Origin of the sequence: Oceanobacillus jordanicus, from assembly GCF_022095695.1 — a bacterium.
GTDB classification, from domain to species: domain Bacteria; phylum Bacillota; class Bacilli; order Bacillales; family Amphibacillaceae; genus Oceanobacillus_B; species Oceanobacillus_B jordanicus.
This window is the reverse complement of record NZ_JAIFZM010000005.1, coordinates 1-57671: the sequence shown is the minus strand read 5'-3', so window position 1 is coordinate 57671 and position 57671 is coordinate 1. Positions and strand designations below refer to the sequence as shown.

Annotated in this window: 59 protein-coding genes and 1 pseudogene (1 of these 60 running past the window's edge); 47 read left to right on the top strand and 13 right to left on the bottom strand. The window is 38.0% G+C overall.

What is annotated here, in order from left to right:
* Together K3T81_RS07390 and K3T81_RS07385 are read left to right on the top strand one after the other, a co-directional pair.
* A protein-coding gene (locus K3T81_RS07390; protein WP_238019118.1) for a phage tail tape measure protein crosses the window boundary here: on the top strand, nt 1-1311 show its 3' portion. 2556 nt of this gene lie to the left of the window's left edge; the window shows 1311 of its 3867 coding nt (coding positions 2557-3867); its start codon lies off the left edge, out of view; its stop codon occupies nt 1309-1311.
* A 3-nt stretch (nt 1312-1314) separates the two neighbouring features.
* The gene (locus tag K3T81_RS07385) at nt 1315-2163 is read left to right on the top strand and encodes a phage tail family protein (protein WP_238019116.1); all 849 of its coding nucleotides are present in this window, start codon (nt 1315-1317) and stop codon (nt 2161-2163) included.
* A 68-nt stretch (nt 2164-2231) separates the two neighbouring features.
* Here the strand turns inward: K3T81_RS07385 and K3T81_RS07380 are convergent, their stop codons facing one another.
* Nucleotides 2232-2645, bottom strand: a complete 414-nt coding sequence (locus tag K3T81_RS07380; protein WP_238019114.1) for a hypothetical protein — start codon at nt 2643-2645, stop codon at nt 2232-2234.
* 71 nt (nt 2646-2716) lie between these two features.
* On the opposite strand from K3T81_RS07380, the gene K3T81_RS07375 reads away from it, so the two are divergent.
* The 8 genes from K3T81_RS07375 (at nt 2717) to K3T81_RS07345 (ending at nt 9986) form a co-directional block, all read left to right on the top strand.
* Nucleotides 2717-3685, top strand: a complete 969-nt coding sequence (locus K3T81_RS07375) for a hypothetical protein (protein ID WP_238019113.1) — start codon at nt 2717-2719, stop codon at nt 3683-3685.
* 19 nt (nt 3686-3704) lie between these two features.
* The gene (locus K3T81_RS07370) at nt 3705-7334 is read left to right on the top strand and encodes a siphovirus ReqiPepy6 Gp37-like family protein (RefSeq protein WP_238019327.1); all 3630 of its coding nucleotides are present in this window, start codon (nt 3705-3707) and stop codon (nt 7332-7334) included.
* Between the two features lie 18 nt (nt 7335-7352).
* Nucleotides 7353-7637, top strand: a complete 285-nt coding sequence (locus K3T81_RS07365) for a hypothetical protein (RefSeq protein WP_238019111.1) — start codon at nt 7353-7355, stop codon at nt 7635-7637.
* Nucleotides 7638-7772, top strand: a complete 135-nt coding sequence (locus K3T81_RS19470; RefSeq protein ID WP_275949823.1) for a CD1375 family protein — start codon at nt 7638-7640, stop codon at nt 7770-7772. It abuts the gene before it with no gap.
* 329 nt (nt 7773-8101) lie between these two features.
* A complete protein-coding gene (locus K3T81_RS07360) occupies nt 8102-8467 on the top strand; it encodes a hypothetical protein (RefSeq protein ID WP_238019109.1) in 366 nt (121 codons plus the stop codon).
* 91 nt (nt 8468-8558) lie between these two features.
* On the top strand, nt 8559-8900 hold the full coding sequence (locus K3T81_RS07355; RefSeq protein ID WP_238019107.1) for a hypothetical protein: 342 nt from the start codon (nt 8559-8561) through the stop codon (nt 8898-8900).
* Nucleotides 8901-8916: 16 nt separating this feature from the next.
* Nucleotides 8917-9141 (top strand): phage holin, encoded by a 225-nt coding sequence (locus tag K3T81_RS07350; RefSeq protein ID WP_238019105.1) that lies wholly within the window; start codon nt 8917-8919, stop codon nt 9139-9141.
* Between the two features lie 65 nt (nt 9142-9206).
* Nucleotides 9207-9986: an N-acetylmuramoyl-L-alanine amidase gene (locus K3T81_RS07345; RefSeq protein ID WP_238019103.1), complete on the top strand. Its 780-nt coding sequence runs from the start codon at nt 9207-9209 to the stop codon at nt 9984-9986.
* A gap of 28 nt (nt 9987-10014) precedes the next feature.
* Here K3T81_RS07345 and K3T81_RS07340 read toward each other — a convergent pair whose 3' ends face one another.
* The 3 genes from K3T81_RS07340 to K3T81_RS07330 all read right to left on the bottom strand — a co-directional run bounded on the left by K3T81_RS07340 (nt 10015) and on the right by K3T81_RS07330 (nt 12081).
* Complete coding sequence (locus K3T81_RS07340; protein ID WP_238019101.1) at nt 10015-10536, bottom strand: GNAT family protein; 522 nt, start codon at nt 10534-10536, stop codon at nt 10015-10017.
* Nucleotides 10529-10750 (bottom strand): helix-turn-helix domain-containing protein, encoded by a 222-nt coding sequence (locus K3T81_RS07335; protein WP_238019099.1) that lies wholly within the window; start codon nt 10748-10750, stop codon nt 10529-10531. Before K3T81_RS07335 ends, K3T81_RS07340 begins: the two co-directional genes overlap by 8 nt.
* 395 nt (nt 10751-11145) lie before the next feature.
* Nucleotides 11146-12081 carry a hypothetical protein gene (locus K3T81_RS07330; protein WP_238019097.1) on the bottom strand — a complete coding sequence of 312 codons (936 nt, stop codon included), beginning with the start codon at nt 12079-12081 and terminating at the stop codon, nt 11146-11148.
* A 145-nt stretch (nt 12082-12226) separates the two neighbouring features.
* On the opposite strand from K3T81_RS07330, the gene K3T81_RS07325 reads away from it, so the two are divergent.
* Together K3T81_RS07325 and K3T81_RS07320 are read left to right on the top strand one after the other, a co-directional pair.
* Nucleotides 12227-12544 carry a YolD-like family protein gene (locus tag K3T81_RS07325; protein WP_238019095.1) on the top strand — a complete coding sequence of 106 codons (318 nt, stop codon included), beginning with the start codon at nt 12227-12229 and terminating at the stop codon, nt 12542-12544.
* A 95-nt stretch (nt 12545-12639) separates the two neighbouring features.
* Nucleotides 12640-13695 (top strand): hypothetical protein, encoded by a 1056-nt coding sequence (locus tag K3T81_RS07320; protein WP_238019093.1) that lies wholly within the window; start codon nt 12640-12642, stop codon nt 13693-13695.
* 564 nt (nt 13696-14259) lie between these two features.
* On the opposite strand, the gene K3T81_RS07315 is transcribed toward K3T81_RS07320, so the two are convergent.
* On the bottom strand, nt 14260-14466 hold the full coding sequence (locus K3T81_RS07315) for a hypothetical protein (RefSeq protein WP_238019092.1): 207 nt from the start codon (nt 14464-14466) through the stop codon (nt 14260-14262).
* Nucleotides 14467-14807: 341 nt separating this feature from the next.
* Between K3T81_RS07315 and K3T81_RS07310 the strand changes: the two genes are divergently transcribed.
* The 6 genes from K3T81_RS07310 (at nt 14808) to K3T81_RS07285 (ending at nt 18079) form a co-directional block, all read left to right on the top strand.
* The gene (locus tag K3T81_RS07310) at nt 14808-15287 is read left to right on the top strand and encodes a hypothetical protein (protein WP_238019091.1); all 480 of its coding nucleotides are present in this window, start codon (nt 14808-14810) and stop codon (nt 15285-15287) included.
* 298 nt (nt 15288-15585) lie between these two features.
* Entirely contained in the window at nt 15586-15807 is a 222-nt protein-coding gene (locus K3T81_RS07305) for a YneF family protein (protein ID WP_036572951.1), read from the top strand.
* Nucleotides 15808-15982: 175 nt separating this feature from the next.
* On the top strand, nt 15983-16687 hold the full coding sequence (locus K3T81_RS07300; protein ID WP_238019090.1) for a cytochrome c biogenesis CcdA family protein: 705 nt from the start codon (nt 15983-15985) through the stop codon (nt 16685-16687).
* Between the two features lie 60 nt (nt 16688-16747).
* On the top strand, nt 16748-17173 hold the full coding sequence (locus K3T81_RS07295) for a Na(+)/H(+) antiporter subunit B (RefSeq protein WP_106896728.1): 426 nt from the start codon (nt 16748-16750) through the stop codon (nt 17171-17173).
* Nucleotides 17174-17191: 18 nt separating this feature from the next.
* Nucleotides 17192-17551: a response regulator gene (locus K3T81_RS07290; RefSeq protein WP_106896729.1), complete on the top strand. Its 360-nt coding sequence runs from the start codon at nt 17192-17194 to the stop codon at nt 17549-17551.
* A gap of 54 nt (nt 17552-17605) precedes the next feature.
* The gene (locus tag K3T81_RS07285; protein ID WP_238019089.1) at nt 17606-18079 is read left to right on the top strand and encodes a CcdC family protein; all 474 of its coding nucleotides are present in this window, start codon (nt 17606-17608) and stop codon (nt 18077-18079) included.
* Nucleotides 18080-18096: 17 nt separating this feature from the next.
* Here K3T81_RS07285 and K3T81_RS07280 read toward each other — a convergent pair whose 3' ends face one another.
* The gene (locus K3T81_RS07280) at nt 18097-18600 is read right to left on the bottom strand and encodes a DUF2621 family protein (RefSeq protein WP_238019088.1); all 504 of its coding nucleotides are present in this window, start codon (nt 18598-18600) and stop codon (nt 18097-18099) included.
* Between the two features lie 264 nt (nt 18601-18864).
* Here K3T81_RS07280 and K3T81_RS07275 point away from each other — a divergent pair, with 264 nt between their 5' ends.
* The 7 genes from K3T81_RS07275 to K3T81_RS07245 all read left to right on the top strand — a co-directional run bounded on the left by K3T81_RS07275 (nt 18865) and on the right by K3T81_RS07245 (nt 25436).
* A complete protein-coding gene (locus K3T81_RS07275; protein WP_234368479.1) occupies nt 18865-19986 on the top strand; it encodes an ATP-binding protein in 1122 nt (373 codons plus the stop codon).
* A 242-nt stretch (nt 19987-20228) separates the two neighbouring features.
* Nucleotides 20229-22940, top strand: a complete 2712-nt coding sequence (gene acnA / locus K3T81_RS07270; RefSeq protein WP_238019087.1) for an aconitate hydratase AcnA — start codon at nt 20229-20231, stop codon at nt 22938-22940.
* 265 nt (nt 22941-23205) lie between these two features.
* A complete protein-coding gene (locus K3T81_RS07265; protein WP_238019086.1) occupies nt 23206-23787 on the top strand; it encodes a TlpA family protein disulfide reductase in 582 nt (193 codons plus the stop codon).
* A 62-nt stretch (nt 23788-23849) separates the two neighbouring features.
* Nucleotides 23850-23987, top strand: coding sequence for an FbpB family small basic protein (locus tag K3T81_RS07260; RefSeq protein ID WP_234368480.1), 138 nt, complete (start codon nt 23850-23852; stop codon nt 23985-23987).
* 128 nt (nt 23988-24115) lie between these two features.
* Complete coding sequence (gene tlp, locus K3T81_RS07255; protein WP_238019085.1) at nt 24116-24346, top strand: small acid-soluble spore protein Tlp; 231 nt, start codon at nt 24116-24118, stop codon at nt 24344-24346.
* A gap of 353 nt (nt 24347-24699) precedes the next feature.
* Nucleotides 24700-25122, top strand: coding sequence for an acyl-CoA thioesterase (locus K3T81_RS07250; protein ID WP_238019083.1), 423 nt, complete (start codon nt 24700-24702; stop codon nt 25120-25122).
* Nucleotides 25123-25127: 5 nt separating this feature from the next.
* On the top strand, nt 25128-25436 hold the full coding sequence (locus tag K3T81_RS07245; protein ID WP_238019081.1) for a hypothetical protein: 309 nt from the start codon (nt 25128-25130) through the stop codon (nt 25434-25436).
* Between the two features lie 52 nt (nt 25437-25488).
* Here the strand turns inward: K3T81_RS07245 and K3T81_RS07240 are convergent, their stop codons facing one another.
* From K3T81_RS07240 to plsY, 4 genes are all read right to left on the bottom strand, one after another.
* Entirely contained in the window at nt 25489-25788 is a 300-nt protein-coding gene (locus tag K3T81_RS07240) for a HesB/YadR/YfhF family protein (RefSeq protein WP_106896738.1), read from the bottom strand.
* 21 nt (nt 25789-25809) lie between these two features.
* Nucleotides 25810-26043 carry a membrane protein insertion efficiency factor YidD gene (yidD, locus tag K3T81_RS07235; protein ID WP_106896739.1) on the bottom strand — a complete coding sequence of 78 codons (234 nt, stop codon included), beginning with the start codon at nt 26041-26043 and terminating at the stop codon, nt 25810-25812.
* Between the two features lie 5 nt (nt 26044-26048).
* Complete coding sequence (gene folE2, locus K3T81_RS07230; RefSeq protein ID WP_238019079.1) at nt 26049-26984, bottom strand: GTP cyclohydrolase FolE2; 936 nt, start codon at nt 26982-26984, stop codon at nt 26049-26051.
* 80 nt (nt 26985-27064) lie between these two features.
* Entirely contained in the window at nt 27065-27646 is a 582-nt protein-coding gene (plsY, locus tag K3T81_RS07225) for a glycerol-3-phosphate 1-O-acyltransferase PlsY (protein ID WP_106896741.1), read from the bottom strand.
* 193 nt (nt 27647-27839) lie between these two features.
* Between plsY and K3T81_RS07220 the strand changes: the two genes are divergently transcribed.
* The 17 genes and pseudogenes from K3T81_RS07220 to K3T81_RS07145 all read left to right on the top strand — a co-directional run bounded on the left by K3T81_RS07220 (nt 27840) and on the right by K3T81_RS07145 (nt 49448).
* Nucleotides 27840-28910: an ABC transporter ATP-binding protein gene (locus tag K3T81_RS07220; protein ID WP_238019077.1), complete on the top strand. Its 1071-nt coding sequence runs from the start codon at nt 27840-27842 to the stop codon at nt 28908-28910.
* Complete coding sequence (locus tag K3T81_RS07215; protein WP_238019075.1) at nt 28910-30436, top strand: ABC transporter permease/substrate-binding protein; 1527 nt, start codon at nt 28910-28912, stop codon at nt 30434-30436. The genes K3T81_RS07220 and K3T81_RS07215 overlap by 1 nt, the downstream gene beginning before the upstream one ends.
* Nucleotides 30437-30449: 13 nt before the next feature.
* Nucleotides 30450-30869: a CoA-binding protein gene (locus K3T81_RS07210; protein WP_238019073.1), complete on the top strand. Its 420-nt coding sequence runs from the start codon at nt 30450-30452 to the stop codon at nt 30867-30869.
* A 285-nt stretch (nt 30870-31154) separates the two neighbouring features.
* A complete protein-coding gene (gene parE / locus K3T81_RS07205) occupies nt 31155-33113 on the top strand; it encodes a DNA topoisomerase IV subunit B (protein ID WP_106896745.1) in 1959 nt (652 codons plus the stop codon).
* A gap of 28 nt (nt 33114-33141) precedes the next feature.
* Nucleotides 33142-35592, top strand: coding sequence for a DNA topoisomerase IV subunit A (parC, locus tag K3T81_RS07200; RefSeq protein ID WP_238019071.1), 2451 nt, complete (start codon nt 33142-33144; stop codon nt 35590-35592).
* Nucleotides 35593-35866: 274 nt separating this feature from the next.
* Nucleotides 35867-36010: pseudogene (locus K3T81_RS19720) on the top strand (TetR/AcrR family transcriptional regulator); the annotation flags it as partial.
* A 6-nt stretch (nt 36011-36016) separates the two neighbouring features.
* A complete protein-coding gene (locus tag K3T81_RS07195; protein WP_476703939.1) occupies nt 36017-36472 on the top strand; it encodes a TetR-type transcription factor C-terminal domain-containing protein in 456 nt (151 codons plus the stop codon).
* A 75-nt stretch (nt 36473-36547) separates the two neighbouring features.
* Nucleotides 36548-37690 carry an acyl-CoA dehydrogenase family protein gene (locus K3T81_RS07190; protein ID WP_238019069.1) on the top strand — a complete coding sequence of 381 codons (1143 nt, stop codon included), beginning with the start codon at nt 36548-36550 and terminating at the stop codon, nt 37688-37690.
* Between the two features lie 26 nt (nt 37691-37716).
* Nucleotides 37717-39366 (top strand): AMP-binding protein, encoded by a 1650-nt coding sequence (locus K3T81_RS07185; protein ID WP_238019066.1) that lies wholly within the window; start codon nt 37717-37719, stop codon nt 39364-39366.
* Nucleotides 39363-40718 (top strand): acetyl-CoA carboxylase biotin carboxylase subunit, encoded by a 1356-nt coding sequence (locus K3T81_RS07180; RefSeq protein WP_238019064.1) that lies wholly within the window; start codon nt 39363-39365, stop codon nt 40716-40718. Before K3T81_RS07185 ends, K3T81_RS07180 begins: the two co-directional genes overlap by 4 nt.
* A gap of 13 nt (nt 40719-40731) precedes the next feature.
* Entirely contained in the window at nt 40732-40941 is a 210-nt protein-coding gene (locus K3T81_RS07175) for an acetyl-CoA carboxylase biotin carboxyl carrier protein subunit (protein WP_106896750.1), read from the top strand.
* A 23-nt stretch (nt 40942-40964) separates the two neighbouring features.
* A complete protein-coding gene (locus K3T81_RS07170; protein WP_238019062.1) occupies nt 40965-41858 on the top strand; it encodes a hydroxymethylglutaryl-CoA lyase in 894 nt (297 codons plus the stop codon).
* Nucleotides 41859-41872: 14 nt separating this feature from the next.
* The gene (locus K3T81_RS07165; RefSeq protein ID WP_238019060.1) at nt 41873-42652 is read left to right on the top strand and encodes an enoyl-CoA hydratase; all 780 of its coding nucleotides are present in this window, start codon (nt 41873-41875) and stop codon (nt 42650-42652) included.
* Nucleotides 42653-42671: 19 nt separating this feature from the next.
* Nucleotides 42672-44201 carry an acyl-CoA carboxylase subunit beta gene (locus K3T81_RS07160; protein WP_238019058.1) on the top strand — a complete coding sequence of 510 codons (1530 nt, stop codon included), beginning with the start codon at nt 42672-42674 and terminating at the stop codon, nt 44199-44201.
* A gap of 206 nt (nt 44202-44407) precedes the next feature.
* The gene (locus tag K3T81_RS07155) at nt 44408-44878 is read left to right on the top strand and encodes a CBS domain-containing protein (protein WP_036572912.1); all 471 of its coding nucleotides are present in this window, start codon (nt 44408-44410) and stop codon (nt 44876-44878) included.
* A gap of 82 nt (nt 44879-44960) precedes the next feature.
* Nucleotides 44961-48578, top strand: coding sequence for a dynamin family protein (locus tag K3T81_RS07150; RefSeq protein ID WP_238019325.1), 3618 nt, complete (start codon nt 44961-44963; stop codon nt 48576-48578).
* Nucleotides 48579-48584: 6 nt separating this feature from the next.
* Nucleotides 48585-49448, top strand: a complete 864-nt coding sequence (locus K3T81_RS07145; protein WP_238019056.1) for a 5'-3' exonuclease — start codon at nt 48585-48587, stop codon at nt 49446-49448.
* 3 nt (nt 49449-49451) lie between these two features.
* Here the strand turns inward: K3T81_RS07145 and K3T81_RS07140 are convergent, their stop codons facing one another.
* Nucleotides 49452-50585, bottom strand: coding sequence for a zinc-dependent alcohol dehydrogenase (locus K3T81_RS07140; protein WP_238019054.1), 1134 nt, complete (start codon nt 50583-50585; stop codon nt 49452-49454).
* Between the two features lie 127 nt (nt 50586-50712).
* Between K3T81_RS07140 and K3T81_RS07135 the strand changes: the two genes are divergently transcribed.
* Nucleotides 50713-51531: a gamma-glutamylcyclotransferase family protein gene (locus tag K3T81_RS07135; protein ID WP_238019052.1), complete on the top strand. Its 819-nt coding sequence runs from the start codon at nt 50713-50715 to the stop codon at nt 51529-51531.
* A gap of 80 nt (nt 51532-51611) precedes the next feature.
* On the top strand, nt 51612-53135 hold the full coding sequence (locus K3T81_RS07130; RefSeq protein ID WP_238019050.1) for an FAD-dependent oxidoreductase: 1524 nt from the start codon (nt 51612-51614) through the stop codon (nt 53133-53135).
* Nucleotides 53136-53237: 102 nt separating this feature from the next.
* Here K3T81_RS07130 and K3T81_RS07125 read toward each other — a convergent pair whose 3' ends face one another.
* Entirely contained in the window at nt 53238-53405 is a 168-nt protein-coding gene (locus tag K3T81_RS07125) for a hypothetical protein (RefSeq protein ID WP_238019048.1), read from the bottom strand.
* 213 nt (nt 53406-53618) lie between these two features.
* On the opposite strand from K3T81_RS07125, the gene cysK reads away from it, so the two are divergent.
* Together cysK and K3T81_RS07115 are read left to right on the top strand one after the other, a co-directional pair.
* Entirely contained in the window at nt 53619-54548 is a 930-nt protein-coding gene (gene cysK, locus K3T81_RS07120) for a cysteine synthase A (RefSeq protein WP_238019046.1), read from the top strand.
* A gap of 190 nt (nt 54549-54738) precedes the next feature.
* The gene (locus tag K3T81_RS07115) at nt 54739-55401 is read left to right on the top strand and encodes a CPBP family intramembrane glutamic endopeptidase (RefSeq protein ID WP_238019045.1); all 663 of its coding nucleotides are present in this window, start codon (nt 54739-54741) and stop codon (nt 55399-55401) included.
* Nucleotides 55402-55714: 313 nt separating this feature from the next.
* Here K3T81_RS07115 and K3T81_RS07110 read toward each other — a convergent pair whose 3' ends face one another.
* The gene (locus K3T81_RS07110; protein WP_238019323.1) at nt 55715-57202 is read right to left on the bottom strand and encodes an FAD-dependent oxidoreductase; all 1488 of its coding nucleotides are present in this window, start codon (nt 57200-57202) and stop codon (nt 55715-55717) included.
* A 163-nt stretch (nt 57203-57365) separates the two neighbouring features.
* On the opposite strand from K3T81_RS07110, the gene K3T81_RS07105 reads away from it, so the two are divergent.
* Entirely contained in the window at nt 57366-57632 is a 267-nt protein-coding gene (locus K3T81_RS07105) for an acylphosphatase (protein WP_238019044.1), read from the top strand.
* Nucleotides 57633-57671: the final 39 nt, after the last annotated feature.

Genomic DNA, 57671 nt, shown 5'->3' with positions numbered 1-57671 from the left:
GAAAAAGGTCTAGCGCAACTTGATGAAAAGTTAGCCAAGAATCAACAGGAGCTCGCTAAATTAGATGCTCAATTAGAAAAGAACGGTGTGCTTAATGAAAAAGACCGAGAAAGACGAGCAACCTTACAAGAGATAGTGGGACAGCAGCAAGAAGCCAGAAATTATCTTTACGAAGAATTAGATCTATATAATGACCTCAATTCTTTGATCGACACAAAACTAGGTTCCTTGGACAAAGAGAAAGAGAAGCGTGTCGCCAACCTTGCTAAGACATCTGAAATTAAAATTGAGGAAGGTAACATCCTTAAACAGATGGATAAGAAAAACGAGAAACTTCTCCAAGAAAGAGCAAACTTAGTAGAAAATTGGAAGCAAGAAGGGGCAAACAAACAAGAGATCCAAGGTCAGATTGATGAAATAGATCGCAAGATATTTAGAAATGACGACGTATTGAAACAAATCCTTAGAGAAGCTGGCTTGTGGGAGGAAGCAAAAGACAAAATCAATTTTGGTACTGATGCGCTCGAGGGCCAAGGTTCTCAAATTGATAGAAATAATGCCAAAACATCAACGGGTATTGGCTTAGAAAAAGACCGGACTAAGGAAGCTGGGAAAGATGTAGACAAGGATGTTGATGTATCAGATAACGGTACTATATCTGTTTTAGATTTCGCTGCTAGAGCAGGGTTAACCAAGCCTATTACGGTAACGGACAATGGGTCAATTGATGATTTAAATGAGAGAGCTAAATCCCCAGTTAAAAAGGCTATTGAATTTGTAACGAATGGGTTTAAATGGTGGGCGAGTGGTACGCCTACAGCCGGACACCCGGGCGGTGATGCTGTTCTTGGGGATGGAAAAGGATCCAACGCAGGAAGAGAACTAGTAACATTGCCAACAGGTAAGATGTTTTTAAGTGCAGACAGGCCGACTTTATATCCTGATCTGCCTAAAGGCTCCCAAGTAATGCCAGCAAGAAAGACTAAAGAGTTAATGCGAACCGCACCAAAGTATGCTGAGGGGACACAAGACTGGCAGTCACTTTTGGAGCCGATTTCTATTAGAACCGATTTTTCCAAGCTATTAGCGTTACTAGGTAAGGATAAAATAAAAACTAATGATCATAATCCTAAAGGTGCTTCTAGTATTGAGGAAAAGCTGGACAAGTTACTATCTCTGCTAGGTAACATGAGACAGCAGCCTGAAATTAACCAAACTCTTCATTTTCACAGTACCGAATCAAGCCCTGCAGATAATGCACGTAAACAGAAGAAAGCTATTCAAGACTTAGCAATGGAATGGAGGGATTAGATAATGAGACGGCTAACATATGAAAACGCACGTGGAGAGTCGATTGTCTTTTATCTATCTCCATTGCTAATTGAAAGTTTGAATGGAATCGGGGAAGTTGATGCGGACATTCAAGGACAAACCGCACCTTATCAAGATGGTGATACGTATATAGATACACGTTTACAACCACGTTATATCGACTTACAAGGATCCATATTAAAAAAAGACTTGAAGGAAATAAAATCCTACAGAAAAGAGATCTTACGGGTATGTAATCCTAAACTTGGCTTAGGGAAAATTATCTTGGAACTGGATGGAGACATAAAAGAGATTTACGGAGCACTAGATGGCGTTCCTGTTTTTCCGGAAAGAGGGCGCAACGTCTGGCAACAATTTTCGATAGCATGGAAGTGCTCTAATCCATATTGGCTAGACCCGAATCAAACTTCTAAACCATTACAAGCATACGTGGGAAACTTTACCTTGCCAAATACTTTCCCTGTTGAACTTGGGAAATCAGGATCCAGAACAGTATTGACTAATGAGGGTGATGTACCAGCTGCAGTAAGAATTGATGTACAGGGACCAGTTACTAATCCCCGAATTATTAATCAAACTACGGGAGCATGGATTCGGATTAATCGAGCGATTGCTACAGATGAAATTTTGCATATTGATACAACTGAAGGAAGCAAACGGGTCGAAATCTACCGTGGAAATATGATTTATCCAGCACTTGGCTATATGGATCATGATTCTACCTGGTTAAAGCTTGAAGTAGGAGAGAATGAAATTGAACACATCGCGGATGCAGGGGACAGGAATAGCTTAGTGTCTGTCACCTGGAATAGTCAGTATGTGGGGATATAAAAATGAAGGAGGAAAAGGAATGAGTAAAAAAGTGAAAAACGGTGCTTATGAGCACCGTTCCATTGATGTTAAGAATTATTTTCCGAAAGGGTTCCGGATGACACCCCAACAATTTGGTCAGAAAATAAAATTAAACTTGAAAAGTTATTAATTTGATCACTACCGTAAGGTCTAATTACTACATTTTCAAGAACAAATGATGTTTTATCTAACAAAACATCTTCATTATTATGTTCTTTAAGTGCTTCTCTTGTTAGGGAAACAGCACTCTGGGAGATGAATTTAGAATAATTGCTTTCATTTAATTCATCTTCTTTGAAATCTCCAGTTAATATTTTTTCTGCAGTTACAATTCCAAAGTTAGTGATAAAAATAATTTTATTCTTATCGTCAGAGTTTTCATTTGCTATTTGAACTGCTGAATAAACATTTAATGTAGTTAATGCCTTAAAATCTCGCTTTTCAAGAAAGCTTTTAGCCATGTGATACCACCTCCCTCCAATCTACACTATTCGACAGGGAGTTATATTTTTCCTTCAAAGGAGTGAAGTAAATGGAAAGAATGTATTTTTTCGATAGTACTGCAGATGATCAACGGGTTTATCAAGCTGCCGATTGGGCAAGATTTCATGGACAAATAATCGGAAATGGTGTTTCCAATGATCCTAACTTGCCCAATTTAGAAGTTACTGCTAAAACAAATATGGAGATTGCACTAGGAGCAGGCTTTATGTTTGCGAATGGGTATATGTACGAAAACGATAGTACGATGACATTAACGCATGCAATCGCAGATCCTAATAATGATCGTATTGATAGGATAGTTATTTGTTTTGATAACAACCCAGCAGAACGGCGTATTTATGCGTATGTTAAAAAGGGGACACCTGCTAGTAATCCTGTATTACCTAGTTTAACTCGCGATAGTTACGTTTTTGAGATGAGTGTTGCTCAGGTGAGGATCATTGCTGGAAAATCATTTGTCGAGCAGTCAGAAATCGAAGATGAACGGGCGGACGATCTAGTGTGTGGATATATACCGTTACACAACATTTACCGTGGATTAACTATTAATGAGGTTGGCATGGTTAGTATGCCTAATCAGTCGTTTATAAAAACCAGGAATAATACCTCACAACCAGTTCCAGCAGGTGTTTCTTTATCACAGGCTTTAAAAATTAAGTTTGGAGAAACGCAAGCCGATAAGCAGTCCGAAATTATAAGTGATGAGCAATTCGTAGCTAAAGCAGATGGTATTTATTCGTTTTGGATTGAAATGGCTTTTGAATTTAGTGACGTAGTGATCGATGGTCAAATTTCTGTTTATGTATACGTTAATGGAGCGCAAAGCTTCCCGTTAGGTACGAAGTCTTTCGGTACCACTTCCGATAGGTTCCTGATGGTGAGTGGGTTTGATGATTTGCAAGAGGGGGATGTTGTAGATTTCCGATTCACGACTGGTAATTTTGATAGAGATACACAGACACAATTTGTCAGAGTACGAGTTTCTAAAGTAGCTTAAGGTGGGTGATAATGTGAAGATGCCATTACGGATATATAACCGATTTTTAGATTTTCAAGCAGAGATTGATACCTACCAATCCTTGCAGTTTGGGCGTGATTTTCATGGAGTGGGAGATTTTGAATTACATGTGAATCGGTATATGCATGAAGCAAAATATCTAGAAAAAGGAAACCTGGTTGCATTAAACAAACAAAGCAACAAAGTAGGTATTATTCTTACGAAAGAAATTGCATTAGATGATAGTGGTAAAGATTCGGAGAATTTTAAGCTAACAGGCTATACAATAGATGGCATTATGGGCAGACGATTAACTGTTCCGCCTGGTCACACAAGCCATGATCGTAAAACCGGAAATACGGAAACGGTGCTGAAACATTATGTATATAACCATTTTGTTAATCCTGTGGATCCAAGTCGTAAAATGCCACATATAGAAGTAGCTCCGGACCTTAAGCGAGGTGGGCATATTGAATGGGAATCTCGATATAAAAACATTGCGGATGAGCTTGAAAGCATCTCTATCAAAACGGGGTTAGGATGGGGGTTATTCGCAAACTTCAAGACTAAAAAGTTAATATTTGATGTCATAGAAGCAAAAGACCTCACACAGGATAATCCATATGGAAACCATCCTGTGTTTTTTAGTCCCGAATTTGAGACCATAAAGTCACAGGGATTTATCAACAGTGATAATGATTTACGTAATGTGGGTTATGTTGGTGGGCAAGGCGAAGGTGCTGAAAGGGAAATTATCACGCTTGGGAATAATGCTGGATGGGATCGTATCGAAACGTTTATTGATGCTCGAGATGTTGGCGGAAAAGGTGAAGAAGAATTGTCACCAGAAGAAATTAGACAACAACTAGAAGAACGCGGTCAGTCCAAAATGCGTGATATGGAGAGCGTCTATACATTAGAGGCAGAGATTATAACACCTAGCCAAGAGTCTCCTTTCCAATACGGAGAAGACTTTGATTTAGGTGATAAAGTCCAAGTGGTTAATAAATCATGGGGGCTGCAGATGACGGCTCCTATAACACACTTCAAGGAGATACATGAGGTAAGCGGTTTTCGTTTAGAAGCTACTTTTGGTCGCTCCCGTCCAACTTTGATAAGTAAAATGAAAAATAAATTTGATGAACTGCAAGGAGTGGAAAAACAAGAGCTTCCAGCTTTAATTGCGGTAGAAACAAAGAAATATACCAATCAGAAAGTATTAGAAGAAGAACAGGAACGAATCGAACAAGCCAAAGCGAACCTTGAAGTTTCTATTAGGCATACGGAAGAATACGCTGAGAAAAAGCGCGTAGAGTCTCCAACGCCACCTAATGATAAGACAGTAATTTGGGTAGATATTTCGGATACGAAGAACGTGATCTGGAAAATTTGGAGTGAGGAAGAAGGAATTTGGAAGGCTGGCCCAGGGGGGCCCCAAGGGTTACCTGGTCCGCCTGGTGAAGATGGAAGAACCTTATATACATGGTTGAAATTCGCTGATAGCCCAACAAGTGGTATGAGCGATTCTCCAACTGGAAAGGAATATATAGGTTTAGCCTATAATAAAAGTTCTCCTAATGAGAGTGCGAATTACGAGGACTATACCTGGGCAAAAACAAAGGGGGATAAAGGAATACCAGGAGACCCCGGTGCAGATGGCACTCCAAGGTATACATGGACAAAATATGCTGATGACAAAGATGGAAATGGGATGTCAGATAGCCCTGGAGGAAAAAGGTATTTAGGGTTAGCCTATAATAAAACAACTGCTTCCGAATCAAATAATGCTAGTGATTATAGTTGGTCGCCTTTGTACGATAATGTAAAACCGGGTGGAAGAAACTTAATACTAAATAGTGACAACATAGACAAATGGAATACTTATAGTGGTTCTTTAGCACAAGTAGAAGAATTTAGCATGAGGGAAGAGTGGGGTTTTTCTAAAGCATATAAGGTCACAACAACAGGCGGGAGTCATGGCATCAAATTTCTATACACAACTAATAGTAGTACAGCTGTTTCAGAACCTATGGTATTAGATCAAACATACGTATATTCTATATATCTTAAAAATGTAGGAATAACCCCTTTTTATTTTCATATTAACGGTTTAGTTTTTTCAGGTTCTTCTGGTCAAAGCGAAAGAGTAGACCCGGGTGAAAGTAAAAGAATAGTTCTTACAGGGGTAAGGCGTATAGATTATGATTGGATTCAACCAATGGTGAGAGCTTACAATGAAAGCGACTCTTTAGAATTTGTTATGGGGAGAGAAAAGTTAGAAAAAAGTAATGTAGCTTCAGATTGGAGTATAGCCCCAGAAGATGTAGCACAAGATGCACAGGATAAAGCAGATGCAGCCCAATCCGCAGCTGAATCTGTTGCGGTTGCTAAAGCTAATCTCGCTGAAACACAAGCAAAGGCGTACGCTGACGGGAAAGTTTCTGCCGAAGAAGCTCGTGCTATTCAAGACGCCAAAGATAAACTCGCACAGGCGAAAGCAGACGCCAAAGTGAAAGCGGACGCGGCAGAAACTAATGCAAAAGACTATGCTAAGGATAGAGCAGATAGTATAGATGGGAAATTAAACAACGCAGTAACCGAGGTAGATAATGAAGGTATTACGGTACAAGACGGAGGGTTCTTTCTCAGGGACGGAGAATCGGGACTTAAATACAACGCCACACCAAGGAGGAATATAGTTAAAGACCACTCATTCGAATTGGTCAAACATGATCCAGACTCTATGGGGTCAACTGCTATTAAGTATAACTGGTTGGATATGAGGATGTCCGATAATCCTAGTGAGAATATATGGATAGAACGGGGCGGAGCCAAGGTAGCGATGGTGTGGGGGCCGGATAATCGGAGCGCACTGCCTATATTTGGTGAGAAGGCAATATGCGTTAGAAGCGGAGATTACGTATATCAGACTATTTACGATGGCGTAGCTGGTGGTATGACGTTCACCGCATCCGGGTTCTTCAAAAGACAGCACAATGTAGTAGCAGGGGGTACACCAAGATTTGAAATTGATCATATAAACGCAGCGGGAGATTTTATCAGAAGACTAACCAACACTATCTTTCCTGCTGTTCCTGATGATTATTCTGTAGTAAGACATGCAGTCACATTCGCTATACCCACTGATTTCTCAGAGGGAGACTCACTGGAGTTTAAAGTGTCTGGTGGTAACAATGAATGGGTACAATGTGATGGCATACAGATAGTGGAGGGCACTTCACCATCCGTTTACATGCCAGAAGACTCTACTTGGGAAATAGCAAAAGGGAGATATAACGCGATAGGGAGAGCCCCTACTTTGTGGACCGGTGCGATCTACATGCAGGGAGGGCAGACCGCAACACCTACCAAACCACTCACAGACTGTAGGAATGGTTGGGTTTTAGTTTGGGCTAGATACGCTAGTGGCACTATGTATAGGGACAACCTTAGTTTTTCTCATATCCATAAATCAAGATTAGATATTGGAGGCGGTGGAGGTATTAATCTATTTGTAGGTGCAGATACGCCAGGTACAACCGTTAATAGAAAATATATATACGTTGATAATGGCGAAATACGGGGCAACGACACCAACAGGGAATCGCCTCACAATGAACGAGTGCTAATTGGTATTTTTGAATACTAAGGGAGGCAAAACAGCAGAATGGTTATTCACATGGAAGTGTCTGATGAAGGCAGAGTGCAAGGTTGGAGTTCTACCTATTACAAAGGCACAGTTGAACAGGAGATAGACGAAAGTCACCCCTTCTTTGACTCACCAATGCTATACAAGTTGGTAGAAGGAGAACTCGTAAAAGACGATGAATATGAGCAGCAGTTAATAGAGGAAGAACAAGAGAAACTTAGTAAACCAAGCATAGAGGATCAGTTATCTATTGCTTTACTAGAAATGAATGAAAAACTATATAAATTGGAAGGAGGTGGGTAAATGTTGGCCGTTATCTATGCTACACAAATAATTAAGGGAAATTGGACCTATGACAGAGTGCCGAATGATTACAAAGAAGATGTAAGATTACTAATAATTTCAGAAGGTAGAGAAGATCTGATTAACGCCCAGTAAGGCGTTATTTTTATGTCTATGATTATAAAAAATGTTTAAAATAAGGGAATTTAGCCAATAATAGTTTAGTAATATATTAAGAAAAGAGGTGAATATATGTCTGAAACTTTTACAGATTTTTTAAATAAAAAAGGAATTCAAGCAAAATATTATGTAGACGAGATTTCAAGGCAGGTAGTTTATAGAATAGAAGGCTTCGATTATTCAACTAGTGATCTTTTTTCCAGCCGATATAGTAGTTTATTAAGGGAATATACATTCCGATTAAATAAATAAAATAAAGGACTTTCGACCCTCCTGTCGAAATAGGTAGATAGGAGGGGATATTATTGGGTTTTCGATATGATATGATGGGAAAGTCAAACCAAGCTCAAGAAATAGTGAGGCAACGTGATAGGGAAGAACGAATTTTAAAAGAAGAGAAGCGTAAAAAGGGAAATAAACCCCAATCTAAACCAATAAACGATACTGAATATTGTACTTTATGGAAACGGGTTACAGTAAATGTGGAAAACGATGGAGTAGCCGCAATAGAGTTAATAACAGTTAAAGAGTTGAAACAAGACGAAGTTAGATTTGCTTTCTATAAAAAGGAAGATGATAATTTGCGTTTTATTTCTAGACCTTTAGATGTTACACCATCCGTTTTAAAAGAATTATTAGAAAAAGCTAAAGATGAAGGAATAATAACTTAAAGCATCCTTAACAGGGTGCTTTTTTATGTACAGAAACACCCCGTCATATTACATGGCGGGTTATTTACGTCAAATCGTTAGGGGGTCTAGAATGACACAAACAGCGAAGGAAGTGGAGGACATGGAGAAATTCATGACAGTGCTCATGGAGGTAAAAGTGTCGCTTGCTGAACAAAATGGGAAATTGGACAACTTGCTCGATATGAAAGACAAGATCAATGAGACCTACGATATTGCTAAGGGAGCTCATAACCGAGCAAAGGAGAACGAGAAGGATATTGCAGCGTTAAGTAAAGAAGTGTCACATTCCGCAAGTAAAGAAGATGTAGAACGCATTGTTAAGCAAAGAGAAAATACTTTTAAGAACTTACCGTCATGGTTGGCATTAGCCATATCCATAGCGGTTTTTTTATTGACTTATTTAGCAAATTGAAAGGAGGTGAAACAAAATGGACAAAGGTACTATCGTTAGAACAGTAGCGCTAGCTATTGCATGGATAAACGCATTGTTGGCTCAATATGGATTACAACCTATTCCAGTATTAGACGAGGAAACAATCGCTTATGGATTGGCTTTTCTAGCTTCTCTATGGACTTGGTTTAAGAACAACTATATTACTCTTAAAGGGAAGCAGCAAAAGAAAGTTTTACAACGAAATAACCTTACCAAATAGTCAAGCGGCTAGTCCAAACGGGCAAGCCGTTTTTCTAATATATTAAATCAAGGAGGAGATTTACTATGGCAATTATCGCTATTGGAGCAGGACATGGAATCAACACACCGGGGAAAAGATCACCGGCAGGAGAAAGAGAATGGAGTTTTAACAATAAGGTAGTTTCAGCTGCTATTAAGGATCTTGGAGGCTACGAGAACGCACGTATTGTGAGATTAGATGATCCTACTGGAAATACAGACGTCCCACTATCTACTAGAACTAACAAGGCAAACAATGCTAATGCGGATATTTTGGTATCGTACCACCACAATGCCAATACAGGGCAATGGGGATCTTGGACAGGAACAGAAACGTATCACTATCCTGGTTCCTCTTCAGGTAATACCTTAGCAAGAGGAATCCATCCTAGTATTGTAACAGCGATGGGGCTCCGTGATCGTGGCATTAAAACAGCGAACTTTCATATGCTCCGTGAATCGAACATGCCAGCCATTCTTATTGAAGGTGGGTTCATGGACTCAACCATTGATATTCAGAAGATGCGCAATGACGTTGTAATGGATAACACTGGTAAAGCCTTGGCCGATGCCATTGCTTCGCACTTTGGATTAGTAAAGAAAGATGATGACGTATCCGGACAAGGGTATGTGGAGATTGTAACAGATTCTCTTTGGACGTATAATACTGCTGATTGGGACGACAAGGCTGTTGTTGTAAATAGAGGAGAAGTGTTTACTATTATTCGGGACAAGTTCCCTGTGGACGGTGGTCAAATGTATCAAATTAAGAGTGGATTGTATATTACAGCCAACTCTAATTATGTAAGGTATTATACGAAGTGAAAAGAAAAGCCCTCACTCTTTTGGGGGCTTAATAAAAGTCTATTTTAAGTTTTTGGTTTTCGCATTTTCTTATATAAAACTCTTTTAATTGTTTAATGTTCAAAGATTTCTCTTTAGAAGTGTGCTTAAAATTATTAGCATCAGGGTCAGGGTGTATTCTTAAAATGGGGATGTTTTCTTCTTCTAACAAAGCTACTAGTTTGCTTAAATAGTAAGATGCTATGCCTCTATTACGATATTGTGGGTCATGGACATGGATGTATTCAAGCGTATAACAAGCTGGCGAGTTTGTTAACTTCAATAACTTATCAGAAGATCTAAAGAAGTCCATAGAAAATATTGGTAGTTGTCTGTTGTTCTGTGTGACTTTAACTAAACAGAATTTATAATTTCCATCTTTGCATCGGTAACCTTTAAGATCAGAGCCAGGAATACTTTCCGCGTTAGTGATCAAGCTTAAATTTTCATTTTTTAACCCCTCGATGACAGGTATACCAAACTTATCCCTGATTATTTCTTCTGGGCTCATCTTACCTATAGCTTTACTCATTAATTAGATCCTCACTTTTTTTATGAGTATGCCATAAATCACTTAATTTCAATGCATTTTCTAATGAAAGCTTCACTATCTCTATTTCTCCACTTTTAAGCCTTCCTATGGTACTTCGATTAATACCAGTTTCCTGCTGGATCTTGTATGCTGTAATCTTCGAGTGCAAAAGAGCTTCTATATTTTGAATGATAGGGTGCTTATTTATTTTCATGTAAGTTCTCCAACTCCTTTTTTAGTTTCTTTTTCTTGCGATTTAATACTACATTCCATATTCCCAAAACCCCGATAGAACTCCATAAAATTACCATTAGTATATAAAACATAATCCATGTGGTATACTTAGGAAAAGAGGGAAGGGGTTTAACCCCCTCTTCTCTTTCTTCTAATATCTAGTCTTAGCATTTTGATTTCTAACCTTTTCTTTTGGGCTGTCAACCAAAGATTATAGAGGGTTAGTATCGATATTGCTAAGGCTATTATTTTTGCTAAGTATTCCACTTGTTCACCTCCTTGTCTATGTTTATATTATAGCAAAATCGTTGCGTTTACGCAACCAAAATGTAATAATAACTTTTTACACAAAAAAGTGTCCTCCAAAGGAGGACTTTAGATTTTATCATTCTTTTTTTCTTCAGTTAAAATTCTGGCCAAAGCCTTAATAGCTTCGAAGTCATGAGTTTTATTTTCCATGGTTTGGTAAGTTTCTAAGTTTTTCGAGACTATATTTATTAATTCATTTGCATTTATTTCTTTGGAGTTTGAATTGGATGAATAAATAACTTTCCTTATTGTATCACGCCAGAAACTTAACTCTTTACTATAATCGTTGAGTTGTGCGTTTGTTAATAGCCGTTGTTTCTTATGAAAGTTATCAATTTTTTCGAGGTCTTCCTTGGTATCTTTTAATTGATTATTCGTGTACTCCATATTTCTTTCCAAGTATGATTTTTGTTCTTGTATACTTTCCATATCTCTTTTAGCTGCTTCCTCAATTCTTGCAAACATCTCTTTTCTTTTCTTCTCACGCCACATAGTTAAAACTAAAATATAAATTCCATAAAGTATCGAAGAAGCAATAATATAACTAAACATTTCCATTTGTGGGCTTTGTATTTCAGATAATGTTTCAACCTCAATCCTGTTTCCATTCTTATGTATAGAAATATCTTCATTTTCAATCACACTATCTGAAAAAAGAGCAATTTGTAGATTAGTATCTTGTGGGATATTGTCTAATTTGTAAATTGAACTGTCATTGTTACTGAGGTCAAACACAGTTTTTGTTATGTTGACTGGCTCACTAGTTTTTATTTGATTACCACCTACAGAGTTAGGTAGACCTATTTCCAATCCATTTATCTCATTATTAAAAGTATTTATGGTAACAGGAGTGTAATAATCCTTATCACTTACCTTTGTACTTTCGCCGATAATTACTTTCGAATTGTCTGCGAAGATTTCGGAAAACAGCCCCCCTACAGCCAAAGTAACCAATGTTGTCATTAATGCAGTTATAATACCTTCCATCGCTATTTTTTTCATCATGCACTCCTCCTTGAAATTAATAATAACAAGAAATCTGCATTAAAATAATAAATAATATCAAGTTTTTAAATTTGCTATTGCTATAAGAACGTTTGTTCTTATATAATATAGAAACAAACGTTCTGAAAGGAGGATCTTAGCAATGAGTGTAAATGACAGAGGAACAATCAAATGGACTTCTATGATGATGCCGGAACACATTGAAATTCTAAAAGAAATACATGAGCAGCAAGAGTGGAAAAAAAAGCCTATGATCTCTGAATTTCAAAAAGAAGAGATTAACCTTGCTCTACAGTTAGCTTTAAAAGATGATCTCACTATTGAATTGGAGTTCTTTAGAGATCATGATTACCATAAGATTAAAGGGAAGGTGCTCGGTGTAGATGTGCTTAATCAGTTTGTAACAATAAACGAACAGATAGTACCGTTGGATAGTATAACTGGTGCCTGGATAGACTAGTAATAAGAAATTTTAGATGAATTTGTCAAAAATGCAGGAATAAAGGCCCTCTTTGTTGAAGTAATATTTGACAATAAAAGAGGAGGGAACTAATCGTGACAAAACAAACAACTACCATAAAAGCTTATGAGTTTACGACACCTAAATTTGCTGGTGATGTTCAGTATGAATACACTTATGATTATGAAGTAATTGACTTACTACTTAAATCAATAATGAAATTGCAAAAATCTATCAGAAAGTATAAAAATGATACAGTTTCAATCAACCTTGGTGATTATAGAGACTCGACCGAACCGAATTATGTTGAAGGTTATTTCATAACTGCTCGACACGGTGTTCGCCGATCTCAAATTGACGTTGAAACACAGGAAGAAGTTGGAACTATTGAAAGAATTCATGGGGTAGAATATAATGTACATTTTATGATAGATAAATGTAGCGGTTTACTGCTAATACAGGAAGATTTCAATAAAGTATTTAGCAGAAAATTACTTCATACTTTTTTGCATTTACATAAAAATTTAATCTACCCATATATTGAAAAATTTAATCAATTAAATTCGCAACACCCTTTTGTTATTCATAAACGTTCATCTTACAGATTGCAAACACTTCCACCAATTGATTTCATGGATAAATTAAAAGAGTTTACAAAAATTAAAAGTGCTATCCTTACATTGGACCATACTACTAATAAAAAGGCCGTAGATGTAAGTAAAATGTTAGATGAGGAATTAGAAGAAAATGAGATCGAAGAGTATGATATGGAAATTAAAATTAAGAATAAAACAGGTAGAGCAATGGTAAGTGTTTTTGAAAAATACTTTGAGTCAGTTATTGAGCAACAAAAGTATGATTCATACGCAATTGAAGGAGAATTAAATAATGGGAAAACAAAAAGAATTACTCCTGATACTATAACAAGGGATTTCTACGGTAAGGTTGAATATAATATTAATGGAGAACCTTCTACAGATGACCTTTTTAATAGAATGATTGAGATAATAAAACAAGAAAATCCCTTAATTGGCAAGGGGGGAACACCAAATATTATAGCAGTAGGTGAAGACGCTGATGTTCAAGGACAGATTCAAAAGATCATCTCAGAAAGGAACCAAGATACGGGCAGTCAAGAGCAAACAAACTAATTCCTTTTTAATATGGAAATCATACTTCCATGGAATAAATGGAAGTAGAATCTTATTAGAATTTATTATTCCTGTTATTCTTGCGTTATTTAGTTCTATAATTACGTATATATCTCAGTCGAACGTATCAGAAACACTATTAAAAGTAGAAGAAACCAACACCGATTTTTTTACGATAATTGCCATTTTAGTTGGATTTAATATAACATCAGTTTCATTAATTGCAGTATTTAATAGAGAAACATTAAAAAACGCATTTTCAAAATTAAAAGAAGATAAAGAAAAGGAAGGTGCCCTTCGACAACTAATATCTTCATTTATATATTGTGTATTCATACAAATAGGGGTAATTGTATTAGGCTTCTTCTATAATATTAATATAAATAATATCTTGGATATTGAAGTGTTAAGACAACTAAGTAATATTACCAAACAAGTGATAACCTACACCTTATATACATTCTGGAATGTTATTATTTTTCACAGTTTTATTGTAACCATAAGAAACATTATTCTTATTTATAAGTTTATTTTGGTAGTATATAAGCAGTAAATATTTAGCCCTCACTTAGAGGGCTTTTTCTTTATTACTACAACCTTCCCAGACAACTCCTCACTCAAGCGATCACATTCCTTGGTGGTCAGCTCTTCCTTTATTAAAAGTTCACTCATGCCAGCATCCGTAAACTCTCCGTAGTAATCTTGTTCCAATCTCTCCATATCCCTCAGTGTTCCAAATCCGGCAATGTGTCCAAGTATCTTTTTCTCCATAATAAAATCCCCTCCTAACCCTATAATCGTAAATGGGTATTAGAAGGGGGTGTCCTTTCAAACTTTTATTCTAAGCTTCTTAAAAAAATCGTACTTGTAAATCATCTCTTTAAATGGCCGGGCATCCTTATAAATAATTTCCCTGTCGCTACAGTGTAAGTGCCTTACTGTGTTTATGTCATCCAAACAAACTAGGTCATCCTCCTGGTACTCTTTCCTGCACACAGGGCAATACATTTTCACCATTGTTATCAACTCCTTAAAACGTAATTCAATATGTGTGTCCAAAGTCCTGCATTTTTATGGTAATATGAGGTAAAAGAAATTAGGGGGATATCGATTTGAATCGAATTGCTGAATTATTATTCATTATAGGTTGGCTAACTATAGCAGGTGGGATAGTACTAGGCATTGCTAATTACGAAACAGTTGTAGGATACGAGTCGAGCGAATTCTCTATTTATGATGGAGAACCAATTACTGAAACATCTTGGGAAAATGCCGCCATATATATATTAGCTGGACTCATATGGGGTATTATGATCTTTGGCTTTGCAGAGATTATAAGAATACTGGATGATAAAAGGACGTTAGTCAGAGAATCTTTGAAAGAGTTAGTAAGCTTAAATAGTACATTAAATAGAGATAGAAGCACATCTAATGAAACGAACAACCAACACTTGAAATCGGAAATTCCAAATAAAAACAAAGAAGATAAGGTTGAAACTATAGATTATTCTCCTCTCTTAAGGGAGGAACCTACAAATAAAAGAAAAAGGTTCAAAGATATAATAGACGAGTCAGTCAACGGGAATAAATAATCTAGAATAGAAGGACATATATAATAGTAGAAACTAAATAAAAGAGAGGGGAATGATCTCCCTCTCTTAACGTCTACCCACGTATAATATTTTCAGCCCCAAACTAGCCCCAATTTAGCCCCAAATCAATTCATTTACATACATTATCTTGCATTTGTAAAAAATACTATAATAGTGTAGAATCATTGATACATCAACCTTTTACGAATTTTTATGACGTTATTTTCGTAATCGATTGTATTCTTATCATTAATTTACTATACTGTTAAAGAGACAACACGAAGGAGGAAGGCGTGACATGAGCACGATTTGGGTAGTACTAATTGCTATAGCAGCGTTAATTGCTGGTGTTGCTCTTGGATTTTTTATTGCAAGAAAATATATGATGAGCTATTTAAAAAAGAATCCACCAATTAATGAGCAAATGCTTCGTACGTTAATGATGCAAATGGGACAAAAACCATCCCAGAAGAAAATTAATCAGATGATGCGTTCTATGAATAATCAATCTGGTAAGTAAGCAATTATTTTATAATTTTGCAACAAGCATCCGCGCGAATTACCCCCTTACCGTACAACGTAAGGGGCTTTTTTATTACAACGCTTAATATTTTCGGTTTTTCGTCATAAATTTAATGCATGGAACAATACTTTTTTAGCTACACTGTGATAAGTTAGCTATGAGGAGGTAGAATATGTCTGAAGTAAATATTTTTATTGCATTTAGTGCTGGATTTTTATCGTTTATATCTCCCTGTGTATTGCCGTTATTTCCAGTTTTTATATCCTATATTACAGGTATGAGTGTAAGCGAATTAAAAGAGGATAATAAAAAATTCAATGTGAAGAGCACAATGCATACCCTTTTCTTTTTACTAGGTTTTTCTTGTGTGTTTATCATGATGGGGTTCACGAGCCTTTACATATCTGAATTTTTGAGGACAAACCAAGACTTAATTAGACAAGTGGGCGCTATTCTAATTATCTTTTTTGGATTAGTAATCGCAGGAGTGTTGAACTTTGAGTTCTTGATGAAGAATAAACAAATTATGTTTAAAAATCGCCCAGCTGGCTTTGTAGGATCTTTTATCATCGGGTTGGCATTTTCCCTTGGCTGGACGCCATGTACTGGTCCCATACTAGGTGTCGTCCTGTCACTTGCGTATACAGAGCCACAAGCTGGGATGTGGATGATGATCAGTTACGTACTTGGTTTTTCTGTCCCTTTCTTTATATTATCCTTCTTCGTTGGGAAATTAGGTTGGATAAAAAGACACAGTTCCATCATTGTGAAGATAGGTGGGTACTTAATGGTAGTGATAGGGATAGCGTTGTTTTTTGACTGGATTTATAAATTGACGTCCTATTTGGGCGGGTTGTTTGGTTTCACAGGATTTTGATGGATTTTATTAGCAGAGTATATTAAACTTATGATATATAGGCATAAAGGAGCTTTTTATATGTACAAAACAAACGATCTAATATTACGTACTACCACATCATTGATAGCCTTTATCCTGCTAGGTTTTGCAGTCTATCTATTACTTGCCGGACATAATTCACCAGGTGGTGGTTTTGTTGGTGGGCTTATGACCTCAGCGGCTATTTTGCTTATGTATATAGCCTATGGAATCGAGGCTGTAAAGAAAGTACTACCAATAAACTTCTTGATATTAATTCCAATTGGTTTAGCTATCGCACTTGGTACAGGTATAGGTTCATTTATATTTGGTGTACCATTCTTATCCCAGACCTTTGATTACTTTACAATTCCTTTATTTGGTGAAATTGAGTTGGCAACAGCTATGATTTTTGACTTAGGAGTCTATTTCACAGTAATCGGAGTAATGATGACAATCATTTTAACCATAGCAAACGATCAGTAACATTTAGGGAGGAAGAATATGGCCAGAGTTATGGTAGTTGACGATGCAAACTTTATGAGGGTAACCTTATCCACTATACTTAAAAAAGAAAACCATGATATTGTGGGGGAAGCTGCGGATGGTGCAGAAGCGGTGAGGCTCTATAAGGAACTGGATCCTGACCTTGTTACAATGGATATTACGATGCCTGTCATGAATGGTATTGATGCAATTAAGGAGATTAAGTCTTATGACCCGCATGCTACCATCATTGTATGTTCAGCTATGGGCCAACAAAAGGTTGTGGTGGAAGCAATCGAGTCTGGTGCAAAAGACTTTATTGTAAAGCCGTTTGATGATAGTCAGGTCTTGGAAACTGTTAACCGCTTAGTGAAATGAGAAACGGTAACAACTAAGGGTATAACCTGATAGAAAGTATGAGGTAATGTCATTATGTTTTGGTTGGTAGCCAGTACTATTGTTGCAGCCTGTATGGCTGTGACTATGATTTTTATTCGCATAAGGGGAGCCAAGAAGCCGGCTTCGGTTAAAAAAATTATGTTGCCGCCCCTTTTTATGAGTACAGGTGCATTAATGTTTATATTTCCTGTTTTTCAAATTAGCTTAAGCCAGTTCTTAGAAGCTCTTATCGTAGGCGTTATTTGTTCGTTTTTCTTAGTTAGAGCTTCCAGATTTGAGATTCGGCATGAAGCGATCTATTTGATTCCCTCAAAATCATTTGTTTTTATTCTGTTTGGTTTACTGCTTTTTCGAATTGTAATGAAACTGATCATCGGTAGCAGTATTTCAGCAGGAGAAACAAGTGGAATGTTTTTTATCTTGGCATTTGGGATGATATTTACGTGGAGATGCTGTATGTTGTATAAATTTCTTCAGCTTGAAAAGCAATTACACGTTAATGCATAAAAAGAAGTCCGAAATGTTTAGTGTTCGGACTTCTTTTTATTATTGTTTTCCATTCGTTTTTCCCAATCTGGCGTATAATCCTCTTTTGCCATGATAAACAAATGTTCATAAGGAGCAACTTGAATGTTCTTCTCTTTTAATTTTTTTCTGAGAAACTTATGATCCCGTTTAGGTGTAGCTAGAATATATCCTTCGATTACCACTTCTTGGTTGATAGTACTCATTTCTCTCTTGAGCGCAATTTCTCCAATTTTACTTGCGATTTTATGCCTTGCAATATCTCTAAATAGTTCAGGCACAGGAGAAACCAATTCTTCAAGAAGTTCTTTCTCTTCTGTTTTCCACATATGTTGGCTTTTTTCCATGTAATACTCTTCCCAGTCCATAATGGACTTTCCATCTTCTTTAGGAAGTCGTTTCAAAAATTTACGGAACATGAAAAAACCACCTATTGCCATAAAGATAATCATAAGAAAGCCCCATAAAATGATTATAATAGAATAATCTACAAATCCCGACATCGTTTCACCTTTTTCTTCAAATAATCAAATGAAATTACAAATTGTTACAAGTATTTTACATAAGTAATTTATTTTTTTACGCAGGTATAGTAATATTACTAATAATTGGGTATATATTCATAAAGATAACAAGTAAAACAATTATATCATATTATAATAGGAAAATTACTGCAAACAAGCGACATATTATCGCATGATATATCATAATCATAGAATTATGAGACGCCAAATGGTTGTTACATTATGACAAAGAGGGGGAGTACTATGGCTTTTAAGAACAGAGATCAAAATAAATATCAAGTTGAACATACTGTAAAAAAAGCAGAACCCGCCAATACACAGGATACCTTTGAAGCATTATCGAAACTACCCCTATACATGGTAGAGTGGGTAGAAAAAAACAACCATGATATTGTGACAGTCTGGGATGAGAGTGGTAAGGTTATTTACATCTCTAGCTCAATAGAGGATTTATTGGGCTATCAAACTTCTGATTTAAGAGGCACCTACTGGTTCGAAAAAATATCGGCAGAAGATGTGAGTTATATTAGAGAACAGTTGGAGAATGCTGCCGATACCTTTCAGAAAATTAATGTAAATATATTAAATAATAATGGCAAATACATTTGGTCAGAATGCAAGGTCGCGAAGTTAACGGATAAATTAACTAATACAAAATACTATATTTCGATTTTAAAAGATATTACAGATAAAAAAGAAGCAGAAGAAATGATGATCCGTTCAGAAAAGATGTCAGTAGCTGGGCAGCTTGCTGCTGGAATCGCACATGAAATACGTAATCCTTTGACCTCTCTAAAAGGGTTTCTTCAACTTTTACAAGCTGGCGTAAAGGGAAAAGAGGAATATTATCAAATCATGGTGGAAGAAATAGAAAAGATAGAAACGATAACATCTGAACTGCTCTTCATTTCAAAGCCATTAACTGACAATCGAAAAATGGAGTCTATTAAAGATATGATTCATGATGTAACAGTTCTTTTAGGTCCACAAGCCAAATTAAAGGGCATAGACATTAGAATTGAAGGCTCAGATAAAGCCCAAATTAACTGCGATCGTTCTCAAATTAAACAGGTCCTAATTAATTTGCTGAAAAATGCGATTGAAGCAATGGAATCACCAGGTTTTATAACGTTTCACGTGAAGGACAGTGAGGAAGCAATTATAATTAGTATCAGTGACGAGGGCCCCGGCATTCCAGAAGAAATCATACATAAGTTAGGCGAGCCTTTTTTTACAACAAAGCAAACAGGCACGGGACTTGGTATCATGATTACAAGGCAAATCCTTGCGTCACACCAAGCAAGATTAGAGATCAGTCAAAACGAGAAGGGTGGAAGTACGTTCCACATGATTTTTCATAAATGATTTGGTTATTCGTTGCCCTTGGTTTTTTTAAACAAACTAATAAGTAAAACTTATCACTCTACATAAGATTTTAATATATGCAAGAAAAAGGGAATGGTTTGTTTTCTCCTGGATTATCCTTTAAGATATAATTGTAAGGAAATCGCTTTTATATGAATGATAGAGTAATAGTATAAAAGCAGTCGAAATTTGTAGAGTTTATTAAATGATTAAGTGAAGTATGTTTGAAAGGGGAAGACAAAATGGGGAATCATAATGTTTATGATGCGAAAAAACAGTTTGATTTAAACGGGAAAAAGTACAATTATTATCGTCTAAAATCACTTGAAGAAGCTGGCCATGGTAAAATTGGCCGTTTGCCATTTTCTGTTCGCGTATTACTAGAGTCATTGCTACGCCAACATGATGGACGACAAATCAAAAATGAACACGTTGAAAGACTAACAAAATGGGGCACAAAAGAAGGCAAAGGTGTAGATGTTCCTTTTAAACCTTCCAGAGTTATACTACAAGATTTCACCGGAGTTCCTGCAGTGGTTGATTTGGCTTCACTACGTAAAGCTATGGTAGATATGGGGGGAGAACCTAATAAAATTAACCCTGAAGTTCCAGTTGACCTTGTAATTGACCACTCCGTACAAGTTGATCAATACGGAACAGCAAATGCATTAAAAGCAAACATGGATCTTGAATTTGAGCGTAATGCCGAGCGCTATGAATTTTTAAATTGGGCGCAAAAAGCATTTGAAAATTACCGAGCTGTACCACCAGCTACAGGGATCGTTCACCAAGTTAACCTTGAGTATATAGCCAATGTGGTACACGGCCTTGAAAATGAGAATGGAGAGTATGATGCATTTCCAGATACACTGGTTGGTACTGACTCCCATACAACGATGATTAACGGACTTGGTGTACTAGGTTGGGGAGTTGGAGGCATCGAAGCAGAAGCAGGAATGCTTGGTCAACCATCCTTTTTCCCTGCTCCAGAGGTAATTGGCGTTAAATTCACAGGTAGTTTCCCTCAAGGAACAACCGCAACAGACTTGGCATTGAAGGTAACACAAGTACTTCGTGAAAAGAAAGTGGTTGGCAAGTTTGTTGAATACTTTGGTCCTGGTCTACAAGACATGCCACTTGCAGACAGAGCAACCATTTCAAACATGGCTCCGGAATATGGCGCAACATGTGGATTCTTCCCTGTTGATGAAGAGTCATTAAACTATTTACGCCTAACTGGGCGGGACGAAGAACAAATAGATCTTGTAGAAACGTATTGTAAGGAAAATGAGCTTTGGTATTCTCCTGATCAGGCTGATCCGGAATATACCGAATTAGTCGAAATTAACCTTTCCGAACTGGAACCAAACCTTTCAGGACCGAAACGCCCACAAGATTTAATAGCACTATCAAACATGAAAAAAGAATTTAATAAAGCTATAACGGCGCCTGCAGGCAACCAAGGTTTCGGGATGGATAAAAAAGAATTTAATAAAGAGGTAACAGTTAATCATCCAAATGGTAATAGCTCAGTTATGAAAACGGGCGCATTAGCTATCGCTGCCATTACTTCTTGTACAAATACGTCAAACCCATACGTTATGCTTGGTGCTGGACTGCTTGCGAAGAATGCTGTTGAAAAGGGTATGAAGGTACCTGACTATGTAAAAACTTCTTTAGCACCCGGTTCTAAAGTTGTAACAAGATATTTGGAAGATGCTGGTTTAACGCCTTATCTTGATAAACTTGGCTTCAACCTTGTTGGTTATGGTTGCACAACATGTATTGGGAACTCAGGTCCTTTGCGTGAAGAAATAGAACAAGCCATCATGGACAATGATTTGCTTGTCTCTTCTGTCCTGTCAGGTAACCGGAACTTTGAGGGAAGGATTCATCCGTTAGTTAAAGCGAATTATTTGGCTTCACCGCCACTTGTAGTAGCTTATGCCCTTGCTGGTACAGTGGATGTTGACTTAACTAAAGAGCCGATTGGTGAAGATAAAGATGGCAAGCCAGTTTATATGGATGATATTTGGCCATCTATGGAAGATATTAAAGAACAGGTGGCAAATGTTGTAAAACCTGAGATTTTCCGCAAAGAATATGAAAATGTGTTCCAATCTAACGAACGCTGGAATGAAATTGATACAACGGATGAGCCATTGTTTAAATGGAATGATGATTCCACGTACATTCAAAATCCACCGTTCTTTGAAGGGCTTAGCAAAGAAGCTGGCAAAGTTAATCCGTTAGTAAACTTGCGTGCCATTGGTAAATTTGGCGACTCTGTAACAACAGACCATATTTCACCTGCTGGGGCAATTGCTAAGGATATGCCTGCAGGCAAGCATTTACAGGACAAAGGTGTTACCCCACGTAACTTTAACTCATATGGTTCCCGTCGTGGAAACCACGAAATAATGATGCGTGGTACATTTGCAAACATCCGTATTCGTAACTTACTTGCTCCTGGGACGGAGGGTGGATATACAACCTACTGGCCTACTGAGGAAGTAATGCCGATATATGATGCAGCAATGAAATACCAACAGGATGGCACTGGCCTTATTATTATGGGTGGAAAAGACTACGGTATGGGCTCATCACGTGACTGGGCAGCCAAAGGTACAAACCTTTTAGGGATTAAAACGGTTATTGCTGAAAGCTTTGAACGTATTCACCGTTCAAACTTAGTTATGATGGGTGTTTTACCATTACAGTTTGAAAAAGGTGAAAGTGCTGAAAAGCTTGGTCTTACTGGTAAAGAAACCTTTAATATTGAAGTAGATGAAAGTGTAAAACCACACGATCTTGTAAATGTTACCGCAACAGATGAAAATGGTAAAATTACAACTTTCAAGGCAGTTGCTCGTTTCGACAGTGAAGTGGAAATTGACTACTACCGTCATGGCGGCATACTACAAATGGTACTTCGCGACAAATTAAAGAAATAAAAGCCGTAATACCGTATGGTAAACAAGTCATATAAAAATACTTTTACGAAATGAATAATTGTTAAGGATTAAACCGCGCGACACAGTATTTCTGTGTGTGCGCGGTTTTTTGTGTAACAAGCCTTTCTTGGTGTATACGCTAAATAAAAAGTAGGGGAAGAAGACTAGTAGGATTATAAGAAATGTTACTTTACAAATGGCTCAATTCTAACTAACATAAGAAGAGAACCAATTTGTCAGGGACGTGTATTAAAGGAGCTAAAAGATGATTAAAAATATAATAGCGACAGGTGTTTTGCTTGTATTGGTAGGTATTGTTGTATTTAACTTCTTTGATAATCAAAAAGAAGCAGAGACTGAAAAAGCTAAGAATATAAGCTCTGAGGGCGGAGCAATTGCACCAGTCGAAAGTGCTGGACTAGAACCAGGAGAAGCGGCACCTGATTTTAGCCTACAAACGCTAAATGGTGAACCGATTCAGCTTTCAGACTTTAAGGGGAAAAAGGTCATTCTAAATTTTTGGGCGACATGGTGTCCACCATGCAAGAAAGAAATGCCAGAGATGCAAGCTATCCAGGAAGAATACGGGGATGAAGTAGAGATTTTAGCTGTTAATATGACAGATTCAGAAGCGAAGGGCATAAGTGATGTCAAAAAGTTTCAAGAAGAATTCAAGTATACTTACACGATGCCACTTGATGAAGATGGAGAATTAAGTATAGCTTATAAGGTATATAATGTCCCAACGACGTATTTTATTGGATCAGATGGTAAGATAGCATTGCCGCGGAAATCAGGGCCCATGACGTATGATTTCATGGTGGAAAGTATTTCACAAATGGAATAATAGTATGAAAATAAAGAGGAATGGTAATACTTCTATTTAAAAAGGAGTGAATTACCATTTCTTTGAAAAAGAAAGTATCATTTGAACAACTTGTACAGGATAATAAAAAGCAAATCATGCAAGACGCCTCATTATTAGAAAGAATAGAGCGGAATCTAGAAATGAAAATGAATCAAAGCCTTAAAAGGAAAGAATCTTAGAAGGACGAGCTCCTCTGAATATTCAGAGGAGTATTTTTATGTCTAGAAAACATTAAAAGTTCTTCCTGGACGTATAGCTTTCTAATATTAAGTTAGAATAAAAAAGAAACAAGGAAAGGAGCATGAAGTTGACTGATAAACATTCACACAAACCAAAACCTGATGATCGTAGTGATAACGTAGAGAAATTGCAAGATATGGTGCAAGATACAATTCAAAACATTGAAAAGTCCCATGAAACCATGCGTTTTACTGATGGTGAGGAAAAGCAAGCTATTGAAACTAAAAATAAACGCCGCGAAGAAGCAATTGATGCAATGCGTAATGAAATCAAAGATGAATATAATGCACTAGACTAGATATTGTATTGCTTCCCATAAACTTTACACAGTATTTAAAGTCGAACGAATTCAAATCCTTGGTAAAGGACTTGAGCTTTCGTTCGACTTTTATTTTAATTTAACGTTTTTCTTGATCTTTTATCGCAGTGCAACTTTCCGTAAGACTCCCACTTCAAAAGATAAAGTAAAACGGAGGTGTTTAAGTGGGAGTAGACGGACTAACATGCCGATTCGTTCAACTAACAATCAGTGGGGGAAGAATGAAAACCCCCACTGATTGAAGTTTCACTTTATAAGTGTTTCATTAGGCGGAGGCTTTGGTAGGTATGATAGGATATAAAGTGTAACAAGCTGTATTGGAGGAATCATTGTTGAATAAAGTGCAAACACCAATTGAAGTACGTTATCAGGAAACCGACCAAATGGGTGTCGTCTATCATGCCAATTATTTAGTATGGTTTGAAATAGGGAGAACAAAATTTATAGAATCACTAGGATTACGATACGGAGCGATGGAGGAGCAGGGCGTTGTATCACCTGTCACAGATGCTACGATTAGCTTTAAAAAGCCCATTCGTTACGGTGAAGACACGGTTGTAGAGACATGGTTGGAAAGTTATGATGGATTACGAACAGTCTATGGATATCAGATTCTCAATTCAAAAAGACATGTAGCAGTTAGCGGTAAGACGGAGCATGTGATTGTGAAAAAGGACAGCTTTCGACCACTTTCACTTAGAAAAGCTTTCCCTGAGTGGCATGAAGCATACAGTAACAAATTGAAAGAGGGATAAGAGGCATGGCGTTTGGTTTAAAAAGAGATGAGTTAATTTCCTGGAAGAAGAAAGTACTTGCTGGAGAAATTGCAATCCTAACACACTATTGGCTCGATAATCGGTTTCCTGGGTGTACAACCGTTACAAAGGTTGGTTGTAATGATCTCGAGAAACTAACTAAATGGGGAAGACAATATGGTTTAGAAGCTGAATGGATTCACAGGGACCAAAAATTTCCCCATTTTGATTTGTTTGGAGATAGACAACGGGATATATTACTTTCCGAAAAGCAATGGAAGCAACTAGAACAATTTGATTTATTGACTAAATAAGAAAACAACAGCACGTGGGACTTCTCTGTGCTGTTGTTTATTGATAGATTGTTTACTTATTAAGGGACGTGTATTTAAAGGCAGGTTCTGCAAGTTTATTATTCATTTGTACTTTTAAATCCTTGTCTTCAAAGTACCATGCGTCCTTTGTTTCTACGTAGAAGGAAACCCCCTCCACAATAACAGAAGCATGCTTGTTGTCTGGTTCTTGAACAGCAACTCCGAGGGAAAAACCAGGAAGATTTCCACCTACCCCGCCGTACCTAACATAAAAGCGTATTGGGCTATTCTCTTCTAAATCTAATTCATCTTTATACCATTTAGCAGCTTCCTTGCTAACCTGCAACTTCAATTATGACAACTCCTTTTGAAACTATTTCCTGATCTTTTGTTTTTTCTCCGGTACTAAATCAACACCGCCTTCATGAAAAGGGTGGCATTTGCTAATTCTTTTTACTGTTAAATATGCTCCTTTAAAGGCACCGAATTTTTTAAACGCTTCAAGGCCGTATTCAGAACAGCTTGGGTAGAAACGACATGTTCTTGGAGTAAATGGACTTATTGCTTTACGGTAAAATGTAATGAGCCCAATGAATAGATATTTCATCTATATTACCCGAGATTCTCAGTGCGCTTATCATACGTAACAGAAGCAATGGCATCATGCATATGGATAGACTCTTCATTTCGACAAGCAACTCGGAATTTATCAACCATATCCATTTCATATAAGTCAGCTGCAACGAGACGAACCATATCTTCAACAAAGCGTGGGTTTTCATAAGCTTGTTCCGTTACCATTTTTTCATCTGGTCGCTTAAGCACTGGGTGAATCCTTGCACTAGCATTACTTTCTGCCGCTTCTAAGAGCATTGTTTTCCAGTCCATCTCTGCTTGAACTGCTCCTTCGTTTAGTTCCACCTCTATTGATACAACACCTCTTTGGTTATGTGCGCTGTATTCACTAATTTCTTTGGAACATGGACAAAGTGTAGTAATTAAAGCCGATAAAGAAGCGGAGAGGGTATAACCTGTTTGATAGTCATAGATCACTTTCATGGTTATATCCGTGTGATTTAATCCTGCGAGATCACTTTGAGGGCCACGCCGTTCAAAGAACCAAGGGAATTGCAACTCAATTGTCGCATCTTGTTGATCGAGTCGGTCTGCTAATTCTTTTGTAAATGTTTTTAATATTTGCCAATCAGCTTGGAAGACACCTTGTCTGTAATAGGTACTAAGCTGTTCTGTAAAGCGACTCATATTTGTCCCTTTACTAGTGCTTTTCAAGCTAGTTGAAAAGGAAATGTTGGCTATACTGGATTGGACTTTAGGGTCCAGGTCACCAGTAACAGAAACAGGATGTTTTACATTTGAAATCCCTACAGCATCTAGATCAAAAAGAAAATCTTTTTTTGTATTTTGCAAGTCAGCCATCTGACTTTTTTCAATGGGTTTTGTTCTCGGAACTGGTAATACTGAACCGAATAATTTATGTCGTTCTGCCTTGGATGGCAGTTGTTTTAGTGGGAAGAATTTCGTATTCACGACGCAGTCCCCTTTCTATTCATGTATAAACAAGTATACGTGAGCACCTTTTAATATTCAATTTATTGGTTTTGATGAAATTACATCCACGTAATCTTCGGTTCAGTCTTTTCTCTAATCCGCTTAATATTAGCTTTGTGTCGGTAAGTTACAAATAGCATGAGCAGGGCAGTTACGATAATAAGTCCGGTATCTTGAAAAAGAAAGGAAGCAATAACTGCAACAAACCCCGTGATAATAGAGGATAATGAAACATACTTCGACAAATAAAGACTGACTAAAAAAGTACTTATCGTAATGACAAATAATAATGGATTAATCCCTAAAATTATTCCGCCAGAAGTAGCGACTGCTTTTCCGCCTTTAAATTTAGCAAATAGTGGATAGGTATGTCCAATTACTGCAAATAAGCCGATTATCAATCGATAAACATCCGCGTCAAAAAGAAGGGGGATTAATGTAGCGGTAGTTCCTTTAAGAATATCTGTAACGATTACGATACTCCCAGCCTTGAATCCAAGCACACGAAATGTATTGGTTGCACCAAGATTTCCGCTTCCATGTTCGCGTATATCCAGGTTGTAACCCAGCTTTCCAACAATTAGTGCTGTTGGAATAGAACCCAATAAATAAGCAACAATAGCGAATATAATATATTCCATCATGATTCCTACTTTCCGATTAGTATGTAGCAAAAAAATTCTATTTACATTCTAGCACGAAGTAAGTGGGGAAAGAACCATTTTTATTATTTTAAAGAGAAACATTCCAGTTGAAGTTTTTATTCAACAAAGATAGGGTAAGGTTTTAAGAAATTGAAAATGGTTTGTGTATATTGCTAAGGGGGAACAAGAGATGATTGAATTTGATAAAGTAAAAAAGATCTACCCAGATGGAACGGAGGCTATACGTGAGTTCTCTTTGAAGGTACAAGCCGGTGAAATCGTAACGTTAATCGGACCGAGTGGCTGCGGTAAAACTACAGCCATGAAAATGGTGAATCGATTAATCGAACCAACAGCAGGTGACATCTACATAAATGAAAAGAAAGTAAATTCATACAACATACATGAACTTCGCTGGAATATTGGTTATGTTCTACAGGAAATTGCATTATTTCCGCACATGACGATAGGAGAAAATATATCCGTTGTGCCCGAAATGAAAAAGTGGAAAGGAAAAAAAGTAAAAAAGAGAATCGACGAATTATTGGAGATGGTGGGATTAGACCCTACCACTTATCAAAAACGCATGCCTAGAGAACTATCAGGTGGCCAACAACAACGGATCGGCGTTGTTCGTGCTTTGGCTGCTGACCCAGATATTATTCTAATGGATGAACCATTTAGTGCCCTTGACCCGATCAGCAGGGAGCAACTCCAGACAGACATAAAGACATTGCAAAAGGAAATAAAGAAGACCATTCTCTTTGTTACCCATGATATGGATGAAGCGATGGCGCTTGGTGATAGAGTGTGTTTAATGAAGGATGGCGAAATTGTGCAATTGGACACACCACAGCAGCTCATTTTAAACCCCAAAACAGAGTTTGTGAAGAACTTTATTGGGGAAAGAAAATCACCTTGGCAAACAGCTGTCGACGTCATTTGCGATCAATTATCAAGTCACGTTCTTACAAAAGAAGCATTTGAACAAGGAAATTTTGATCAAAACGCGACCTATATTGTTACAGATAGAAACAACATGTTTGAAGGGGTGGTCAGTATGGGTGCTATTAAGCCTGAAACTTTGACTTTAGAGAATGATCTCCCACTTTATAAGGCTGCCGCTTTAATACAACAACACGATAACCAACACTTATTCCCTGTCATTAAACAAGGGAAGCTAATTGGGGTATTAAGTAATAAAAAAATTGTTGAATACCTAAGAAGTAAAACAACCCTTGAAAACGGGGTGATTCAGTAATGCAGGAGTTTATTAACGTTTTCCAGGATAGAAGAGGACAATTGTTAGAGACGATATGGGAACATTTACAGATTTCCCTATTGAGCTTAGTTATTGCAATTATAATAGCCGTTCCACTTGGACTCATACTCACAAGATATCCCCGAGTTGCTGAGCCAATAATAGGAATATCTGCAGTAATGCAGACCATACCTAGTCTGGCAGTATTAGCATTCCTAATTCCGTTTTTGGGCATAGGTAAAGTACCTGCTATCATTGCGCTGACTGCATATGGTCTGCTCCCGATATTGCGTAACAGTTACACGGGAATTATAGGGGTCGACCCTGCGCTGAAAGAGGCAGCTGTCGGTATGGGGATGAACTCGTTTAAACGACTTTCTAAAGTAGAGCTACCAATTGCCATGCCGGTAATTATGGCTGGGATACGTACGTCTATGGTACTAATCGTCGGTACCACGACAATCGCAGCACTAATTGGAGCAGGTGGGCTTGGCGAACTGATTCTTTTAGGAATTGATCGAGGAGCAGATATCAATCTAATCCTACTTGGGGCGATACCGGCAGCTTTACTGGCTATTATACTTGATTTAATTCTTCGCGGATTTGAACGTATTTCAAAAAGAGCTGGTTTTAAATCATTTGTTGCCATGTTACTGATAGCTGTGCTTGTGGTTACATCCCCGTTTATATTTAACAGCTCTCAAAGAGCAGATCTCATAATTGGCGGAAAACTCGGATCTGAACCAGCCATACTAGCAAATATGTACAAGTTGTTGATTGAAGAAGATACTGATTTAAATGTTGAGTTGGAAACAGGGCTTGGGAAAACTTCCTTTGTGTTTAGTGCTTTAGATAAAGGAAGTATTGATATCTACCCAGAATTTACTGGAACAGCAATTGTGACACTTATGGAAGAAGAAGCGGAAAGCAATGATGCGAAAGAAGTCTACGAACAGGCTAAAACTGGTATGGATAAGAGATACGATATGGCTTTACTACAGCCGATGGCTTTTAATAATACGTATGCTGTGGCAACTACAGAGGAACTTGCTGATCAATACAATTTAGAGGCGATTGGAGACTTGCAGGCGGTAGAGGATGAAGTGACGGCAGGTTTTACGTTAGAATTTAATGACCGCTACGATGGATATGTTGGCATGCAGGATGTCTATAACCTGGATATCAGTAATATCCGTACAATGGAACCAGGAATAAGGCAGGACGCCTTGGCAAATGGTAAGGTTGATATCATAGACGCTTATGCCACAGATAGCTATATGGTAGAATTAAATCTTGTCACATTAGATGACCCAGAAAATCTTTTTCCGCCATATCAAGGTGCTCCATTATTGCGTAATGAAACAATGGAGGAGTATCCTGAACTTAAAGATATTCTTAATCAACTTGGTGGAAAGATCACAGATGAACAAATGCGCCAGATGAACTATGAAGTGGATTATGAAGACCGTTCTCCAAAGGAAGTAGCGGAGGAATTTCTACAAGATGAAGGTTTGTTAGATAATTAGGGAGGTATTCATTATGACATGGGAAAATCCGTCGAATGAACAATTAAAACAACTATTAACAGATGCAAAGACACTCGCAGTGGTCGGGCTTTCTGACAAACCCGAAAGAACGTCCTACCAAATTTCGGAGGCTATGCAAAAACAAGGCTATCGAATCATCCCCGTTAATCCAACAGTGGATGAGGTTTTAGGAGAGAAGTCGTATTCTTCTTTGCAGGACGTACCAGATGATGTTGACATTATTAATGTATTTAGGAGACCAGAACATCTGCCAGCTATAGCAGAAGAAGCGGCACAAACAAACTGCAAGGTTTTTTGGGCACAACAAGGAATAGTTAATCAAGAAGCCTACGATTTTCTTAAAGAAAAAGACTTTACAGTAATAATGGACCTTTGTATAAAGGTAGTTCATGCCGTACTGGTAAAAGGATAGATTGCATGGGATGGTATCAGAGAATACCATCCTTTTTGCTGTTTTTTTAGCCGATTTAGCTGGACTAGAGAAGGTTTGACACTACGGTTCACCTATACAAGCTGATTTCTTTTATAGTATACTTAATTACATGTCTACAAATAGAGGGAGCCATAGGTGGCCGGTAATCAATTTTATATGCGCATTTTTGAATATGTTTTATAGTCTTTACAAAAGTAAAACATTTGTTCTATTATAATACATACATGTGTGGAAAGAGCGGGTTTTAGAAAGGAGTTAAATATTTTGACTAAGCAACCATTACAATATAGTGATGATTCGATACAAGTGCTTGAAGGACTAGAAGCTGTCCGAAAAAGGCCTGGTATGTATATCGGTAGCACGGATACTAGAGGGTTACATCATTTAGTATTTGAAATTGTCGATAATGCAGTAGACGAGGCACTCGCCGGTTATGGTAATAATATTAAAGTGACGATACATAAAGACAACAGTATATCTGTCACAGATAATGGACGAGGCATCCCAACTGGAATGCATAGCACAGGCAGACCAACAATAGAAGTAATTTTTACTGTTTTACATGCGGGTGGTAAATTTGGCCAAGGTGGATATAAAACAAGTGGGGGACTTCACGGTGTAGGAGCGTCAGTAGTAAACGCACTGTCAGAATGGATTGATGTAACGACTCACCGGGATGGCTTTACATACTACCAGCGTTTTGAAAATGGTGGAAAGCCTGTGGGGTCAGTTGAAAAGAAAGGTCCTACCAAGAAAAAAGGCTCTACCATTCATTTCAAACCAGACCCTAGCATATTTTCTGTTACAGTATATGACTATGAAACATTATCTGAGCGCCTTCGTGAGGCAGCCTTTTTACTAAAAGGATTAACAATTCAATTAGATGATCACCGCCACGATACTACTGAAGTGTTCGAATATCCAGACGGCCTTGAGTCGTTTGTTAGTTATTTGAATGAAGAAAAGGATACACTACATCAAGTTGTTTCCTTTGAGGGAGTACAACAGAACATTGAAGTGGACTTTGCATTTCAATTTAATGATGGGTACGCAGAAAGTATGCTTTCGTTTGTTAACCATGTGCGCACAAGAGACGGCGGAACGCACGAATCTGGAGCACGTGCCGCAATTACAAGGACTTTTAATGAATATGCAAGAAGAAATGGACTTTTAAAAGAAAAAGAGAAAAATTTAGAAGGTACGGACATTAGAGAAGGTTTTACAGCAGTTGTATCCGTACGTGTTCCCGAAGAAATGCTTCAATTTGAAGGACAGACAAAGGGGAAATTGGGTACTTCTGAGGCACGCTCAGCAGTTGATGGTGTTATATCAGAAAAACTAGCTTACTTTCTTCAAGAAAACCCTGATGTTTCAGGACAACTTATTAGAAAGTCTATTAAGGCAAAGGAAGCTCGCGAAGCAGCGAGAAAAGCCAGAGATGAAGCACGTTCTGGTAAGAAAAAGCGCAGAAAAGATACACTATTAAGTGGAAAGCTAACACCAGCCCAGTCGAAAAATCCAAAGCGGAACGAGTTATACTTGGTGGAGGGTGATTCAGCTGGTGGCTCTGCAAAGCAGGGAAGAGATCGTAAGTTTCAGGCTGTTCTACCATTGCGGGGGAAAGTCATCAATACAGAGAAGGCAAAGCTGCAGGATGTCTTTAAAAACGAAGAGATTTCCACGATTATCCATACAATTGGCGCAGGCGTGGGCGGCGACTTCGATTTGGAAGATGTGCAATATGATAAAATCGTTATCATGACAGATGCTGATACAGATGGCGCCCATATACAAGTATTACTGCTTACTTTTTTCTATCGTTATATGCGTCAGCTAGTTGAAGCAGGTAAAATTTATATAGCGCTACCACCATTGTTTAAAATCTCAAAGGGTAAAGGAAAAAAAGAAAAGATTGTTTACGCTTGGGATGAAGCGGAAATGAAAAAAGCGGTAGCTGAATTCAAAAATGGTTATATGATCCAGCGATATAAAGGGCTTGGGGAAATGAATGCCGATCAATTATGGGAAACGACAATGAACCCGGATACGCGTACGCTTATTAGGGTAACGCTTGAAGATCTTGCTAGAGCAGAGCGTCGAGTCACTACTCTGATGGGCGATAAAGTGGAACCAAGGAGAAAATGGATTGAAGGTCATGTAGAATTTGGTCTTCAAGAAGATTCCAACATTCTAGAAAATGAACGGATACATGAGGAAAGCTAATGTTTTAAAGAAATAGGGGGGACTTCATTTGTCACAACCGGAAACATTCCTAGACCTTCCATTAGAAGAAGTAATTGGCGACAGATTTGGAAGGTACAGTAAATATATTATTCAAGATAGGGCATTACCTGATGCCCGGGATGGTTTGAAACCAGTACAGCGAAGAATTTTGTATGCCATGCATGTAGAAAAAAATACGTATGAGAAAAACTTTCGTAAATCTGCCAAAACGGTTGGTACAGTAATTGGTAACTATCATCCACATGGTGATTCTTCTGTGTATGAAGCAATGGTGCGACTCAGTCAGGATTGGAAGATTCGTAATGTGCTTGTTGAAATGCATGGAAATAACGGGAGTATCGATGGTGACCCACCAGCTGCAATGAGATATACGGAGGCAAGGCTTTCTAGCATTTCCTCCGAACTGTTACGAGATATTGATAAGGAAACCGTAGATTTCATACCTAACTTTGACGATACGATCCAAGAGCCTGTAGTCTTGCCTGCTAAATTTCCTAACCTTTTAGTTAACGGATCTACAGGGATTTCTGCTGGTTATGCAACCGACATACCACCACATAACCTCTCTGAAGTGATTGATGCTGTCATTATGAAGATTGACAAACCAGAGGTGTCAGTTGAAAAATTAATGCAGGTGATGCAAGGACCAGATTTTCCAACAGGGGGAATTATTCAGGGAGTTGAAGGGATAAAAAAAGCCTACGAAACTGGTAGAGGAAAGATCATTGTTCGTGGTAAGACATCGATTGAAGAAGTCCGCGGAAACAGGCAACAAATTGTGATTGATGAAATACCATATGAAGTGAATAAGGCAAATATGGTGAAGAAAATGGATGAGCTACGCATCGACCGAAAAGTTGAAGGAATAGCCGAAGTACGTGACGAAACGGATCGAACTGGCTTACGCGTAGTAGTAGAGCTCAAAAAGGATGTTAACAGTGAAGGAATTTTAAACTTCCTCTTTAAAAATACAGATTTACAAGTTACCTATCATTTCAATATGGTAGCTATACAGGATAAAACACCGAAGCTTCTTTCGTTACCGCAAATGCTTGATGCCTATATAGAACATCAAAAAGAAGTTGTAACAAGACAGACCAATTACGATTTGCGGAAAGCAAAGGATAGAGCGCACATTGTGGAAGGTCTGATTAAGGCAATCTCAATTTTGGATGAGCTGATAGCAACAATTCGCGCTTCTAAGGACAAGCAAGATGCCAAAAAGCGCATTATTGCAAGCTATGATTTCTCCGAGGCTCAAGCAGAAGCGATTGTAATGCTACAGTTATATCGATTAACAAATACAGATATAACATCACTTGAAAAAGAAGCAGCTGAATTGCGCAAAAATATAACAGATCTGGAAGCTATCCTGCAAAGTGATAGAAAACTTCTTCAGACCATTAAGAAAGATTTAAAACAAATTAAAAAAACCTTTTTTACTCCGCGCAGAACTGTGATAGAGGATAAAATTGAAGAACTGAAGATAAATATAGAAGTAATGGTAGCAAGCGAAGATGTACTTGTGTCTGTCTCGAAAGATGGCTATATAAAAAGAACAAGTCTACGTTCTTATGGTGCTTCAAATGGGGATGATTTAGCAATTAAAGAGGAAGACCACTTAGTAGGTCTTGTAGAGCTGAATACTACCGATAAAGTACTTCTATTTACCAATAAAGGAAAGTACCTGCCAATCCCTGTACACGAGCTACCAGATATACGGTGGAAAGATATTGGACAGCATATTTCCAATTTCGCGTCGATTGATAAAGATGAGCGTATTATCCAAGTCCTACCTATTCGGGAATTTTCTGATAAGCATTTCCTCCTCTTCTTTACTAAGAATGGGATGATTAAACGTAGTGAACTTGCATTATATGACTCGCAGCGTTTCTCTAAAGCACTGATTGCATTAAATTTAAAAAAAGGCGACGAAGTTGTGAATGTTTACCAGACAGACGGACATGCTGATATATTCCTGGCATCTAACAAAGGATATGGACTCTGGTATCATGAATCAGAAGTAACGATTGTAGGACAGCGTGCTGCAGGAGTTAAAGCGATTCAGCTAAAAGAAGAAGAATATGTCGTAAATGGCCAGATTTTTAATGATATGAGCGCACCATCATTAGCGATTATTACCCAGCGCGGTGCATGCAAACGCATGAAACTACAGGAATTTGAAAAGACCAGTAGGGCCAAACGCGGATTGCTTATGCTCAGGGAGCTAAAAAGCAAACCGCATCGAATACAAGGCTTCTTTGTAGTGAATGACAACGATACTATTTGTTACAATACTGCAAATGGGGAAACCCATAGTATTTATCCACTTGCACTTTCTACAAGTGATCGTTACAGTAATGGCTCTTTTGTTATTGATGCCGATCATGACGGGGAAGTTGTAGAAGCATGGAAGCAAGCTGAATATATCAAACCATTTGAAGATATGAACGACTAATTATAGAAGAACGATGATTTATACGTTCAAAGTCTTCTTTAAGACGATTAGGTAGTAAGGCTTGAGATGACTTCCTTCACTACCGTAAATGTTTTGAACACTAAATAAGCTATGCGCCGAACAAACTTGGTAAACTGGTATCAGTTTACACATATTTGTTCGGCGTTTGCTTTATTCAAACTTTCTTGTCAAAGTTAATCTTCACACTAATGAAAACGCTTTCTATTATCAGAAAAGTATGCTAGAGTATATGTATTAAGAGAAAGGAGGGGTCATAACGGGGCTACGTCAAAGAATAATCCAATCATCCCTGCTCTTATTTGAACAAAATGGATTTCATGGTGTAACGGTCAAACAAATTGTGGAAAACGTCGGGACGTCAAAGGGTGGTTTTTATCATCACTTTTCATCAAAGGATGAGTTGTTGTTTGTAATTCATGACACTTTTATATCGTATGTTTTGGAAAAAGCATCCATAGCAAACGCCATACATACCTCACCAACCCTTAAGCTTCGTGCTATCATCAAAGATTTTGTAAAGGTGTTTGATCTTTACAAACCACATATTTCTGTGTTCTATCAAGAGAACATCTATTTAAAGCCACATTATGCTAAGCTTATCAATGAAAAACGTGACACATATAAAAAAATGATTATGCAAGCCATAAAAGATGGAAAGAAAGCGGGAGAATTTCGTCAAGATCTCTCCGTGGAAATTACAAGTATGGCCATATTAGGAATGGTTAATTGGACATACAAATGGTATAAACAGTCAGGGGAAAAGTCGATTAATGAAATCGGAGATATTTTCGTTGATCTAATCTTACGAGCAGTATTAGAGAAAGAAAGTGAAAAAGTTTCTTTAGAAAAAGTGTTTTAAATATGTGGTTATTCGCATACTTTTTTAATAGCGTAAACAGACCAACCAGTCGGTCTGACTTAAGGGAGGTATATTATGAACTTTGAACTTACCAAGGAACATTTAATGGTTAAGAAAATGGTTAAAGATTTTGCTGATGAGGTTATCCAGCCAAGAGCCATCGAAATTGACGAAGAGGCTGCCTTTCCCGTCGATATCTTTGAGCAAATGGGGAAACTCGGATTGCTCGGTATCCCTTTTCCTGAGGAGATAGGCGGTTCTGGTGGAGACACTCTTTCTTACGCTCTTGCCGTTGAAGAAATCGGGCGAGTTTGTGGTAGTACTGGGCTAAGCTATGCAGCAGCGGTCTCTTTGGGTGCAAGTCCTATCTATTATTTTGGAACAGAGGAACAAAAAGATACTTTTTTGAAACCGCTTGCAAGAGGGGAGGCACTTGGCTCCTTTGGTCTAACAGAGCCTAATGCAGGGTCAGATGCTGGTGGTACAAAAACAACTGCAGTTATGGATGGCGACGATTTTATTATAAATGGAGAGAAATGTTTTATCACAAATGCAAGCTTTGCTAAGACTCTTATCGTTACTGCTGTTACAGGCAAAAATGAAAAAGGAAGAAATATCATCTCTGCCATTATTGTGCCTACTGATACGAAAGGCGTCTCGATTACAAGTGAATACAAGAAAATGGGAGTTAGAGGTTCAGATACTGCGGAAATCGTGCTAACAGATGTGCGGGTTCCGAGAACTAACCTGCTTGGTGATCCGAATAAAGGATTTAATCAATTCTTGTACACTCTTGATGGGGGCAGAATATCGATTGCTGCTCTTGGAGTAGGGATTGCACAGGGGGCTTTGGATAAAGCCTTAAACTACGCAAAAGAAAGGAAACAATTTGGAAAGCCAATATCCAAGTTCCAGGCTATTCAATTTAAGTTGGCTGACATGGCGATGGAAATAGAATTAGCACGAAACATGGTTCATAAGGCTGCATGGTTAAAGGATAATAAGAAGCCGTTTAGTAAAGAAGCAGCGTATGCCAAACTTTATGCAACTGAAACAGCTTTTCGCGCAGCAAATCAGGCTATTCAAATACATGGCGGTTATGGATATATGAGAGAGTATGAAGTGGAAAGATATTTGCGTGATGCAAAGTTATTGGAAATTGGGGAAGGCACCTCTGAGGTTCAACGCCTTGTCATTGCTAGACAACTAGGTTGCTAGATTAAAAAGATGAGAGGAGAAAATTCATGGGGCTGATGTCATTAACAATTAGTGAACTATTGGAGAAACAGGTGAATGAAAATCCCCATCATGAGGCAGTTGTCTATCCAGAATTAAATTTTCGAAAAACGTATAAAGCGTTCAATGAAATGGTAAATGAAACAGCAAAAGGACTTATGTCTCTAGGAATAGAAAAAGGAGAGCATGTAGCAATATGGGCTGATAATAAACCAGAGTGGCTTATTTCCCAATTTGCTACAGCAAAAATAGGCGCGGTGCTTGTAACAGTGAATACAAACTACCAAGCAATGGAGCTTGATTATTTGCTGAAACAATCTGACACAAAGACGTTGATACTAGCACCATCCTTTAAAGGTACTTCCTATTTGGACATTTTGGAGAAGGTATGCCCAGAACTTCAGACAAGTGACAAAGGAAATGTTTATTCTGACAACCTTCCAAACTTGAGAAATATAATTGTTTTAGATAATAAGTCTCCAAATTATGCATATAACTGGCAGGAGGTTGTCAATGCAGGGCACGCTGTAAGCGAACAAAAGTTAAAGGATCGGAGTGGTTCACTAGACCCATTTGACGTCATAAATATGCAATATACGTCAGGCACTACCGGTTTTCCAAAAGGAGTTATGCTCACACACCATAATATAGTAAATAACGGCAATCAGATAGCGGATTGTATGAAATTAACTCCAGCTGATAGGTTATGTATTCCGGTGCCGTTTTTTCACTGTTTTGGTTGTGTACTCGGTATTTTGGCTGCAGTGTCTAAAGGAACGACAATGGTGTTACTTGAGCAGTTTGATCCTGTGGCAGTTTTAAAAGCTGTAGAATCCGAGAGATGTACTGCTTTGCATGGTGTACCAACCATGTTCATTGCAGAATTAAATCATCCTGAATTTGCTGATTATAATGTAACCTCTCTACGAACTGGTATTATGGCAGGCTCTACTTGCCCTATGGAAGTGATGACAAAGGTAATGGATAAAATGGGAGCAAAAGAAATAACCATTGCATATGGGCAAACAGAATCTTCTCCTGTAATTACCCAAACAAAAACAAGTGATCCGATTGAAAGAAAGGTCGGTACGGTAGGAAAGCCCCATCCTAATGTTGAAGTAAAAATTGTGATACCTGGGACTAGTGAAGAGCAAGAAAAAGGACTGACTGGTGAACTACTTACAAGAGGCTATCATGTTATGAAAGGTTATTATAAAAATCCAGAAGCTACCGCTGAAGCGATAGATCAAGATGGATGGCTTCATACAGGAGACTTAGCTATTCAGCAAGAGAATGGCTATTTGGAAATTACCGGTAGGATGAAAGATATGATCATCCGAGGCGGGGAAAATATTTACCCTCGTGAAATAGAGGAGTTTTTATACCAGCACCCAGCTGTTCTTGATGTGCAGGTTGTTGGGGTACCAGATGAGAAATATGGAGAAGAGGTGTTAGCCTCTATTATTCTAAAAGAAACAGAAATAATAACAGCAGAAGATATTCGTACTTATTGCAGGGGAAACATAGCTAGACATAAAATTCCGCAATTTGTTCAATTCGTTACCTCCTATCCAATGACAGCAAGTGGTAAAATACAAAAATATAAATTGAGAGAGGATGCAATGAAAAAACTTGAAGCAATAGGGGAGATACCATGATTAAAAAAATACTAATAGCAAACAGAGGGGAAATTGCTGCTAGAATAATTCGAACATGCAATAAGATGAACATTATGACAGTGGCAATATATTCAGAGGCTGACCAAAAAGCAGACTTTGTAGACATGGCAGATGAGAGTTATCTAATTGGCCCACCACGGGTAAACGAAAGCTACTTAAATGCAGATAAAATTATTTCTGTAGCAAAACAAGCGAATGTAGATGCCATTCACCCAGGCTATGGTTTTCTAAGTGAAAGTGATGTGTTTGCCGAGCAATGTGAGGAACAAGGTATTATTTTCATTGGTCCCCGTGCCTCTGTAATAAGGGAAATGGGGAGTAAAATTCTGGCGAGACAGCTAATGGAAAAAGCTGGCGTACCTACCATTCCAGGGACAAAGGATGCTCTCGGTACAACAGAAGAAGCATTAATAGCTGCACACGATATTGGATATCCCGTCATGCTAAAGGCGTCCGCTGGGGGTGGCGGGATTGGAATGCAAGTAGTTAATTCCGATGAGGAACTAATTGTTGCCTTTGAAAGCAATACAAAGCGTGCCAAAACCTTTTTTGGTAATGGTGACATGTTCATGGAAAAGAAAGTTGAAGATGCTCGACATATAGAAGTCCAGCTTCTCGCTGATAATACAGGAAACGTTCTTCATTTGTTTGAACGGGATTGTTCTATTCAACGCCGCAATCAAAAGGTAGTTGAAGAAGCGCCGTCTACCTTTATCACAGAGAAAACAAGGAACCAGATGACTGAAGCCGCAATAAATGCAGCTAGAACGCTTGGGTATACCAATGCAGGAACAATCGAGTTTTTAGTAGATAGCAAGGAGAATTTTTATTTTCTGGAGATGAACACCCGTGTCCAAGTTGAGCACCCTGTCTCGGAGGAAATAACAGGAATTGATATTGTAGAAAAACAAATTTTAATTGCTGCTGGTGAACCCCTTGGCCTGTCACAAGAGGATATTGGGATCAATGGGCATGCCATCGAGGTACGTATTTATGCAGAAGATCCAGAGACATTTCTACCTTCGCCTGGTCATGTGAGTCAAGTGATATTCCCACAGGGTGAGCATATACGAAACGAACCAGCTATCACGGGAACATGTGATGTTACGCCATTTTATGATCCGATGATAGCAAAGTTGGTTGTCCACGGAACGGACAGACAGGATGCAATTTCCATACTAACAGAGGCTTTGCAGGCATATAAAGTGGAAGGTATAAAAACGAATCTACCAATGCTTAAACGCATTGCAGAAGATGAGACTTTTAAAAAAGGAAATGTAACCACCGCGTATATTCAGGAACACTATTTACCTATTATCAAAGCGAAATAAGGAGGACACAAAGATGGAATTAAAAGCAAGCATGGCAGGAAGTGTATGGAAAATAATTGTTGCACAAGGAGAGACGGTGAACGAAGGACAGGACGTAATTATTTTGGAATCAATGAAGATGGAAATCCCCATACCTGCAGAAAAATCAGGTACCTTAGCGAAATTAAACGTAGCTGAAGGGGACTTTGTGAATGAGGGAGATGTATTGGCGGTAATTGAATAAGCTGAATGTGAGGAGGGTTGTATATGAACTTTCCACCAAAAGTGACGGTTAAAGAAGTCGGTCCTAGGGATGGATTGCAAAATGAGAGTGCTTTCGTTTCGCTAGATGCAAAAGTGGAATGGATCAATATGCTTAGTGAGACCGGGGTTTCCTATATCGAAGTATCTTCCTTTGTTAGACCCGAATGGATACCACAGTTAAAGGATGCAACAGAGGTTGCAAAAAGGATTAAACGGCACCCTGGTGTTACGTATGCAGCTCTTGTCCCTAATCAAAGAGGACTGGAGCGGGCGTTAGAGGTAGACGTAGATGAAGTATGCGTTTTTATTTCAGCTAGTGAGACGCATAATCTAAAAAACGTAAATAAAACCATTGCAGATACAATCCCTATTATGGAGAAAGTTGCTGAAGATGCAAGGAAGAGTAATAAGCGAATTAGGGGCTATATTTCCACTGTTTTCGGCTGTCCCTATGAAGGAGAGACTTCTATTGATCAAGTTCTTTTTATTTGTGACAAGTTATTGGAAATGGGAGTCGAAGAGTTATCGATTGGAGACACAATTGGGATTGCGGATCCCCTACAGGTAGAAAATGTGACTAAATCCTTACTTAGCCACTTTTCAAGTGATCGCCTAGCCATGCATTTCCATGATACGAGAGGGACGGCACTAGCTAATGTCCTAACAGCAATGAATTTAGGTATTGCCAAATTTGACAGTGCAGTTGGAGGACTAGGCGGTTGTCCGTATGCAAAGGGGGCATCAGGTAATTTAGCAACGGAAGATCTTTTATATATGTTGCACCGAATGGGCATTCATACAGGCATTGATACGGAAAAAGTTAGAGAGGCAGCCACATATATTGCAAAGCATGTACCAGAACTATCAAGCCATCAAATGAAACTACTAAATAGCTGAATGGGAGGGTGTTTATGCGTGGTACAACATATCGACTACTAAACGATAGTATTGCGATTATTACACTAAATCGGCCAAATGCAGCGAATGCATTATCGAAAGTACTTCTTGATGAATTGAATGAATATATATACGAAATTAATCAATCCACTACTATTCGCTGCCTCATTATAACAGGGGCTGGAAACAAGGCTTTCTGTGCAGGTGCGGACCTAAAGGAACGCAAAGAGATGACAGAAGACCAAGTAGTGCAAGCAGTTCATTATATCGGCCAAACCATTACTGCATTGGAAAACGTTCGTATCCCCGTCATTGCGGCGATAAATGGTGCGGCATTTGGGGGCGGTCTAGAGCTAGCATTGGCCTGTGATATCAGAATAGCTAGTAATCAAACTAAAATAGGGCTGACAGAAACCACGCTGGCCATTATCCCGGGAGCTGGTGGAACACAACGCTTACCACGTTTAATTGGACCTGGTCAGGCAAAACGTTTAATTTATACAGGCAAACCGATTAGCACAGAGGAGGCATACACGCTTGGCTTAGTAGAGGAATTAACTAGCCCGGATGATGTAGTTGAAAGAGCAACAGAAATGGCAATCAAAATTGCATCTAACGGGCCTGTTGCCATGCGCCAGGCAAAGCTTGCGATTAATTCAGGACTTCAGACAGATCTTACTACTGGATTAAAATTAGAACACCTGGCATATAAGGAAACAATCCCTACAAAAGACCGGGTAGAAGGCCTTGCAGCATTTAAAGAGAAAAGAAAACCTATCTATAAAGGGAACTAGTTTACGCAGGAGGGCAGATATGAATTATAGAGATACGTTAAAACAAAAAGTTGAATCAATAAAAAGCGGTGGCAAGGAAAAATATCATAAACAAAACGAAGAAAAGGGAAAATTATTTGTCCGAGAGCGCCTCACATTACTCTTTGATGAAGATGTTAATATAGAAGACGCCTTTTTCGCCAATTGTATGGATGATACGCTCCCTTCAGATGGTGTGGTCACAGGAATTGGAAAAATTAACGGAGAAGCAGTTTGTATAATGGCAAATGACTCTACAGTAAAAGCTGGTTCCTGGGGAAAACGGACTGTTGAAAAGATTCTCCGAATTCAAGAGACCGCTATGAAGCTTGAAATACCGATGTTTTATTTGGTAGATTCAGCTGGTGCTAGAATCACGGACCAAGTAGAGATGTTTCCAGGAAGAAGAGGAGCAGGTCGCATTTTCCATAATCAAATTAAGCTTTCTGGACGCGTGCCACAGGTTTGCTTATTATTTGGCCCATCAGCAGCAGGTGGAGCATACATCCCAGCATTTTGCGATATTGTTGTCATGGTGGATGGCAATGCTTCAATGTATTTGGGTTCACCTAGAATGGCAGAAAAGGTAATTGGAGAAAAGGTGAGTCTTGAAGAAATGGGTGGGGCCAACATGCATTGCAGTGTTTCGGGTGTAGGGGATGTATTAGTCCAGACTGAGCAAGAGGCCATTTCATTTTCTCAAAAATACTTAAGCTATTTTCCTACTAATTTTAGACAGAACCCAAAAGTAATGGAAGCAAGGGAAGCAAAATTCATAGAAAAGAGCGTTACGGATATCATTCCGGAAAACCAAAATGCTCCTTTTAATATGTATGACTTAATTGATAAGCTGATTGATGAAGAGAGCTTTTGTGAAATAAAGAAAAAATTTGCTCCTGAATTAATTACTGGTTTAGCTAGGATAAATGGGAAACCAATCGGGATTATTGCCAACCAACCTAAGGTAAAGGGTGGTGTTCTTTTTCCTGACTCAGCAGATAAATCAGCAAAATTTGTGCAGCTTTGTGATGCCTTCCATATCCCATTGTTATTTCTAGTAGATGTTCCTGGTTTTATGATTGGAACCAGAGTGGAGCGGGCAGGAATAATCCGACACGGGGCTAAAATGGTGGCAACAATGAGTGAAGCAACCGTCCCGAAAATTTCCGTTATTGTAAGAAAAGCTTATGGTGCAGGGTTATATGCGATGGCAGGCCCTGCATTTGAGCCGGATAGCTGTATCGCTTTACCAACAGCCCATATTGCTGTCATGGGTCCGGAGGCAGCAGTGAATGCGGTGTACGCAAACAAAATCGCAGAACTCCCTGAATCTGAAAGACCTGCTTTTATTAAGGAAAAGCAAGATGAGTATAAAGATAATATTGACATTTACCGGATGGCTTCAGAAATGGTTATCGATGCGGTAATTGATCCAGAACATCTAAGGGAAGAGCTGTCTAGTCGTTTCTCTCTTTATGAGACAAAAAATGTGACCTTTACGGAGAGGAAACATGGTGTTTATCCTGTATAGTTTAACGTTTTAACCAGAGGTGGAAAGCATAGCCTCTGGTTTTTTGTATAGTTAAATAGGATTAAATTTGTACTTTGAAATGAATTCTAAATAAAAGGTTTACGATAATATTATTATGTTAACTTCTAAATAATGGTTCCTATTTGACATTTACCAGGAAAATAGAATAATAAACCGTAACAGTACGTTGAAATGGAGGGTGCAATATGAAAATAGAAGAGTTCATGATTAGAGATGTAATAAGTGTTAGCAAGGAAACAACCATTAAGCAGCTTCTAGAAAAGCTAGTACAAAATAAAATTACGGGTGTCCCTGTGGTCGATGGGGAAGGTAAACTGCTCGGGATGGTTACCGATGGAGACGTAATTCGACACATACAGCCAAAAGGAAGAACGGTCTACGATATCTTTTCTTTAATCTTAGTTAGTGAACAAACAGATCTGACCGAACGATTAAGCTATTCATTAAATCGACAAGTAAAAGAAATTATGCAAAAGAATGTGTTTACAGTTAACCCAAAAAGCCCGATTGATGAAGCAATGAATGTCTTCTCTAAACACCATATTAAAAAAATACCTGTTGTAAACCCGGCAAATAGAGTCATTGGAGTAATAAGCCGAGGTGATTTAATCCGCTATATTACTACACAATTGATCGATCAGGCTGTTGAAAAGTAAGTATTAGCAAATGTAGAAAATAGTACCTAAAGGGCGTATAATGAGAAGGAGAAAGTTTACGGAGAGGGTCTTAGAATTGATCATGCTAAAAGAAGAGAAACAATTGATATTACAAAAGATGGCTTCCATATATGACCATTTACTCGACAAACAGGATCACGTTAATGTTGCGAAATTAGTTGACCTTTATGAAAAGCAACAGAATGCCCAGTTTATCATCAGCTTTGCTGGTCATTTTTCTGCTGGCAAGTCTTCTATGATAAACGCGCTTTTGGGTGAAAATTTGTTGCCAAAAAGCCCTGTACCCACAAGTGCTAATATTGTGACCATTTCTCGAGGGGAAGGTCTTATTCGAGTATATTATCGTGACGGTGAGACAATAGAGATAAAAGAACCCTATGATCTTGAACTGATTAAAAAATATTCAAAAGACAGGGAACTAATAAAGCAACTTGACGTTCGTTCTCATGATACAGTTCTCCCAAAAGGAACCGTAATTATGGATACACCAGGTATTGATGCAGCGGATGATGCGGATCGGCTAATGACAGAGTCTGCTATGCATTTGGTGGACGTTGTGTTCTATGTTATGGATTATAATCATGTTCAGTCAGAAGTGAATTTGCAATTCCTCGAATCTCTTCAGGAAAAACGTATTCCTTACTTTGTCATCATTAATCAGGTTGATAAACATGATGATTCTGAACTTCCGTTTGCATTGTTTGAAGCCAGTATCAAACAAACGTTTGAACAGTGGGGGATCTCTCCCTTGGGCATATTTTACACCTCTTTAACTAACAGGTCGGCCCGTTATAATGAATTTGAAGCATTGCAACAAACAATTAATAATATGATTGAAGAAGAGCCAAAAGCCCACGATACAACGTATAACGCGCTTGAGACCATTGTAAAAGCACATGAAACGTATTTAGATAGTCTTTATAGTGAAAAAATGCCTGTTGTAGATAACAAGTATACGTATGAAGAAATGCTCCAAAAGAAGAGGGACCTCATTATACAAAAGGACGAGTTAGTGGAGAAGCCTAAAGCTGTAAAGAATCAATTGATGTTGGAAACACAGCAAACAATTAAGAATGCATACGTAATGCCAGCAACACTGAGAGAGAATGCTGAACAGTTTCTTGCTTCACAACAGCCTAATTTTAAAGTCGGGCTTTTTGGTTCTAAAAAGAAAACAAAAGAGGAGCAGGAAGCTAGACTCCTCACTTTTTTACAAAAATTAAATGAGTCGGTAAATTCCTCGTTAGAATGGCGTTTGAAAGAAAAGTTATCGGCTATTTTATCAGAATATCAAATTCATGATACAGAGCTAATCCACAGTGTACAGGGGATGGACGTTGACTATACCAAAGAAGACCTTCTTCGTTTAATTAAATCAGGTGCCACCATGAACAGTGACTACGTTTTAAATTATACAAACGATGTGTCAGCAGATATTAAATCAAAATATAAAGTACAAGCGAAACATGTAGCAGATATGGTAGAAGCTAAACTTTTTGAACAAAGTAGCAAGCAACTAACGGAGTGGGAAACGACTATAGCTGAGCTTGAAATAGAAACTTCTAACATCTTACGTCTGCAAGAATTGGAGCAAGATCTTGCGGAGGAAAAAGCTGTCGTACAGAAACAATTGGAAGCAGATCAGCCTTCCGTCAAATCAAGTGAATTGCTGGAGGAAGCCCTTCATCAGCGAATCGAAAAAAGGAAGCAGGGTTCTGTAGAAGGATTGAGTCAAGAGGCGAAAGGAGAATACCAAGAAGATACCAATAGACTACCTGATGAGAACCGCTTCGCATCTCAAAAGGATATCCTTCCCCATTTAGACGATTCGATAAAAATTTTAGAGGGTGTGCCAGGAACGAAGACTCTTGTCGATGACCTGCTTCAGAAAAAACAACGTCTAGAAAAACGATCGTACACCGTTGCATTATTTGGTGCTTTTAGTGCAGGTAAGTCCTCCTTTGCCAATGCTTTACTTGGTGATAATGTGCTTCCTGTTTCTCCGAATCCAACAACAGCTGCCGTCAACCGAATCAACCCAGTAACTGGTGCTATAGCACATGGTGAGGTTCATATAAGTGTGAAAAAAAGAAAAGATTTGGAAAAAGACTTACGTGAAATATTAAAGGTATTTCAACCTACTGTTACAGATTTTGAAGAGTTGCTTATTTGGGTAAAAGATCATAACTACCAACAAAGTAACCAATTAAATCCTTTATATCAATCTTATCTCCAGGCAATGATAGATGGATATGAGGCAATGAAGGAGTACATCGGAGGACAACTTGCTCTCCAGTTAAAGGATTTAGGTCCTTATATAACAGATGAAAAAAAGGCCTGTTATATTGATGCGATAGACCTTTACTATGATTGTGAGATTACAAGACAGGGTGTTACGCTTGTGGATACTCCAGGTGCCGACTCTGTCAATGCTCGACATACAAATACGGCTTTCACCTATATTAAACACGCTGATGCTATTTTATATGTAACATACTATAATCATGCCTTATCCCGAGCAGATAAAGACTTTCTGATGCAACTTGGTCGTGTTAAAGACACTTTCGAGCTTGATAAAATGTTCTTTATAGTAAATGCTGCTGACCTTGCGGAGAATGAACAAGAGTTAAATCTCGTTACTGATTATGTCCAAGAGCAGTTAATACAATTAGGAATTCGCTTCCCAAGGCTTTATCCTGTATCAAGTAAAGTTTCACTGTTAGAAAAGAAGCAGGCAAGGCCTTTAAATAAAGGGATGGATCGTTTTGAAGAAACATTCTATAGCTTTATAAAACATGATCTAAGCTCACTTACTGTAGCCTCAGCAGTTAGAGATATGGAGCGGGCTCTGTCGACATTGACGCATTTCTTGAATTCTAGCAAGCTCGATCAAAAGGAACAAGAACAGTACGAACTAGCATTATCTGATAAGAAGCATGAGATGATACAGGATATTCAAGGGTATGAAACAGATGTTCTGTCCAAGCAAATGAAGCAAAAAATTACCAAACAACTTTTTCATGTTTTAGAACGCTATACGATTCGATTTCATGATATGTTTAAAGAAACATTTAACCCAACTACGATTACACAGTCTGGAAAAGCTGCACAGCCAGAATTAAAACTAGCCTTGCAACAGCTGCTTGAATATACAGCATTTGAGTTACTTCAAGAGGTACAGGCTGTCGCATTGAGGATTGAAGCATTGGTAAATAAACTGCTTCAGGAGGTATACCACGATCTATACACCACATTGAATGCGCGGGATGCTCAATTTCAGGTGGCAGATTTGGAAATGGTAACGCTAGAGACGCCAGTATTTGAAAAAGGGCTCCAATCTGTGAGTGCGAAGGAATTTTCTACTGTGTTAGCATCCTATCGAGGCACGAAAGCTTTCTTTGCACATAATGAAAAAGAAAAAATGAAAGAAGCACTTTTCCAACAGATTCGCCCAATGGCATCAACTTATTTAGACGAAATTAGACTGGTGTTGGAGCAGCAATATGATATACAATGGCAGGAAAACGTCTCAGAAATTCAGCAGCAGCTTCAATTAAGAGTCGAACAATATGTAGAAGATTCCCTTGCTGCGTTGACAATCCCGCTGAACACAGACATTCTTACAGCGAAACGTCAAAAGTTGGAAGGTATACTAACTAATCAAAATACAAAGGATTGAGAAATGATGGATAGAAAACAAGTATTACTCGTCGATGGAATGGCACTCCTATTTAGAGGATTCTTTGCTACTTCCTTCAGGGGTAACTTTATGATTACAAAGCAAGGCATCCCCACGAATGGTGTTTACCAATTTATGCGTTATTTTCTGGATGCCGTAAAAACATTCAAACCAACCCATGTAGTATGTTGCTGGGATATGGGGAGTAAGACTTTCCGTACTGACATGTATGAAGGATATAAAGCTAACCGTGATGCTCCACCAGTAGAATTGATCCCACAATTTGACCTAGTAAAAGAAGTTGTCGAGGCATTTGATATGCCAAACATCGGATTAGAAAACTTTGAAGCGGATGATTGCATTGGAACATTAGCCAGAACATATGCTCAAGAGAATGACGTGACGATCCTTACAGGCGATCAAGATATCTTACAGCTTGTAGAGGAGCATATCCAAGTTGCAATCATGCGAAAAGGTCAAGGAAATTATGAGGTCTTCACAAATGAAAACTTTTATGAGAAGAAAGGAATTACCCCAAGACAGGTCATAGATTTAAAAGGATTAATGGGAGACGCCTCTGATAACTATCCTGGTGTAAAAGGGATTGGGGAGAAAACGGCACTAAAGCTTATAAAAGAGCACGGAACAATAGACGAACTGCTTGTTAATATAGACTCCCTGCCACAAGGTGTACAAACTAAAATTAAAGCGAACTTAGATATGCTACACCTATCAAGAACCCTCGCAGAAATTAAATGTGATGTGCCTGTTACTTGCGAACTAGACGGGGCCTTATGGATTTATGATAAAGAGAAGATACAGAAAAAATTTGACGAGCTGGAGTTTAAAAATCTCGCCAAATTAATTTAAGAATTATGGTTTTAAGATGACTTTTATACAGTCATCTTCTTTATTTTGGAATAACTTATATCCTTCTGCTGCGTCATCTAGGGGAAGCTTATGGGTGATAATATCAGTTGGATCAATTTCATTAGCTGTAATCTGTCGGTAAAGCTCCTGCATATAACTTCGTGCAGGGGCTTGCCCCATTTTTAGGGTAATATTTCTTGTGAAGAATGGCCCCAATGGAAACATATTGTAGAGCCCTCCATATACCCCTGTCAATTGCACCGTACCCCATTTTTTAACCGCTTTTGTAGCAATTTGAATTGGACCTAATGTGCCACCTTGAAGCTTTAACTTTTGCTCAGCAAATTCTAAAGCTGACTTCTTTCCATCCATCCCTACACAATCGATTACAACGTCAGCTCCACCCTTTGTTAACTCTTTTAATGTTTCACCCATATCATCATACTTCGTAAAGTCAAAGATCTCCGTCTTGTTTGTCTGCTTAGAATGTTGAAGACGATAATCAAAATAGTCAATAGCAATTACACGCTCTGCACCTTTTTGCCAGGCGAATTTCTGTGCCATTAATCCAATAGGTCCACAACCAAGGACAATAACTGTATCCCCCTGTTTGACACCGGCATGCTCCACACTCCAATATGCTGTAGGAAGGACATCGGATAAGAAAAGCAATTGCTCATCTTCTAACTCACAATCCTCTGGTATTAAAAAGGGGGTATAATTTCCATAAGGGACGCGTAAATATTCCGCTTGCCCACCAGGAAAGTCACCGAATTTTTCGGAGTAACCAAAATATCCTCCTGAATCATAGTGTGGGTTGGAGTTGTCACACTGACTCTCCTGATGATTCGTACAGTAGGGACATGAGCCACAGGCTACCGTAAAGGGGATAACGACCCGGTCACCCTTTTTTACTTTCGTTACATCAGGACCAACTTCCTCTACAATCCCCATCGGTTCATGACCAATAGTATAGCCAATAGGTAATGGGAAATTTCCTTGATATAAATGAAGATCAGACCCACAGATAGCAGTAGAAGTAACTCGAATAATTACATCTTCTGAATCCTGTATTGTGGGAAAAGGGACTTTCTTAACAGCAACGGCATACTTTCCTTGATATGTTACGGCTTTCATATTTATCATACTCCTAATTTGTATTGAGGTTTATCTTATTTTTATCTAAGGTAAAGAATCTATACCCTTATGTCTTTAGTTTTATAGGAACCTTCATAAGGTATAGAAAACAGAAAGGGGAGTTCATATGCATTTATTATTTATTTATGGCGATCTAAGAATAGGTGAAAAAGCGGAAGTACTAAGAAAAGGTTCGACTAGCATAGATGAACAAGTCTGGATAAGAGGTAAACTCTTTGACTGGAATGGAGTGCCTTATTTAGTGGAGGATCCCGAAGCGTTAACATATGGGGATCTAGTCGAGATTAACGATGAAAAGCTAGTAGAACTAGATAATCAACTAAATTGTTCCCGGTCTACCGTTTCTGTATTGTCATCAACAAATGATCAGTATGAAGCATTTATTTATAAAGAAAAAGCAGACATTGAAGATAAATTGGAAGAAGTACCATTTGGAGACTGGAAAGTATACCGTTACTTAAAAAATGAAACGCTTTACTACTTTGCATATGGATCATGTATGGATGATAATCGATTTAAAATGGCAAACGTCGATCAATACTTTACATCTATTGCTGGAAAAGGGGTCGTTGAAAATTATGGATTTCGCTTTACGAGATCCAGTGAAGATGGCGGGAAAGCAGATATTATTGTATCCCAAATGGAAAAGGTGGAAGGAGTGGTCTATAAAGTACCTTTAGAAGCGATTGATTATTTATATAAGCGAGAAGGAGTGTATTCTAAAAGATACCGCCCGACGATTATAAAGCTAACCTTAAATTACGGGGAGGAAGTAGAGGGCCTAACCTTTGTTAGCGTAGAAAAGGATAAGGAAACGAAGCCTACTGAAAGATATGCAAACGAAATATTACGGGGAGCTGCAGACATTCTATCACCATCCTATGTTGCACGAATTCGGTCTCATATAAACCATTTATTAAATTAGAAGTTCTGACTTAGTGTTTACACCTTGCTAATTCAGGTTATTAGAATAACATAATCAAAGTTTAACCTGGAGGTATAACATTGAGACAAAATGAGACGACATCTATTTTACCTAAAGCAAACGAGTCCTACTGGAGAGACACAGGAAAAGTTCCTTCATATGGTGAGCTGAAAAATGATCTTCATGTGGATACGGTAGTAGTCGGAGCAGGAATAGCTGGTGTGATGACTGCTTATCAGCTTGCCAAGGCAGGGAAAGAAGTAGCACTGCTTGAAGCACGTGAATTATTTAGTGGTACGAGCGGTTTTACTACAGCAAAACTAACTGCACAGCATAATCTCATTTATGACGAATTAATAAATCGTTACGGACAAGAAACAGCTAAACTGTTCTATCAAGCGAATATGGAAGGGATTGCCTCTATTAAGGAACTTGCCGACAAATTTGGTATTGATTGTGAACTCGAAGAAAGAGAAGCTTTTGTTTTTACTCAAAAGGCAGAAAACCGCAGCAAAATTTCAAAAGAGGCAGAAGCCTACGAAAAACTGGGAATTGAAGGCGAGTTTGTTGAAGACCTTCCATTAAATATGGATGTAGAAGCGGCAATTATGATGCGTAATCAGGCACAATTTCATCCGGTTAAGTTTTTAGCTGGGCTGTTAGAAGAGTTTGTAAACCTTGGTGGTAAAGTATATGATCAGACAAGGGTAATAGACATTACCGAAAAAGCCAATAAGACAGAATGTACGACAGAAAGTGGGTTAAAAGTAACAGCTAGCCAAGTGGTACAGGCAACACATTTACCCATTATAGAACCTGAAAGTAAATTCTTTTCAAAACAAAATAATCCAGAGAGCTCTTATGCACTTGCTGTTAAAACAGAGGATGAATTCCCAGACGGATTATACATTAATGCAGACTTACCAAAACGGACGTTACGTGGTTTAGATAGTAAAACAGGAAGGGTTGTATTAGTTGGTGGAGAAAGTCATTCGACTGGTGATGGAAAGTCTTCCTCAGAGCGATACAAAGAGCTAGAATCTTTTGCTAAGGAGCTGTTTGAAGTAAAAGAGATTATAAATCGCTGGTCCGCCCATGACTATATTTCAGAAGACAGACTCCCATTTATCGGCACACTTTCAGAAGATCAACCTAATGTTTATGTAGTAACAGGGTTAAGCAAGTGGGGGCTGGCCATTTCTGCTACTGGTGCAAAAATTCTTACTGACACCATTCTTGAAAAAGACAATCCTTATCAAGCTATATTTTCTCCTGAAAGAAACATTCAGGAAAGGACCTCGATAGAACCGCAGGAAGAAAACCCTAATCACTATGATGATGCCAGTGAAAAGAATAATCCGAAAGAACTGTCAAATAATCAAGGGATGATCACCAAGCGAGACGGCGAAGAGGTAGGAGCCTATAAAGATGAAAATGGCAACTTACATTATGTTGATCTTACTTGTACGCATCTCGGTTGTGGTGTCCAATGGAACGACGGTGATAATACATGGGATTGTCCATGCCACGGATCACGTTTTAGTGGAACAGGTGATGTAATTGAAGGTCCTGCTGTGGAGTCGCTAAAGACTTTAAATGAGTAGAAGAATGTTAATTTACGATGTTTCGTTGACTCTATAGCTATTTATACTGAGTTGGTGACAAAAAAGCTGCTTCATAATGGAAGCAGCTTTTTTGAGGTTAATTTATTTGTTGCGGTTGTTGTTATTGTTGTTATCGTCTAGGAATTCATTCGCAAATTCAACGTTGTTAATATCCTGGTTGTTGTTATTGTTATTGTTATTGTTATTGTTGTTCTCATTACGGTTGTTATTGCGGTTGTTCTGACGATTGTTGTTGTTATTATTGCTCATCGCTAACACTCCTTTTATTTTTTTATATGTGGTTTACTTTTTGCAGGCCACATAACAATTACAAAAATTATTTTAACCCTTTATGCAATTCCTATACATTTCATCACACTACCAATTAATACCAATTTATCTTGTGCAGTTTACTTGTTTGTCATAACTTTAAGGTGATATGATCGAAATACAAAAGAGAGTGCGAAAAGGTAGGTTATCTATATGAAGGTTGTTCAAAATATAACAGAATTAATTGGCGAAACACCAATGGTAAAGTTAAATCGACTCGTTCCAGAGAATGCAGCAGATGTATATATAAAGATGGAAATGTTTAATCCGAGTAAAAGTGTTAAAGACAGAGCAGCTTATAATATGATTAGAGTAGCAGAAGAAAAAGGGTTCATTAAACCAGGGGACACGATTATTGAACCAACAAGTGGGAACACCGGAATTGGCCTAGCAATGAATGCTGCTGCCAAGGGCTATAAAGCGATTCTTGTTATGCCTGACAATAGCACACAGGAAAGAAGAAACCTTCTACAAGCTTTTGGAGCACAAGTAGTGTTAACACCGAGCAAAGAGAAAATGCCAGGTGCAATTCAAAAAGCGTTGGAGATACAAAAGGATATACCGAACAGTTTTATACCTCAGCAATTTGAAAATGTAGCCAATCCTGACGTGCATCGTGTGACAACAGCCCCTGAAATTCTCAAACAGATGGATGGAAAGCTTGACGCATTTGTATGCACCGCAGGGACAGGTGGAACGGTAACGGGCACTGGAGAAATGTTAAAAGAGAAATTACCAGAATTAAAAATAACCGTAGTTGAACCAAAAGGCTCTCCTGTTCTTTCTGGTGGCGAGCCAGGGAGTCATAAACTGGTGGGAACAAGCCCAGGATTTGTACCCGATATTTTAAATACATCTATATATGATGAAATTGTTCAAATTGAAGACGAAACTGCAGTTTCCATGTATAAAAGGTTACCTCAACAAGAAGGTATCTTCATTGGACTATCAGGAGCGGCTGCAGTCGCAGCTGCCATAGAGGAAGCAGTTCGATTAGGAAAAGGGAAACGTGTCGTATGTATAGCTCCTGATACAGGAGAAAGGTACTTAAGTATGAATCTGTTTGAGGGTAATGATGCTTAGTTTTCCAAATCTCCTAAAAAAAGTCTCAATAACGTAAAACCTTAGTCTATTTCTATATTGGTAAAAAGCCTGTATCCCTTGGGAAGCAGGCTTTTTTATTGGTAAACTCATTTGAATATTTCTTATGTTAAAATAAAAGTAGTCTTTTAAAGTTACTATTTATAGCATTCTGAAAGTAAGGGGGGAGAACATGATTAAAAAAACAACCTATATTTTGTTAAGTAGTTTCTTTACCTGTGCTGTATTGGCATTTATAGAGCATGGAATAGAGATTAATTATGTTATAAAGACTGTCTGTAAAATAAGCTTCTTTTTCATCGTTGTATGGGTCTATATGAAGTTATTTAAGGATTTTCATTTCAAACAAGTGCTTGCATTATCCAAGATGGGAAGGAGAGAATGGCTGAAAGTTATGATTCTCGGCATATCATCAGCAGGAATTGTGCTTGCTGCTTATCTGTTATTTTTACCACAAATTGATCTTAACCTGATCCAGCAAGACTTAACAGATAGACTCGGCATTACAGCAACTGGTTTTATTTTTGTCGGGATTTATGTTTCTTTTGGTAACTCTTTACTTGAAGAGTATTTCTTTAGAGGGTTTATATTCTTTAATTTACCGCGTAAATGGGGCTATATATATAGTCCGTTATTGTTTGCAAGCTACCATATCCCGATGATTATGTTGTGGTTTACAGCTGAAATAATTTTAATTTGCTTTATTGGGTTATGGGTAATTGGTTTGGTTTTCCAGTTGGTTAATGAGAAGAACAGAACCATTTGGGCATCATGGATAATACATATTTGTGCAGATTTAATGATTATTATAATCGGGTTAAATTTGTTTTATTAAACCTGATGGTAATGAAAATAGTTAAAAACAAAGATTCATTACAAGGTGATTTCTAAATCTAATCCGGACTTTCTCGGGAAAAAAAGTAACTTTTCGAATCCAGTAGCTTATTGGGGGAGAGAATTAACTAAAATGGTGACTACTAATTTTTTATTATCTTCGGGTTTACATAATATATATTATAGGAAGTTGTAGCAAAAACCTGAAATCTAATCTTAATATCAAAGTATACTTGAGATAGTGAGATATTTTGTAAAAAAACTACACTAGAAACAATTTTCTTAGTGTAGTTTTTTTATGTTTTTATTTCTAATCAACCATGTTCACTTTTAATGTCTACTTTAGCTAAAGGTTTTTTTGCTGGACCTTCCATTACATTACCCTCATAAGAAAATCTCGATCCGTGACATGGACAATCCCAGCTTCGGTCACCAGAATTCCATTCGACTTCACAGCCTAAATGTGTGCAGGTCGTGTCTACAGCATGCAATGTTTGCTCTTTATCCTTATAAATCCCAGTTCTTTTACCATTAATTCGAGTAACAATTGCTTCATCTGTTTTTATTTGTGCTAGCTCATTATTAGAAAAATCCAATTTACCCTTTACCATATGCTTTGCTACATCTGCATTCATCTCAATAAATTTACGTACAGATGGATCTGGCTGAAACCGCGATGGTTCATATATATCCGCATATTCATTCGGTGTCTCCGTTATTTTATCAGCAAGGATCATGGCTGCTGCAGTACCATTCGTCATACCCCATTTTCTGTATCCTGTAGCTACATAAACATTACTCTCTCCCTTGGATACAGCACCAATATATGGTACTTTATCTATGGTGATTAAATCCTGGGCAGACCAACGATAGGCAATATCCTTCATTTCAAAATGCTTCGATGAAAAATCCTCAAGCTTTTCATAATGATGGATAACAGACTCACCTTGACCTGTTTTGTGATTCTCTCCTCCAATTAACCATAAGGCTCCCTTCTCCCCTGGTGTACTTCTAACAGATCGTGAAGGACTCTCTGCGTTAATATACATACCTCCAGGGTATTTTAGCTTTGAGTTGATAGCTAGAACGTATGATCGTTCAGGGTACATTCTGGCAAAGTAAAAGCTTTGCTTATCATAAAATGGGAAATGTGATGCAGCAATTACATGATTACATGTGATACGGTGGCCATCTTTTGTAACAATATTTGGGTGTTTGTTATACTCAATATCAACAGCTGTCGTATTCTCATAAAACTCGACTCCATTATCTTTGCTTGCTTGAACGAGTGCCTTTAAGTATTTTAAAGGGTGGAATTGAGCTTGGTCTTTCATCATAACTGCCGCTTTTATTGGCAGATTTAAAGGTATTTCCGATAAATATTCACTACTAATTTCTAAGTTTTCATAAGCCTTTATTTCATTTTCTAGCTGCATAATATATTTATTATCATTTGTGTATACATAGGCATCTTGGGTTTCATAATCACAATCAATTTTATTTTCTGATATGGTATTCTTTATGAATTCCTTCGCCTTTATAGCAGCATGATAATACTTGGCTGTTTTTTCTTCTCCCATATGTTTCATAAATTCATCGTAGATTAAACCATGTTGTGCCGTTATTTTGGCTGTTGTATGACCTGTAGTACCATTAAGTATTTCATCAGAATCGATTAAAACAACTTTTAAATTTTGTTTGGATAATAAATAGGCTGCAGTGATACCAGTAATACCGCCCCCTACAATCCCAACATCAGCTTTTATGGAAGTGGTCAATTTTTCAAATGTGGGTAGTTTCATTTCACGCCAATAAGGCTCTGGAAATTGTGGAAGTTGAATTTCACTCACTAATTTGTCTCCTCTTCTACACTATAGATTAGCATTATTATGAACTATTTTAGATGAATATATGTGTTTTAATAACAGTTAAACAGGTAATTAGAATAAATAGAGAGGTGAAATAATGAGAAAGCATCTAAATATTAGTGGACGAGTGCAAGGTGTAGGTTTTAGGAATTCAGCACAGATGAGGGCAAAAGAAATGAACCTATATGGTTGGGTTCAGAATAATAATGATGGTACGGTAGAACTTGAAGTTGAAGGGAAAGAAGAACAGCTAAATACCTATATCGAACAACTTGATGAAGGTTTAAATAAGTTCATTAACGTAGAACACATGGAGATTGAAACCATGGAAGACTATGGGTATGATAGTTTTCAAACAAGATAATCTACTCTACATTTGTTTATAAATAAAAAGCTCAACCGG

Excerpts from the sequence above, each read along its gene's own strand:
- K3T81_RS07385 (WP_238019116.1), top strand. The coding sequence starts at position 1,315 with ATGAGACGGCTAACATATGAAAACGCACGTGGAGAGTCGATTGTCTTT.
- K3T81_RS07380 (WP_238019114.1), bottom strand. The coding sequence starts at position 2,645 with ATGGCTAAAAGCTTTCTTGAAAAGCGAGATTTTAAGGCATTAACTACA.
- K3T81_RS07375 (WP_238019113.1), top strand. The coding sequence starts at position 2,717 with ATGGAAAGAATGTATTTTTTCGATAGTACTGCAGATGATCAACGGGTT.
- K3T81_RS07370 (WP_238019327.1), top strand. The coding sequence starts at position 3,705 with ATGCCATTACGGATATATAACCGATTTTTAGATTTTCAAGCAGAGATT.
- K3T81_RS07365 (WP_238019111.1), top strand. The coding sequence starts at position 7,353 with ATGGTTATTCACATGGAAGTGTCTGATGAAGGCAGAGTGCAAGGTTGG.
- K3T81_RS19470 (WP_275949823.1), top strand. The coding sequence starts at position 7,638 with ATGTTGGCCGTTATCTATGCTACACAAATAATTAAGGGAAATTGGACC.
- K3T81_RS07355 (WP_238019107.1), top strand. The coding sequence starts at position 8,559 with ATGACACAAACAGCGAAGGAAGTGGAGGACATGGAGAAATTCATGACA.
- K3T81_RS07350 (WP_238019105.1), top strand. The coding sequence starts at position 8,917 with ATGGACAAAGGTACTATCGTTAGAACAGTAGCGCTAGCTATTGCATGG.
- K3T81_RS07345 (WP_238019103.1), top strand. The coding sequence starts at position 9,207 with ATGGCAATTATCGCTATTGGAGCAGGACATGGAATCAACACACCGGGG.
- K3T81_RS07340 (WP_238019101.1), bottom strand. The coding sequence starts at position 10,536 with ATGAGTAAAGCTATAGGTAAGATGAGCCCAGAAGAAATAATCAGGGAT.
- K3T81_RS07335 (WP_238019099.1), bottom strand. The coding sequence starts at position 10,750 with ATGAAAATAAATAAGCACCCTATCATTCAAAATATAGAAGCTCTTTTG.
- K3T81_RS07330 (WP_238019097.1), bottom strand. The coding sequence starts at position 12,081 with ATGAAAAAAATAGCGATGGAAGGTATTATAACTGCATTAATGACAACA.
- K3T81_RS07325 (WP_238019095.1), top strand. The coding sequence starts at position 12,227 with ATGAGTGTAAATGACAGAGGAACAATCAAATGGACTTCTATGATGATG.
- K3T81_RS07315 (WP_238019092.1), bottom strand. The coding sequence starts at position 14,466 with ATGGAGAAAAAGATACTTGGACACATTGCCGGATTTGGAACACTGAGG.
- K3T81_RS07305 (WP_036572951.1), top strand. The coding sequence starts at position 15,586 with ATGAGCACGATTTGGGTAGTACTAATTGCTATAGCAGCGTTAATTGCT.
- K3T81_RS07300 (WP_238019090.1), top strand. The coding sequence starts at position 15,983 with ATGTCTGAAGTAAATATTTTTATTGCATTTAGTGCTGGATTTTTATCG.
- K3T81_RS07295 (WP_106896728.1), top strand. The coding sequence starts at position 16,748 with ATGTACAAAACAAACGATCTAATATTACGTACTACCACATCATTGATA.
- K3T81_RS07290 (WP_106896729.1), top strand. The coding sequence starts at position 17,192 with ATGGCCAGAGTTATGGTAGTTGACGATGCAAACTTTATGAGGGTAACC.
- K3T81_RS07285 (WP_238019089.1), top strand. The coding sequence starts at position 17,606 with ATGTTTTGGTTGGTAGCCAGTACTATTGTTGCAGCCTGTATGGCTGTG.
- K3T81_RS07280 (WP_238019088.1), bottom strand. The coding sequence starts at position 18,600 with ATGTCGGGATTTGTAGATTATTCTATTATAATCATTTTATGGGGCTTT.
- K3T81_RS07275 (WP_234368479.1), top strand. The coding sequence starts at position 18,865 with ATGGCTTTTAAGAACAGAGATCAAAATAAATATCAAGTTGAACATACT.
- acnA (WP_238019087.1), top strand. The coding sequence starts at position 20,229 with ATGGGGAATCATAATGTTTATGATGCGAAAAAACAGTTTGATTTAAAC.
- K3T81_RS07265 (WP_238019086.1), top strand. The coding sequence starts at position 23,206 with ATGATTAAAAATATAATAGCGACAGGTGTTTTGCTTGTATTGGTAGGT.
- K3T81_RS07245 (WP_238019081.1), top strand. The coding sequence starts at position 25,128 with ATGGCGTTTGGTTTAAAAAGAGATGAGTTAATTTCCTGGAAGAAGAAA.
- yidD (WP_106896739.1), bottom strand. The coding sequence starts at position 26,043 with ATGAAATATCTATTCATTGGGCTCATTACATTTTACCGTAAAGCAATA.
- plsY (WP_106896741.1), bottom strand. The coding sequence starts at position 27,646 with ATGGAATATATTATATTCGCTATTGTTGCTTATTTATTGGGTTCTATT.
- K3T81_RS07220 (WP_238019077.1), top strand. The coding sequence starts at position 27,840 with ATGATTGAATTTGATAAAGTAAAAAAGATCTACCCAGATGGAACGGAG.
- K3T81_RS07215 (WP_238019075.1), top strand. The coding sequence starts at position 28,910 with ATGCAGGAGTTTATTAACGTTTTCCAGGATAGAAGAGGACAATTGTTA.
- K3T81_RS07210 (WP_238019073.1), top strand. The coding sequence starts at position 30,450 with ATGACATGGGAAAATCCGTCGAATGAACAATTAAAACAACTATTAACA.
- K3T81_RS07190 (WP_238019069.1), top strand. The coding sequence starts at position 36,548 with ATGAACTTTGAACTTACCAAGGAACATTTAATGGTTAAGAAAATGGTT.
- K3T81_RS07185 (WP_238019066.1), top strand. The coding sequence starts at position 37,717 with ATGGGGCTGATGTCATTAACAATTAGTGAACTATTGGAGAAACAGGTG.
- K3T81_RS07180 (WP_238019064.1), top strand. The coding sequence starts at position 39,363 with ATGATTAAAAAAATACTAATAGCAAACAGAGGGGAAATTGCTGCTAGA.
- K3T81_RS07175 (WP_106896750.1), top strand. The coding sequence starts at position 40,732 with ATGGAATTAAAAGCAAGCATGGCAGGAAGTGTATGGAAAATAATTGTT.
- K3T81_RS07170 (WP_238019062.1), top strand. The coding sequence starts at position 40,965 with ATGAACTTTCCACCAAAAGTGACGGTTAAAGAAGTCGGTCCTAGGGAT.
- K3T81_RS07165 (WP_238019060.1), top strand. The coding sequence starts at position 41,873 with ATGCGTGGTACAACATATCGACTACTAAACGATAGTATTGCGATTATT.
- K3T81_RS07160 (WP_238019058.1), top strand. The coding sequence starts at position 42,672 with ATGAATTATAGAGATACGTTAAAACAAAAAGTTGAATCAATAAAAAGC.
- K3T81_RS07155 (WP_036572912.1), top strand. The coding sequence starts at position 44,408 with ATGAAAATAGAAGAGTTCATGATTAGAGATGTAATAAGTGTTAGCAAG.
- K3T81_RS07150 (WP_238019325.1), top strand. The coding sequence starts at position 44,961 with ATGCTAAAAGAAGAGAAACAATTGATATTACAAAAGATGGCTTCCATA.
- K3T81_RS07145 (WP_238019056.1), top strand. The coding sequence starts at position 48,585 with ATGGATAGAAAACAAGTATTACTCGTCGATGGAATGGCACTCCTATTT.
- K3T81_RS07140 (WP_238019054.1), bottom strand. The coding sequence starts at position 50,585 with ATGAAAGCCGTAACATATCAAGGAAAGTATGCCGTTGCTGTTAAGAAA.
- K3T81_RS07135 (WP_238019052.1), top strand. The coding sequence starts at position 50,713 with ATGCATTTATTATTTATTTATGGCGATCTAAGAATAGGTGAAAAAGCG.
- K3T81_RS07125 (WP_238019048.1), bottom strand. The coding sequence starts at position 53,405 with ATGAGCAATAATAACAACAACAATCGTCAGAACAACCGCAATAACAAC.
- cysK (WP_238019046.1), top strand. The coding sequence starts at position 53,619 with ATGAAGGTTGTTCAAAATATAACAGAATTAATTGGCGAAACACCAATG.
- K3T81_RS07115 (WP_238019045.1), top strand. The coding sequence starts at position 54,739 with ATGATTAAAAAAACAACCTATATTTTGTTAAGTAGTTTCTTTACCTGT.
- K3T81_RS07110 (WP_238019323.1), bottom strand. The coding sequence starts at position 57,202 with ATGAAACTACCCACATTTGAAAAATTGACCACTTCCATAAAAGCTGAT.
- K3T81_RS07105 (WP_238019044.1), top strand. The coding sequence starts at position 57,366 with ATGAGAAAGCATCTAAATATTAGTGGACGAGTGCAAGGTGTAGGTTTT.